Annotated in this window: 42 protein-coding genes; 6 read left to right on the top strand and 36 right to left on the bottom strand. The window is 57.7% G+C overall.

Annotation, left to right across the window (positions count from 1 at the left end; genetic code table 11):
- Nucleotides 1-99: 99 nt before the first annotated feature.
- From H7688_RS20185 to H7688_RS20015, 35 genes are all read right to left on the bottom strand, one after another.
- Nucleotides 100-990, bottom strand: coding sequence for a tetratricopeptide repeat protein (locus tag H7688_RS20185; protein WP_183363065.1), 891 nt, complete (start codon nt 988-990; stop codon nt 100-102).
- A gap of 64 nt (nt 991-1,054) precedes the next feature.
- Nucleotides 1,055-1,462 (bottom strand): hypothetical protein, encoded by a 408-nt coding sequence (locus tag H7688_RS20180; protein ID WP_183363064.1) that lies wholly within the window; start codon nt 1,460-1,462, stop codon nt 1,055-1,057.
- 125 nt (nt 1,463-1,587) lie between these two features.
- Nucleotides 1,588-3,453, bottom strand: coding sequence for a tetratricopeptide repeat protein (locus H7688_RS20175; RefSeq protein WP_183363063.1), 1,866 nt, complete (start codon nt 3,451-3,453; stop codon nt 1,588-1,590).
- A gap of 65 nt (nt 3,454-3,518) precedes the next feature.
- On the bottom strand, nt 3,519-3,938 hold the full coding sequence (locus H7688_RS20170; protein ID WP_198424516.1) for a GtrA family protein: 420 nt from the start codon (nt 3,936-3,938) through the stop codon (nt 3,519-3,521).
- A gap of 46 nt (nt 3,939-3,984) precedes the next feature.
- Nucleotides 3,985-5,127 (bottom strand): glycosyltransferase family 39 protein, encoded by a 1,143-nt coding sequence (locus H7688_RS20165; protein WP_183363062.1) that lies wholly within the window; start codon nt 5,125-5,127, stop codon nt 3,985-3,987.
- The gene (locus H7688_RS20160) at nt 5,128-6,849 is read right to left on the bottom strand and encodes a tetratricopeptide repeat protein (RefSeq protein ID WP_183363061.1); all 1,722 of its coding nucleotides are present in this window, start codon (nt 6,847-6,849) and stop codon (nt 5,128-5,130) included. It lies immediately after the preceding gene.
- On the bottom strand, nt 6,846-7,778 hold the full coding sequence (locus H7688_RS20155; RefSeq protein WP_198424515.1) for a glycosyltransferase family 2 protein: 933 nt from the start codon (nt 7,776-7,778) through the stop codon (nt 6,846-6,848). The genes H7688_RS20160 and H7688_RS20155 overlap by 4 nt, the downstream gene beginning before the upstream one ends.
- A gap of 300 nt (nt 7,779-8,078) precedes the next feature.
- Nucleotides 8,079-9,068: a cytochrome c3 family protein gene (locus H7688_RS20150; protein WP_183363059.1), complete on the bottom strand. Its 990-nt coding sequence runs from the start codon at nt 9,066-9,068 to the stop codon at nt 8,079-8,081.
- A 37-nt stretch (nt 9,069-9,105) separates the two neighbouring features.
- Complete coding sequence (locus tag H7688_RS20145; RefSeq protein ID WP_183363058.1) at nt 9,106-10,191, bottom strand: redoxin domain-containing protein; 1,086 nt, start codon at nt 10,189-10,191, stop codon at nt 9,106-9,108.
- Between the two features lie 27 nt (nt 10,192-10,218).
- The gene (locus H7688_RS20140; RefSeq protein WP_183363057.1) at nt 10,219-10,734 is read right to left on the bottom strand and encodes a tetratricopeptide repeat protein; all 516 of its coding nucleotides are present in this window, start codon (nt 10,732-10,734) and stop codon (nt 10,219-10,221) included.
- On the bottom strand, nt 10,731-12,086 hold the full coding sequence (locus H7688_RS20135; RefSeq protein WP_183363056.1) for a cytochrome c3 family protein: 1,356 nt from the start codon (nt 12,084-12,086) through the stop codon (nt 10,731-10,733). The genes H7688_RS20140 and H7688_RS20135 overlap by 4 nt, the downstream gene beginning before the upstream one ends.
- 345 nt (nt 12,087-12,431) lie before the next feature.
- The gene (locus tag H7688_RS20130; protein ID WP_183363055.1) at nt 12,432-14,201 is read right to left on the bottom strand and encodes a tetratricopeptide repeat protein; all 1,770 of its coding nucleotides are present in this window, start codon (nt 14,199-14,201) and stop codon (nt 12,432-12,434) included.
- A 62-nt stretch (nt 14,202-14,263) separates the two neighbouring features.
- Complete coding sequence (locus H7688_RS20125; protein WP_183363054.1) at nt 14,264-15,001, bottom strand: OB-fold nucleic acid binding domain-containing protein; 738 nt, start codon at nt 14,999-15,001, stop codon at nt 14,264-14,266.
- A 179-nt stretch (nt 15,002-15,180) separates the two neighbouring features.
- Nucleotides 15,181-15,582 carry a tetratricopeptide repeat protein gene (locus tag H7688_RS20120; protein ID WP_183363053.1) on the bottom strand — a complete coding sequence of 134 codons (402 nt, stop codon included), beginning with the start codon at nt 15,580-15,582 and terminating at the stop codon, nt 15,181-15,183.
- Between the two features lie 61 nt (nt 15,583-15,643).
- On the bottom strand, nt 15,644-16,360 hold the full coding sequence (locus H7688_RS22855; RefSeq protein ID WP_183363052.1) for an FKBP-type peptidyl-prolyl cis-trans isomerase: 717 nt from the start codon (nt 16,358-16,360) through the stop codon (nt 15,644-15,646).
- A gap of 24 nt (nt 16,361-16,384) precedes the next feature.
- Nucleotides 16,385-16,699 carry a hypothetical protein gene (locus H7688_RS20110; RefSeq protein WP_183363051.1) on the bottom strand — a complete coding sequence of 105 codons (315 nt, stop codon included), beginning with the start codon at nt 16,697-16,699 and terminating at the stop codon, nt 16,385-16,387.
- 49 nt (nt 16,700-16,748) lie between these two features.
- Complete coding sequence (locus tag H7688_RS20105) at nt 16,749-17,567, bottom strand: tetratricopeptide repeat protein (RefSeq protein WP_183363050.1); 819 nt, start codon at nt 17,565-17,567, stop codon at nt 16,749-16,751.
- Nucleotides 17,568-17,682: 115 nt separating this feature from the next.
- A complete protein-coding gene (locus H7688_RS20100; protein WP_183363049.1) occupies nt 17,683-18,588 on the bottom strand; it encodes an NHL repeat-containing protein in 906 nt (301 codons plus the stop codon).
- Between the two features lie 7 nt (nt 18,589-18,595).
- Nucleotides 18,596-19,876: a cytochrome c3 family protein gene (locus tag H7688_RS20095; RefSeq protein ID WP_246329904.1), complete on the bottom strand. Its 1,281-nt coding sequence runs from the start codon at nt 19,874-19,876 to the stop codon at nt 18,596-18,598.
- Nucleotides 19,877-19,893: 17 nt separating this feature from the next.
- Nucleotides 19,894-21,819 carry a cytochrome c3 family protein gene (locus H7688_RS20090; RefSeq protein ID WP_246329903.1) on the bottom strand — a complete coding sequence of 642 codons (1,926 nt, stop codon included), beginning with the start codon at nt 21,817-21,819 and terminating at the stop codon, nt 19,894-19,896.
- A gap of 115 nt (nt 21,820-21,934) precedes the next feature.
- On the bottom strand, nt 21,935-23,617 hold the full coding sequence (locus H7688_RS20085; RefSeq protein ID WP_183363046.1) for a peptidylprolyl isomerase: 1,683 nt from the start codon (nt 23,615-23,617) through the stop codon (nt 21,935-21,937).
- A 262-nt stretch (nt 23,618-23,879) separates the two neighbouring features.
- Nucleotides 23,880-24,860 carry a hypothetical protein gene (locus H7688_RS20080; protein ID WP_183363045.1) on the bottom strand — a complete coding sequence of 327 codons (981 nt, stop codon included), beginning with the start codon at nt 24,858-24,860 and terminating at the stop codon, nt 23,880-23,882.
- A gap of 157 nt (nt 24,861-25,017) precedes the next feature.
- Nucleotides 25,018-25,617: a GNA1162 family protein gene (locus H7688_RS20075; RefSeq protein ID WP_183363044.1), complete on the bottom strand. Its 600-nt coding sequence runs from the start codon at nt 25,615-25,617 to the stop codon at nt 25,018-25,020.
- A gap of 15 nt (nt 25,618-25,632) precedes the next feature.
- Entirely contained in the window at nt 25,633-27,894 is a 2,262-nt protein-coding gene (locus tag H7688_RS20070) for a hypothetical protein (protein WP_183363043.1), read from the bottom strand.
- A gap of 35 nt (nt 27,895-27,929) precedes the next feature.
- Nucleotides 27,930-29,261, bottom strand: a complete 1,332-nt coding sequence (locus H7688_RS20065; protein WP_183363042.1) for a YncE family protein — start codon at nt 29,259-29,261, stop codon at nt 27,930-27,932.
- A gap of 86 nt (nt 29,262-29,347) precedes the next feature.
- Complete coding sequence (locus tag H7688_RS20060; protein ID WP_246329902.1) at nt 29,348-30,286, bottom strand: cytochrome C; 939 nt, start codon at nt 30,284-30,286, stop codon at nt 29,348-29,350.
- A gap of 853 nt (nt 30,287-31,139) precedes the next feature.
- Nucleotides 31,140-32,459 carry a cytochrome C gene (locus tag H7688_RS20055; protein ID WP_183363040.1) on the bottom strand — a complete coding sequence of 440 codons (1,320 nt, stop codon included), beginning with the start codon at nt 32,457-32,459 and terminating at the stop codon, nt 31,140-31,142.
- 838 nt (nt 32,460-33,297) lie between these two features.
- Nucleotides 33,298-34,239 carry an NHL repeat-containing protein gene (locus H7688_RS20050; protein ID WP_183363039.1) on the bottom strand — a complete coding sequence of 314 codons (942 nt, stop codon included), beginning with the start codon at nt 34,237-34,239 and terminating at the stop codon, nt 33,298-33,300.
- Between the two features lie 125 nt (nt 34,240-34,364).
- Nucleotides 34,365-36,260, bottom strand: coding sequence for a tetratricopeptide repeat protein (locus H7688_RS20045; protein WP_183363038.1), 1,896 nt, complete (start codon nt 36,258-36,260; stop codon nt 34,365-34,367).
- Between the two features lie 51 nt (nt 36,261-36,311).
- Nucleotides 36,312-39,284 carry a fused MFS/spermidine synthase gene (locus H7688_RS20040; RefSeq protein ID WP_183363037.1) on the bottom strand — a complete coding sequence of 991 codons (2,973 nt, stop codon included), beginning with the start codon at nt 39,282-39,284 and terminating at the stop codon, nt 36,312-36,314.
- An 88-nt stretch (nt 39,285-39,372) separates the two neighbouring features.
- The gene (locus H7688_RS20035) at nt 39,373-40,983 is read right to left on the bottom strand and encodes a tetratricopeptide repeat protein (RefSeq protein ID WP_183363036.1); all 1,611 of its coding nucleotides are present in this window, start codon (nt 40,981-40,983) and stop codon (nt 39,373-39,375) included.
- Between the two features lie 82 nt (nt 40,984-41,065).
- A complete protein-coding gene (locus H7688_RS20030; RefSeq protein WP_183363035.1) occupies nt 41,066-41,803 on the bottom strand; it encodes a glycosyltransferase family 2 protein in 738 nt (245 codons plus the stop codon).
- Between the two features lie 80 nt (nt 41,804-41,883).
- Nucleotides 41,884-43,512 carry a tetratricopeptide repeat protein gene (locus H7688_RS20025; protein WP_183363034.1) on the bottom strand — a complete coding sequence of 543 codons (1,629 nt, stop codon included), beginning with the start codon at nt 43,510-43,512 and terminating at the stop codon, nt 41,884-41,886.
- Nucleotides 43,513-43,558: 46 nt separating this feature from the next.
- Nucleotides 43,559-44,500, bottom strand: coding sequence for a class I SAM-dependent methyltransferase (locus H7688_RS20020; RefSeq protein WP_183363033.1), 942 nt, complete (start codon nt 44,498-44,500; stop codon nt 43,559-43,561).
- Nucleotides 44,501-44,815: 315 nt separating this feature from the next.
- Complete coding sequence (locus tag H7688_RS20015; RefSeq protein WP_183363032.1) at nt 44,816-46,507, bottom strand: tetratricopeptide repeat protein; 1,692 nt, start codon at nt 46,505-46,507, stop codon at nt 44,816-44,818.
- Nucleotides 46,508-46,838: 331 nt separating this feature from the next.
- On the opposite strand from H7688_RS20015, the gene H7688_RS20010 reads away from it, so the two are divergent.
- The 6 genes from H7688_RS20010 to H7688_RS19985 all read left to right on the top strand — a co-directional run bounded on the left by H7688_RS20010 (nt 46,839) and on the right by H7688_RS19985 (nt 55,863).
- On the top strand, nt 46,839-47,522 hold the full coding sequence (locus H7688_RS20010) for a glycosyltransferase family 2 protein (protein ID WP_183363031.1): 684 nt from the start codon (nt 46,839-46,841) through the stop codon (nt 47,520-47,522).
- A 28-nt stretch (nt 47,523-47,550) separates the two neighbouring features.
- Nucleotides 47,551-49,392, top strand: coding sequence for a tetratricopeptide repeat protein (locus H7688_RS20005; protein ID WP_183363030.1), 1,842 nt, complete (start codon nt 47,551-47,553; stop codon nt 49,390-49,392).
- Nucleotide 49,393: 1 nt separating this feature from the next.
- Nucleotides 49,394-51,769, top strand: a complete 2,376-nt coding sequence (locus tag H7688_RS20000; protein ID WP_183363029.1) for a hypothetical protein — start codon at nt 49,394-49,396, stop codon at nt 51,767-51,769.
- 82 nt (nt 51,770-51,851) lie between these two features.
- On the top strand, nt 51,852-52,613 hold the full coding sequence (locus H7688_RS19995) for a cytochrome c3 family protein (protein ID WP_183363028.1): 762 nt from the start codon (nt 51,852-51,854) through the stop codon (nt 52,611-52,613).
- A 72-nt stretch (nt 52,614-52,685) separates the two neighbouring features.
- On the top strand, nt 52,686-53,768 hold the full coding sequence (locus tag H7688_RS19990) for a tetratricopeptide repeat protein (RefSeq protein ID WP_183363027.1): 1,083 nt from the start codon (nt 52,686-52,688) through the stop codon (nt 53,766-53,768).
- A gap of 199 nt (nt 53,769-53,967) precedes the next feature.
- Nucleotides 53,968-55,863 carry a tetratricopeptide repeat protein gene (locus H7688_RS19985; protein ID WP_183363026.1) on the top strand — a complete coding sequence of 632 codons (1,896 nt, stop codon included), beginning with the start codon at nt 53,968-53,970 and terminating at the stop codon, nt 55,861-55,863.
- A 465-nt stretch (nt 55,864-56,328) separates the two neighbouring features.
- Here the strand turns inward: H7688_RS19985 and H7688_RS19980 are convergent, their stop codons facing one another.
- Nucleotides 56,329-57,648: a cytochrome C gene (locus tag H7688_RS19980; RefSeq protein ID WP_183363025.1), complete on the bottom strand. Its 1,320-nt coding sequence runs from the start codon at nt 57,646-57,648 to the stop codon at nt 56,329-56,331.
- Nucleotides 57,649-57,671 lie beyond the last annotated feature (23 nt).

Here is a 57,671-nt window from a genome sequence, read left to right as displayed (position 1 = left end):
TGCAGCTAAAAAGGAACCATTAACGACTTCAATTTAACGCACAAGAACTTACGCAGCAGCTAACTGCTTGCGGTAACCTGTTGCGGCGACCTTTGCCGCTTATTTGAAGATTTCTGCCAGTTCGGGCATTGTCGGCTGTAACTCACGTGTTTTTTCGAAGCAGGCCATAGCTTCGTCGGTCAGGCCCTGCTCTTTCAGAGCATTCCCCAGATTGTAATGCGCCTGGGCAAAATCGGGGCTGATAGAGAGGGCTTTCTTATAATGGTCGATAGCACCATCAAGGTCACCCATTTTACTCAGGGTATACCCCAGGTTGTTATGGGCTTTCGAGTAGCTGGGATTCACCTTAAGTGCCGTCTGAAGGCACTCCACCGCCTTTGCTAACTCGTTCTTTTTCAGGTGCACCGTCCCCAGGTTGAAATGCGCCTCTCCAAAATCAGGTTTCGCCCGCAATGCCTGTTCATAGCAGACTATGGCTTCGTCAAGCTCTCCCAGGTTGTTGAAGAGGTTCCCCAGGTTGAACTGATCCTGCGGAGTGTTGGCAATGAGAGCCTTGATGCTTTGGAAGCATTCCTGCGCCTTTTCCGGCATACCCAAAGAGTTGTAGATGGATCCGATCCGTATGCAGTAGTTGTAGTTGCCGGGATCAGCATTCAGACATCTCACCAGGAAATTCACCGCCGCGTCTTTGTCGTCCTTCGACTGGGCGATGAGCGCCATGGCAAAAAGGACATCCTGGTTTTCGGGCTCAAGCTTGAGCACGTTCTCGTAAACCGTTTCGGCACGCTGCAACTGGCCCGACTTCTGGCATTCGACGGCAATAAAGATAGCCTTTGCCGTCGAGACCGGCTCACCGTGGGGGATGCCACAGGTTTCCCGGAGATGGGAGAGCGCGGCAAACCTCTGGGCCTCGAGTTGCGGCAAGCAGCATGACTTGTATTTTTTACCGCTTCCACAGGGACACTTATCGTTGCGATTTATTTTTTCCATTTTTCTCCCCCTCACAAGTAACTACATGATGAAGTACAACATCCGCTGCCAAGCTTTCGAAAAGTCACGGAGCAATCTGCCCTTTTTTATATTTTGCGGCTCCAATCGAGGATCTGATATAGGTGTAGGTGCAGTCTTGCACAGGGTCTTTTTCCAGCATCTGCATCGATGACTCTATTTCCAGCAACAACTGGGTATTTCCCCTAACCGCCGACTCAACGACTTTATCAACTTCCTTTTCTGCTTCATTGAGCCTCTGAAAATTGGCCCCGGTAGCGTCCTTGCTTGCCAGGGCACAGGCTGCCGCAAGCTTGGCAGTGGCCTCAGACCAAAGCTTACCTTCCGCAATATCGCTCGTCACCAGACGTGTACTCGCGGCTACCGCCTGGAAAACGGCATCCCCGGACGTGACTGCCTGAGCAGGCTCAACGACTGCGGCAGTTAGCCAAGCAACCATCAAAAGTACCCACATGTCCAACTCTCCTTAACAACCTACCGGACGATGCCAAAGAATGGGCTCTGCACCGACCACGACAGCCGAAACAACCAGGCAAGGGCAAACCGGGTAAATCGCTCCGCAGGTAAAGGTTCGCTGTGTCAGCGCACCTTTGAAAGCTGGTTCATCATGCTGGTGGAAACAGGATCAGCTGGGTCTATCGCTAAAGCCTCTTTGAATACCTTGACGGCCTCAGCGGACTGGCCAGCCTGAGCCAGCGTGATGCCAAGATTTCGCAAAAGATCTGACCTTTTCGGAGCGAGACGGATGGCCTCCCGGTTTTCACGAATGGCCCCTTCCAAGTCGTTATGCTTCAGCAAGATCAGGCCGAGGTCACTATGTGCATCGGCGCAGGTCGGGTCAAGTTTTAACGCTGCGCGGAATTCAGTTTCCGCCTTGGAAAAGTCCCCCGCGTTGAGTGCATCGAGGCCATTTTTGAGGTGCTGTTGTACAAACCTGGCAGCCACGTTTTGCATCATCTGTTCGAACTCTTCCTGTTTCACCCCTACCCGACCATGTGCCTTGCGAAATTCAGGATTGAGCATGGCGGCAGCCTGGTATTCGATAATGGACTCTTCCTCCTTACCAGCCTTGCCATAGGCGACACTGAGATTGGTACGTGGACGTGGCTTGAGCGGGCTCTTGCTGACAGTGTCAGCCCAGAGGGTGACATCATCTCGATATACCTCGTTGCGGGTATAGGTTCCAATCGCCAAGAGCACGGTGACTATCCCAAGGACGGCAGTTGTCGCGCGCTGAATTAACAACGACCTGTGCTCGACCATGCTCAGGAGCGCAACAACGACAGCCATGGAGAATCCGACAGAGGGGAGATAGCATCGATACTCGTCCACAAGGTCTGCCAGAGGAACGAAGCTCGATTCGACGGACAGCGTGATCAAAAACCACAGCAGACCGAACCCGATCAACAACCGGGAGCCGTTCAAACGTTTGCGCCCACTAAGGAGGATAACCAGCGAACCCGCCAAATAGACCAGCAGGAACAGGGTGGACAGCATGACCTTGGGCTCGAGTAGAGAGCGGAACAGTGGATAGTCGTAGTCGAAATTCAGGTTCGTCGGCCAGACTAGAAGCTTCAGGTACATTACGATAACCGTCGTTTGAGTAAAGAAATACTCAAGCGGGTTATAGACGTTTTGCCCCCGTGCAACAACAGCGTTGACAGACCCCGTACCGATATGGTGGCTTACGTAGAACATCAAAAGCGGGATGACTGCAACCGTCAAGAAGAACGGCCAGACACGACGAAGAGCATCACGCCAGGTAGAACCGAAGAAAGCCATCTCAACGACCAAGAGTACCACCGGCAGAGTTGCCGAAAGCTCTTTATTAAGCATGGCTAGTAAAGAAAAGGCCAAAGCTCCCATGCGCAGATGCAGTGGCCGTTCTTTAAGGTGCCAATAGACATGGAAGCAAACAGCCCCCAGATAGAAAAGCGCAGCAAGCGAGGCAAAGCGCTGAGTCAGATAGGTAACCGCCATGGTCTGCAAGGGATGACAGGCAAAAAGAGCGGCAGTGAAAAAAGGAGCCCATGCCTTGAGCAGACTCTCGTCGGCGCTCCCCTGCCCGGCAAAGACAGGCGTAGCCATTAGGGACCGCATCAGGACGAAGACCAGAAGGGAACTGACCAGATGAATCCCCAAGTTCGTGAGATGGTATCCCACGACGTCGAGGCTACCCACAGCGTAGTTCAAGGCGAACGTGAAGAAGGTCACCGGCCTAACGACCGTGGCATACTTCATGTTCGTAGCGTAGGTTGATGCATCGATCAGCCGGGATAAGCTTGTAAAATTCCCAAGGCTTTTAACTACCGGGTTTGTAACGATGTTGACGGTGTCATCAAAAAGAAAGGGAGCCTTGAACGTATTGAAATAGGCAGCGACAACGATGCAGACTATGAAGGTAACTTGTGCGACTACGCGTGAAGGTATCCTGCTCATGATCATACTCTGCCCCATCCATGACAATTAGATATTTGGTATTGGCGCACCATAAAAGCAAACAAAAAAAGTCAGCCTCGAAACGTAAACAGAAGGTTGGCGGTAAAGTTCCATGCCATTGTTACAGCAATCGCGAACAGCTTGGCAAGGTAGAAGTTTTTGTCCTTACGGACTAACAACCATAAGGTGACGGTATTAATGGAAAGCCCAACCATAGACACAACCATAAAAGACATGTACTCTGTCAGTACGTACTGATTGTGGCTATTGAAAGTCCATATCCTGTTCAGCAGATAGTTATAGCTGGCAGCAACGACAAAACCCACTGTATTAGCCAAATACTTTTGACAGTTTGCCTTCTCTTTTAAGAGATAAGTAATACTGAAATCAACTGCTACTCCTGAGAAACCAACTATTCCAAACTTTATGAACTTGGCGAAATAGTCGGACTTGTCTGCAATAATGTCTCTAATGGTATCACCAATCGTCACGAGTCTGCTTCTCCCACAAAATAGAGTCAGGCCACCGTCCCGAGTGCTACGCCACCCATCGATTCGAGGCGTGCAGCAAAACAAGCACAACCTGAAGAATGGAGCACGGTACCAGATAGAACAGCACCGATCTCCCCTTCAGTTTCATCGCCAGTAAGACGAACATGGGGAACACAATGACCAGATAGCGCATGTACGAAGTCAGGCTGCCGGTCAGGGCCGGGATCATACCGGTAATCAGCAGGTAGGCAAACAGGGTAGTGTCGAGTTTTCTGTATGACAGTACCGCGATAACGGCGTAGACCACAAAGAACACCCGGTTCATGATGCTCGTGGTAAAGCCGTTCAGGGTAAAATCGGTGTAAATGAAATTGTTGAGAAACCAATCCACCGGGTGCAGAAGGTTGAGGAGCGAATTGCTTGCCTGGAACACCTTCTGGGCGTCGAAGCCGGCAAACGGGTCACCGGTGGCGAGTTTCATCACCAGCAGATAGCTGCCATACCCCGCAACAAAAGCCAGCGGCAGGAGAGTTTTCTTCGGGTCGAAGCTCCTTTTGGTGCGCAGTTCCAAAAGGAGTGCAACGAGCACCGGCACGATAACCAGTATTCCCGTGGGGCGGGTCAACGGCAGCAGGAACGAGCAGGCGATGGCCGGCATCATCCTGTTTTCTCTGAGGTAGTAAAGGAGCATGATCGCCAGCAACAGGAACACCGATTCCGTGTAGACGAGACCGATATAAAAGCTGGTCGGGAAGGCGAGCAGGATCAGGGACGACCGGTAGGCCACCTCCTCGTCGTACGTCTTTGCTATCAGTAGGAACAGGTAGACCACAGAGAGCACGGCAAACAGCGTCGAAAGGACAAAAGCCCCCACCAAGGTATGGCCGAAGGTGAGGTAGCCCGCCATCCGGATCAGCAAGGGGAACAACGGGTAAAAGGCGTTGCCTATGTGAAACGGCGAGTACCAGTTGTCGGCAACATAGAGGTAGTGATTGGCGTCCCAGGTTTTAAAGGCCGAGGCGAGCCAGGCAGGTTCCCCGATCGGATAGACGAAATTTGCGTCGTGACCCGCGAAGGAAAAGGGTACGAGATACCAGCTCGCACCGATCAGGACAAGTATCGCGACCTTGACCAGAAGGGTTATGACGACAAGGCTCTTGATGCGTGGGTTGATTGCCCTTCCGGTCAATTATTTACTCCTTTCCTTCAAGCGGTACGCTTCGGACAGGGCGGACCGAAAGGCAGGCTCGTTCGGGTTGAGCCGCACTGCGGCCTCGAACTGTTCTACAGCCCGGTCTAACCTGCCGGTGTCACGGTAAGCCATCCCGAGGTTGAAGTGGCTGTCAGGCTGAAGAGGATCGAGACCTACCGCAGCTTCCAGGTGCACTATCGACTGGCCGAAGTCCCCCATCTCCCCATATAGGGAACCAAGATCGTTGCGAGCCATCGGGTTGCGCGGCTCGAGGCTCACGGCTTTTTCGTACTGCCTGATCGCTTCGCGCCGGTCTCCGGCTTCGTAGTAGGCATTCCCCAGGTGCCGGAAGTACTCGGTGTGCGGATCCAATTGCGTCGCTTTCTTTAGCTCTACGATCGCTTCCGGCAACCTCCCCATCAACTTCAGAGCTTCCCCCAGGTTGTTGTGCACCACGGCATTACCGGGAGATTTCGTCACGGTGTCAGACCACAGGGTGTAGTTGTCCTTCCAGACGACGTTACGCTGAACCGTTGCCGCAAGGTACCAGCAAAGCACGACGCCAAGGACGCCCGCGAGTCCACGGAGATGCTTCGGATTCCGGACATACCCGGCCACGAGACCAGCTAGGAAAAGGACGGCACCCACCGACGGCAGGTAGAGGTAGCGCTCCGCAAACGGGTAAGGAATGGCACGGATGTAAAAGGCCGGGAGCAGCGGAACCACGGTCAGCACCAGCCCGAATGCGGCCGTTTTGGATCTCTGGGCTACGGTCAGGCACAGCGCCGCTACGGCCAGGACCGCAAGTACGGAGAGAAAGGCGCGGGGTTCGGCGAAGGACAGCACCGGGTGGAACTCGTACATGGCGTTCAGTTCCACCGGCACCAGCAGTTTGAAACCGTATTCTACGGCAAGCGGGAACACGTTGAGGATCAACTGGAACCCGGAGAGGTCGGGGTGTCGGTTGATGGGTGCGAAAGCCCCCAGCACACTTCCCCGGACTGCCAGGTAGAGGAGTGAAACAACCAGATAGGGTGCATAGCGCACCGCCAGTTTGAGAAGCGGAGCGCGTTCCTTGACAAGGAAGTAATCGGAGGCCAGCAAAACAAGCGGCAAGGTTATCCCGATTTCCTTGGAAAGGAGCGCCAGGCCGAACAATACCGCCGGCAGCAGGTTGAAATACCAGTCCCGCTGCACAAAACGCAGATGCAAGTAGATCGCGGAGATGTAGAAGACGGTCAAGAGCAGGTCGGTCACACTCATGACCGGTGCCACCACTTCGGTGTGAATGGGGTGCACTGCGAAGACGAGCGCAGACGAGAGCGCTAGCCCCCAAAACGGCCGGGAATGCTCCTTGGACAGCAAGGCCTCGGCAAGCAGATAGACGAGAATGGTGGCCACTACATGGAGCAGAAGGTTTATGGCATGGAATCCCCATGCTTTCAGGCCAAACAGGTGATAGCCGGCCATATAGACCACGTGCAGGAGCGGCCGGTAATAGTTGGAGATTGAGGTCCCCTTGAACCCCCAGACCTCGCTCGAGAAAATGGCGGGAAGATGGCGGATGTCCCTGATCCACGGGTTCTTAAGCACCTGGAACTCGTCGTCGTAGACGAACCCGTTGACCAGCGTGTTTCCGTAGGCGACACAGACGACAGCCACCAGGATGAGGGCGACGGCGGAACGGGACCGGATTGAAAATGAAGCGCGGGAAATCATTCGGTCTCACCCCGGTCGATGTTCCTGGTGTCGCCGATCCAGTAAAGCGGCCTCCCCTGCGCCTGCTCGAACGATCTGCCGACGTACGAACCGATGATGCCGATACTGAAGAGGATGATCCCGTTGTAGAAGGTCATCAGGATGATGATGGAAGTCCAGCCGGGAACGGTCACTTTGAACACGAAGTGATCGAGCAGCGCCTTGATGAGATAGATGAGACTGATGCCCCAGAGTGCGAAGGAGGCCCAGGTGATGAACCTGATAGGACTTGAGGAGAAACTGAGGATGGCATTGATGGCAAGGCCCAGCATCTTTCGAAACGGATACTTGGTCTCGCCGGCATAGCGCCGGTCACGATCGTACTGGATGATGCACTGCCTGAAGCCGATGCTGGCAAAGATGCCACGCATGAAGCGGTGGCGTTCCCTGAACTTGCGGACAACCTTGAGCACCTTGTGGTTAAAGGCCCGGAAATCGCCGCAGTTGTCGACGATGTCCCGACTCGAGAACCGTCGCATCAGCTTGTAGAACAGCCAGGCAGTGGCGAGCTTGAACCCGCTTTCCCCGTCGCGCCGCTTCCTTTGGGCGTGGACCAGGTCGAAACCTTCCTCGAGCTTTGCCAGCATTCCGGGGATCTCTTCGGGGGGGTCCTGCAGGTCGGCGTCGATGATGACGATCAAATCGCCATCGGCGAAGTCCATCCCCGCAGTAATAGCGATCTGGTGCCCCATGTTGCGGGCCAGGTGCACAACCTTCACGCGCCGGTCACGGTCGGACAGTTCGTTCAACCGAAGGGCGGTATCGTCCCCACTGCCGTCGTTTACGAAGATGATCTCGAAATCGTAAGATCCGGCCCGGTCGGCGACTCCGGTCATTCTCCGGTAGAACTCGTCGATCGTTTCACGTTCGTTGTAGCACGGTACGATCACGCTGACCGTTTGCTTGCACCCGCCAGTAGTCACCTTCGGCCTCGCACAAGGTTAATGGACAAAGCAGCAGGAATGCTGCTCTATCTTACCTTCCAAAACTCATAGGGATCAGTCTGAAAACCGCCCCACAACATACCCCAAAACTCACAGTAAGGCTACCAGGTTGTTAAAACCAGCTAGGGCGAATCATCGTAAAGCACACAGGGTAACCGTGCCGCGGGGTTCCTGTGTTGTGTCGTTGTGTCACTGTGCGCGGCAGCTATTCCTCGGCTCGCACCAGATCGAGGAATACTGCCGTCATCACATGCCGTGACATTTCTTGCAAAAATCGCTTGCCGGAGCTACGCCGTCGTAGTTCTGCAAAAATACCGGAGAACTGCCCGCATGGGGGTTGTGGCAGGATACGCAGGTGAACTCCCGACCCGGGTGGTACGGATCAGGGGTCCTGCGTACCGGGTGTCCGGCATTCGAGAACCCGACGATGACGTGCGGCTTGGTGGCAATCTCTTCGTGGCAGCCAAGGCACAGGTCGCCCGCCGAGGTGCGCAGGAAGTAGCGATAGTTGGAGGCATGGGGGTCGTGACAGGTGGCACAGCTCCCCGCCGCCGTCGGCCCGTGACCGTACTTCATGGGGGACCATATATCCTCGTGGCAGCCGAAACAGGATTTGCTGTCCGGTTTCACCGCAACGAGCTTCGGAGTCCCCTTCTTGTTATGGCAAGACAGGCAAGCCCACACCGCAGCCGGCCCATGCACGTTCGCATAGGTGCTGAGCATTTTCTTGTGACACTGGTAACAGGGAGAACTGGCCGCAGGGGTCTCTCCTTCGGAGGCAGCAGTAAAATCCAGCTGGTGGCACGGCATGCACACCTTCTCGGTTTGATAACCGTGGTACTGATACCGCGTGAACCCGTCGGGGGCGCTGGACGCATCGGCGAACAAGTCCGAGCGGTAAAAGACTCGGGACTTCAGTTCCTCCACCTTCTTCCCACCCTTCATGCCGACTACCTTGATCTCGTTGGCACCGCTCATAAGCCCGAGCCCATCAAAGCAGACGGTGTAGTGGCTGTAATCCCTTTTGGGCAGGGAAACCCTCCGTTTGTTGACGAAGAGCTGGAGTTCATCGACGGACCCGGACTGCAGACGCACCACCAGGCTTGCCAGCGGGGTTTCCAGCACCGACCGGTCCGGCGGGGAGACGATGGATATCTGTCCCGTCCCCGAATCGGCCCCTGCGCTACCGGTACTCGAAAAGGCTGCCAGGGCCACCAGGAGGAGCAGGCTTCTCATACCTGCCGCAATACCGCGCCACGCTCTCTGCCTGAGATCAATGTCCATGGATGATTATCTCCAGAGCCCTGCCGTAGGAGTCGGCCGCTTTTTGCAGGTCTTTTTGCTGTTCGAAGAGCTTCCCCTGGTAGCTGTACACCTGGTAGTCGAACGGGGCGAGCTTGGCCGCCTCGTCGAACAACTTGGCGGAGTCGGCACCCTTCCCATCCCGGCCGAGGGCATACCCGGAGTAATAAAGACAGGGGGCATAGGAGTCCTCGGCACTACGCGCAGTGTCGAGCAGGGCTCGCCCCTCACCTGCCTTCCCGTTTTCTACCAGCAGGATCGCGAGCTCGCACAAGGCAACCGGGTGCCGCGGTTCCTTGGCAAGGACCGCCTGGTATTCGGCCTGCGCGAGGGCCTGATCCCCCCTGTCGCTGTAAATCCTCCCCAAGCTCAGGTGTGGCAGGACAAAGCCCTGGTCTGCCTCTACCGATTTCTTGAACCAGAGTTCAGCCTTGCCAGCAAGCAGTTTCGACTTCAGGTTGTTCTGCCCCATGTTGTAAAAGCTGAGGGCGCTTTTAGTCGGCTGATAATGAGGTTTGGCCGCAACCGCCTTCGGCTTGGCGCCGGTCAGGGTGGCAACAACGAAGTCGTCCATCTCTTCGGCTCCCAACAGTGGATAACCGGTGAGATCGTGCCGTATGGTCCCAGCTTTATCCAGGACAACCATGGTGGGAAGCGCGATGACACCATAGTCGCGAAAGGCGACCAGCCCCGGGTCGACCAGCATGGGGAACTCAATCTTCAGTTTGTCCCGGGTCGCCTTCACCTGCCTCAGGGTCTGCGGTGAGACCTTCAGTTCGTCGACATTGATCCCGACCACGGAGAGCCCGGCAGAGCGGTACTGGGCGAAGAGCTTCTGCATCCGGGTGAGCGCCGCTTCCGACTTCCGGATCCAGCTGGACCAGAAGACCAGCACGGTGAGCTTCTCGCCTTTGAGCTCGGCAGAGGTGACCTTCTTCCCTTCGGGAGAGGTAAGTGAGAACTGCGGTCCCTCCATGCCAACCTGGAGCACCAGCAGGGTCGCCGCCGCAGGGGCAGAGATGAACAACCCGAAGGTGAGCAGAAACACCACAGTCATGGCCATTTTTTTCATAGCAACCCTATCCTAATTCCGGCCCTGTCTGTGTTTGCGAATCCCTTCCTTGAACTCGTCCACGGCCTTTTGGTACTCCCCGATCTTGCGGTAGAGGACTCCCAACTCGTAGTGAACCCGCACCGGATTCGGATTGAGGAGCAAGGCATCGCGCAGTGCCTTTTCCGCTTCTGGATAACGTCCCAGGCGGGTCAGCACCATCCCCCTGCCGGTCTTGGCCTCGAAGGTGCGCGGCGCGATCGCGAGTGCCCGGTCGAAGTGGACGAGCGCATCCTCCGGCGCCCCTGATTCGGCAAGCAGGTACCCCAGGCGGACCTGAGCCTGGACGTTGTCAGGCTTGGCTGCGACCTCGGCGCGCGCCGCGGCCAGTTCAGCACCCGCCGCAGGTGTCGAGGCAGACGCTGCCTCTTCCGGTGTGGCAGCCGACAAGGTACCGGGAGAAACAGTCAGCAGCGCGCACAGAGGGAGGCAGAAAAGAACCTGCCTCAGTACGGGGAGTTTTACGGGGAGCAGGGTTAGAGCCGTCATTTCGCCACCGGTTTGTTCACGACCGGTGCGATCCTGTCGTAGCCGAAGAGCTGGTGGCACCCTGGCAGACAGGTGCCGCCATTAGTGGATTTTTTGAAACCGACCGGCAGGTTCCACTTGGCGAATGGCACGCTGTCACGAACGTGCTTCGGATTGTTGGTGGCGTGAGCGTCGTGGCAGGCCCGGCAGGTACGCCCTTTCACCGACTTGTTGACGTGGACGAAATGAAGATTTTGTTCGCCGTTTCTGAACCCGGTCAGGGTGGTGGTGTACTCTTCGGCTGCAATGGTCTTTTGGTGACACATGAAGCAGAGTTTGTAGTTGTCCGGGGCGTAGGGCGCGTAGAAAAGCTGCGGGAAGCTCTCCCGCAGGATGCGGAAGTTATTGGAACCGTGGGGGTTGTGGCAACCTGAGCAATCCTTTTCCTTGATCGGGCCATGAAGATCCGAGTTGTTGGCCAGGATCGGTTTCATGTTGGCAATTTTCCCGGTGGCGCCGTTATACTCCCGGTTGTGGCAGCTCATGCAAAGCTCCATCGGCTGTTTGAGCAGTTGCCGAGGGTTGTCGGAGACGTGCGGGTCGTGACAGGCCAGACACTTGCGATCGGTTGCCAGTGCCAGGTGAGGTACGGTGTCAGCCGGGATCTCCTTGGCCTTCCCCTGGTGGCAGGTGTAGCAGAGGTCCTGGCTCCCGGCGGCAGTGAGCGTGAAGCGGAAATCCGAGCTGTGCGGGCTGTGGCAGTTGACGCAGGCTTCGCGTACGGGAGAATGCATGAACTTGCTGTTTTTGAAAGATTCGGCCTTGTCGGTGTGGCAGGAGAAGCAGACGTCGTTCCCCGCGGCGGAGAGCAACTTCGGGAACCCGCTTTGATGAGCGGCGTGGCAGGAGTTGCAACTGCCGGTCCCCAGGGGGCCGTGCAGGTACTTACCGCCCGCTATTGCCTTACGGTGGCAGAGAAAGCACAGCTCGCTTCCCTCGGCGCGCAGTTGAAACTTGTAGCCGGACTGGTGGGGGTCGTGGCACTTGGTGCACTTTGCTTCCTGCACCGGTTTATGCACGACCTTCATGGTACGGAGCCCCTCGTGGCACTCCTCGCACTGTTTACCGGCATCGAGGATAGGCTCGAACTTGTGCTTGCCGACAGGCTTGTGACACCCGGTACACTCCCCTACCGCGACCGGTCCGTGAACAAAGCGCGCCTTGCCCATGCCGGGGTGGCAGGAAGCGGTAACGCAGGTTTCCTTTGCCGCGACCACCTCTGCAAATGCAGTCGAGGTAACCGGGCCCGGCAGGCAGGAGAATGCTGCCATAGCAAACCCCAAAAAGGCAAAAGCGACAAGTGTCTTCGCCATGGTCAAATCACTCCTCCAAAACGCAGTAAAGCTGCACCACAAGTAAACTGCCAGACGAAATAACCGTGGCAACCTTTGACGAACCTGCCGCATGATGCCGGTTCTTAGGCCGAACCTGGTGCCGCGTGGCCCGGTGCGAAAAAAGGCCGACTCGCGTCAAGTCGGCCATTCCGCACTCAAGCTTGGATCATTAAGAAATAAGGCACATGGTCGGTTGACTGAAAAACCGAAGTCTCTCCGGCCCGAACGCAGCCTTCTGCCGAATTTGCACGGAATATTAATGGCATAGCCGCCTTTTTGTCAAGCCAATAGTTGAAAAGGAACAGTGCGCTGTTGTAGTCCCAATCACTTCGGCTGCGCCATGCCGATCCTGCGACTTGCCATAAATTCCTGAAGCTGCTGCGCCAGTGCAGGGTCGAGGGAACGGATGACCTCGAGTTCTCTAAGCGCAGCGCCTGTATCGGCAAGGTTAACCTGACTTACCGCGAGGTTGAAGCGAAGATCGGCACGGTTCGCATCGGCAAAACCTAGAGCGCGTTCCAGTACCTGCCGCGCCTCGGCGAACCGCCCGAGCTCGTTGAGAACGCCGCCAAGATTGATGTGGGCATCCAGATAGCCGGGCCTCAGCTCAATGGCCCGCTGGTACAGGGAAGCTGCTGTTTTGCTGTCGTGGTAGGCCACCTGGCGGACCCGCCCGAGATTGTAATACGAGGCGGCATCCGAAGGTTCGACCTCGATGGCGCGCTCCAGTACCTGGACGGCCTCCTCGGTCCTGCCCGCGTCGTTCAAAGCGGCACCGTAGTTGTTCATAATGAGGTAGTTGCCTGTGGTGACCTCCAGGGTATGCCGGTACAGGGTTAGACTGTCTGCCCAAACACCCACTTGCAACCACGTGGCCCACCCGAGGACAGCGAGTACCATTCCCGCAAGTGGAGCCGCAGCCCTGCCACCCCACGAGAAGCGTTTCAACAGATCGGAGACGCCCCAGACGACCCCGATAAATACCCCGGTCATGGGGAGGTAGGTATAGCGATCCGCCATCGACTGGGCACCCACCTGAATAAGACCGATTACCGGCAGTAGCATGACGAGATACCATAACCAGCCAGCCGCCAGGTAGGGAAAGCTTCGGAGGCACCACAGTGCACCGACAGTGATTGCACAAAGGAGCACCGCGGCCCCCACCGCGTGTGCCGGCGCTATCGAGACCGGGAGCGGATAGAGGACCGCCAGGTCGTGCGGCCAGAAAGCCTGGCGCAGGTAACCAAGACAGGAGACCAAGGCGTTAGCGACCCGCAGGTCCACGGGAACCGTGCGCAATTCGGCCATCGAGCCGCCGTGGTGTTGGGCATAGATCGTGACGGCAGAGGATGCCACTGAGAGCAGCAGGAAAGGGATCTTTTCGGCGAGAAGCCGACTAACGGTCGTGGCGGGGGAAAGAGCCTGCCGGTTTACAACCAGACGCCCCAGCGGCCAGGCGTCGAGTATCAGGATGATGACCGGGACCGTCACCAGCATCGGCTTGGTGAGCAGCCCCAAAGCGAAAACCGCAAGCGCAGCCAGATAGCGAGCAGCGGTCGGACGTTTGGTGTAGGAGACGTAGAGCAAAAGGGTGGAATGGAAGAAAAGCCCACTCAGCACATCCTTACGCTCCGCCACCCAGGCGACGGATTCCACATGGAGCGGATGCCAGGCAAAAAGTGCCGCGACGATCAGGCTGCGCCAGGGGCGTGCGGTGAGCCGTTCCAGCAACAGGTAGAGCAACACGGCTGAGACAGCGTGCAGAACCACGCTCATCAGGTGGTGCCCAGCCGGTACCATACCGAAGAGTTGGACATCAAGCAGGTGGGAGAGCCAAGCGACGGGGTGCCAGTTGGACATGGTGACGGACTGGAACGCCCATACCAACGATGCCGCATTGAGTCCCGACCGTACCACCGAGTTACCGGTCAGGTAGCCTGGATCGTCATAACTTATGAAGCCATGGTTCGCGGTCTGCAAGAAAAGCGTCACCGTCACCACGAACAGTAATGCCGCGCGAGCCAGGTTCGCCCTCGCCGCCCCTGTTACCACATCGGACTCCTCCGTCCGAATCGTCTCAGCCGACTTCACCATGTGCTCCAAAAAAAGATTCCGCGCCAGCCCCACGACGCGGAATCCCTAACCTTTAGGTAAAGCTACTTGTGCTGCGCGGTAGCCAGTTCCAGTATCACATCGTACTTATAACCGGAACCGAAGTTCTTGTTCTTTGCCAGCGTGCCCGAGAGCGTCACCACATCCCCCACCTTGGGGAGTTCGTTGGTGGTTACCACCAGGTCGTTGTTTTTCTCGAAAGCGGTGCCGGAGCCGTCCTGGAGGTGCAGCCAGTTCTTGCCCATAATTTTGGGCGAAATCTTCATCACTTTTCCCGTCACGACAACCTGCTTCTTGTCGAGTTCTCCACTCTTTGCGTAGAGTTCGGCAATGGTAAATGCGTTGGCACCCTTGGCCGCTTCGACGACGATCTTTTCCTTTGATTCAGGCACCAGACCGCTGCTACCGGTCGATTTCTTATTGAGAAAATCAGCTTCAGCCGCGGAGAGCGGGGCTCCGCAGAACATGATGAGGTCGAAGGTGCGCTTGAGCGCTTTACTTTCGAAGTTCATCATAGGGGTGCACCCGACGAAAGAGAGTTGCTGGCCCACCGCGATTCCTTTCGTGGCGCTGCAGGCGACCCAGGCTTTTTTACCGTCCTTCTCAAGGTTGATGTAGGTGTATTCCCCTGCGGTGGTGGTTTCAACAACCTTGCCGGTAACACCGGTATTCACCGCCATTCCGGCGACACCGGGGGAGCTTTGGGGGGATGCGTCCGCGCAGTAACCCGCCACAGGCAGAGAAAGGACAACAGCCGCCGCTAAACTTAGGAATCGATTCATCAAAGAGTCCTCGCTGTAAGAGTTGATGTTAGAATGTCAGGCGTCACACTGGGTGTGCAGGTAAAGATAGCATCAATAATTCATAAGAGACAAGTTGTTTCCCGGCCGGCGGGCTCCTTAGAAACAGCAAGACCCGCAGCGCGGGCCTTGTGTTGTACTCTTAGAACTGGGCGTACCGGCTACTTCCCTTCTTCGAGGCGTTTGAGCGCTTCCTTGGCAGGGAGGAACCCCTTGAAGGCGGCCTTTTTGTACCACTTCTTGGCCTCATTCACGTCTTTGTCGACGCCGTAGCCGTTGGAGTACATGACGCCCAAACGGTACATCGCCTTCACCGAACCTTTTTCGGCCGCTTTGGCATACCATTCCGTCGCCTGCTTTCCGTCTTGGGCGACGCCTTCGCCATGGTCGTACATGTAACCGATCATGTAGAGGGAGGCTTGGTCGTCCTCGTTCTGGAACATCTTGAGTGCCTTCGGGTAGTCTTTCATCAGATAGGCTTCTCTGGCTCGGGAGTAGTCACTCCAGGCCGGAAGAGCAGAAAAGACCGAAAATAGCATAAAAGCGATGGCAACCCGTTTCATCGTTAGTCTCCTTGCAGTAACTAATGTCTCTCGCTGCTGGTTGAGTCAAAATATCTGGTGATCAAGGTTCGACGTCCAGTAATTCGATGTCGAAAATCAAGGTGGCATCGGGCGGGATCCTTTCGCCAGAGCCCTTCTTGCCGTAGCCCAGTGCAGGGGGAATGGTCAACCGACGCTTCCCGCCGACCTTCATGGTGAGAATCCCCTCGTCCCAGCCGCGGATCACGTCTCCCCTACCCACCGCGAAGACGATCGGCTTGCCCCGGTCCACGGAACTGTCGAACTTGGTGCCGTCTTTTAGCCACCCCGTGTAATCGACCCGCACCTTGTGGTCCTTAAGGACAGTCCGGCCGGTCCCGACCACCAGATCCTGGTAGATGAGGCCGGAACGGGTTTTGATCTTCTTCACGGAGGCGGGGATCTTCGCGGTTTCCTCCTGAAACGAGGAGCGCTCCTTCGCCTTGAGCGAGTCGGCAAAAGCCTTGAGATCGATGGTGGTTCTGTCCATCACCTTGTAGAAGAGGTCGCTTGGGATCACATCCTTCTTGATGATCTGCGACTTGGAGGCGTAAGGCCGGCCGTCGATTACCTTTTGGGCGAGCCGCTCATCGAAGCCCGGCAAGGTCATCAGTTGCTCCTTGCTGGCGAGGTTCCAATCGACCAGCCCCGGTTCACCGCCCGCCTTGTGTCCGGTGGTCCCTCCCTGCTGGGCGAAACAGGCGGTCGCGACGCCGACCAGTAACCATGCCACGACACTGAGACTACGAAACCAGCTCATGCGAAGTCCTTTTTCCAATGCCGCTTACGGCTGTTTTGTGAACTTGTCGTCCTCGATGATGAGGGACGTCTTGCTTTCCAGCTTGCCGAAAATGGTTTTATTGATCGGCTGTGCGAACACCATGGCGACAACGTCGTCTCCCTGCATGCTCCACTTGTACGGGAAGCTCAACTTTGCCGAGGGGACCTGCGGCAGGGTCATTACCCCGTTTTTGTCAGCAGTGAACTCGAATTTTCCGGTTTTCCCGACCCACTTGCCAACCAGTTTCGACTCAGGCTTCGAACAAGCGACGATCCCCAGACAGAGCACGATGGCGCAGAGTACCTTTACTAGTCTCAAAATAACAACCTCCCCTTAAATTAGGTAGTGGAGCAGCGCCCGCAAGGCTTTAGTGTTTCCCGAGCCCGGCCAAGGCCTTGACGGCGTCCGGGTTTCCTTGGTCTGCGGCTTTGCGCAGCCATTTTTCCGCTTCGCGATAATCGCGATGCACCCCTTTGCCTTTCTGATAACAATCGCCCAACAGATACTGCGCCTCGGCCATACCAGAGGAGGCAGCCTTAAAGAGCCAGCGGGCGCCTTCAACTTCGTCGGCCTTTATACCGTCGCCCGAGGAAAGCATGGCCCCCAGGCGCAACTGCGCCGGCAGGTTCCCCTGTTCGGCCGCCTTGGCGAACCAGCGCGCCGCCTCTCCCTTGTCAACTACCGCGTCTTCGCCGAGGAAATAGGAAAGGCCGAGGTTGTACTGGGCGAGCACGTGGCCCCGCATGGCGTCGTTGCGGTACCAGTGGGCCTTAAGCCCCTCCGTCTGCACGAAGAGCCGCTCCAAGTCCTGCCGCACCTCTTCATGCCCCTGGTCCGCAGCCTTGCGGTACCACTTGATGGCCTCCCGGGGGTCCGGCGCGGTCCCCTCGCCGAACTCGTACATCTGCCCGAGGTTGGCCTGAGCCTCGGCATCCCCCAAGGTAGCGGACCTCGTGAACAGGACGAGCGCCTGGCGCAGGTCCTTTCCGACACCGTCGCCCTTGTAGTACATGAGGGCGGCGGCGTTGAGGGACTGAGGTGTGCCGTCCGCGAGGTACAGGCTGATGGCGGCGGAGTACTGACCTGCGGCATATGCCTTCTCGGCAGCATCGTAGTCGGCCCACGCTAGCGTGGCAAGACTCCCCAGGACGAGGCAGGTGACGAACATCCCTGTTAAACGTTTCATAGTCCGATCCTTACCGACATATGCGTCTCCCCCCAAAGCTTCGGTACGGGGGGGTAACCTGCAAGCGGGCCTTTCGAGGGCGCGACCCGCGGCAAAGACCCGGCGCAGACTTCTCTTATTTCAGGTTCTCAAAAATCTGAACCCTGCTGTTACCTCTGTCGGCGATGACCACGTCCCCGTTTTTATTAATGCACATCTGCTGCGGGTAGTACAACTGGCCGTTTCTCCACCCCATGGCAAGCTGGCGCCCCTTGAACAGGCCGTCCGGCCCCAGGATGACGATGGCACCGCCGTCCTGGTCCATGAGGTAGATGTCCGCGCTGCGGGTGGTGGTCAGCATGTTGGTTGCGAAATTCAGGTAGTCCTGCAGCCCCTTGGTGAAGGGGGTGAACTGCGGGTTCTCCTTTTTGGCGATGTAGACGGTCGACTTGGCAGAGTCGAGAATCAGGACGTCTCCCCCGGAGGTGAGTGCCAGGTCGGAGATGGCGCCGTAGTTTTTCGGGAACGGTATCTGGGACAGAAGTTTCCCCGAAGGATCCAGCTGCAGTACCCGCTCTCCTCCGATATCCAGCAGGTAGACGTTGTCCCGGCCGTCGAGCTTGAAACTCTTGGGAACGACAAGCGGAGGGTTGACCCCCTGCGGGGTCAGGTAACCGGCGAAGGCCCCTTCAGGAGTAAGCTGGGCAACCTTGCGCAGCTGACCGTCGAGGACGAAGATGTTTCCCTTGGAGTTAAGCTGCACCCGGACCGGGAACACGACTTCCTGAACCTTGATCTCGGTCCCCCCCTTAAGCGTGTTGTCCTGCAGGACATAGCGCACCAGGCGCCCGTTCTCGGTGTCGGCGATGACGATCAGCCCCTGGTCGTCGCAGGCCACCCCTTCCGGTTTCTTCAGCCCGGTTTCCTTGATATCGCCCAGGATGGTCGCCAGGTAGCGCAGCTTGAGCGCGTCGGCGCCGTAGCAACCAAGCGGGTACAACGTCGTCAGAACAAAAAGGCTCCACAATACGAATGAGCGCATAAAAGAATTACCTCCTGAACTGTTCATGACACTGCGTGCAGAGATCGCTGATGGCCGGGAAAGGCATCATGCCTTTGTACTCCGTGCCGTGAGACCGGTGGCAACTCAGACAATTCAGCGTGGCGTTTTTGTTCCTCGGATCGACGAACTTGTCCCCGATGGGATGGGTCGAGTGCTTCATCCAGTCGTGGCAGCTTGCGCACAGGTCGACGACCGAGGCCTGTTTCGCCAGCAGTGCGCTGTCGGAAGCATGGGGGTCGTGACAGGCGACACAGTTGCCATTTTTGACCGGTTCGTGCTTGGTGACCGATTTCGCCTGCCGCTTGATGGTATCGGCATGGCAGCTGCCGCACAGCACCAGGGGCGACTCCTTGAGGAGACCTTTCTCCTTGGCGGCGTGGGGGTTGTGGCAGGTCAGGCACCCTTTCTTGCTCAGCAGAGGCGAGTGCATCCGCTTCTTGCCGAAGGTCGCATTGAACATGTCGCTGTGGCAGCCGCGGCAGAGTTCCGCACCCTCGCGCTTGATCTTGAGCGGGGTCCCGGAGGTTGCCTCTTCGTGGCACTGATTGCACATGCGGGTGGAAACCGGCTTGTGCACGTTGTTGTAGAGGATCCCCTTGCGGTCCGACCCGTGGGGGTCGTGGCAAGAGGTGCAGCGCGAGGTGGCTACCGGGTAGTTCATGTGCTGCTTGATGAAGGACGGCCGGTCCGTCTTGTGGCAGCCGATGCACAGCGCAGTGACGCGCTCCTTGAGCAGAGAGTCGTCCTTGGCCGAGGCATGGGGGTCGTGGCAGTTAAGGCACCCTTTCTCGACCGGGTTGTGCTTGACCTTTATCTTGGCCAGGGTGTCGGCGAGGGACTTGTGGCACTCGAGGCACAGCTCGTTCCCCGTTTTGAGCAGGTTGTTCTTGTTGACGGAAGAGTGCGGGTCATGGCACTTCATGCACGCCCCGTCGGCCACCGGCTTGTGGACGCTGAGCGGGTTGGCGACCACCAGAGTCTTGTGGCAGCTGGCGCAGATCTTCGACGCGTCGCTCTCCAAAAGTTTGGAAAAGGCCGAGGTGTGCGGGTTGTGACACCCTGAGCAGTTGCCGTTTTTAACCGGAGTATGAACGTGCTGTTTCTTCAGCTTGTCCTGAAACCCCGGGTGGCAGTCCAGGCAGAGTTTCCCGTAGGCACCCGGCTTCAACTTGAACTTGGCGGTGTTGTCCTGGGCATAAGAGTTGAGGCCCAGGGAAAGCATAGCCAGGACGCCGAGCAGTATAAATGTTTTAAGATGAATTTTCATTGTATAGCTCCTCATGGCTATTGTTTTATGTGACAGTCATCGCAGGTGCGAGCCGCAAAGGGCGGATGCGTCACATCTTTGAAGAATTTGGGGTCCTTCGACGCATGCGGGTTGTGGCAGGCCATGCAGTCCAGCGCCGCAGCGGAGATACCGAGGTGCGCCTTGCTGAAGGGTTCCTTGGTCGTCTCGTGGCACTGCGAGCAGATCGACTGTACCGGTTCCACCAACAGTGCCCGCTCCGTTGCGAAGTGCGGCTTATGACAGGTGGTGCAGTCTTTTTGCGCCGGCGAATGGTTCTTCTCTCTAGCCAGTTTCGCCTTGACGTCCTTGTGGCAATTCAGGCAGAGGTCCGGGCTCTGGGCCAGGAGCAGCTTGGGCAGCTTGGCCTTGTGCGGGCTGTGGCACTTGGTGCAATCCCCGTTGGTGAAGGGGGCGTGCGAATCCTTGGCCTGCTGGTGCCCCTTGAAGGTGCCGTCGTGGCAAGTCGCGCAGAGTTCGGTCTGCTTGCTGACGATGAGGCCCGGGAGGTTGCCTGCATGCGGGTCGTGACAGGTGAGGCAGTCACCGTCGGTGAACGGCTGATGGTTCACCCCTTGGGCCACCTTCTTCATCATCTCGGCGTGGCACGGGGTGCACAGGCCGGGAGCCGCACTCTTGAGGAGCTTTTTAACCTCTGACCCGTGCGAGATGTGGCAAGCGGCGCAGTTTTGCTCCAGCACCGGGCGATGGATGTAGTTCTTTTTGAACTTGGTTTCGGCGTCGGTATGGCAGCTGTAGCACACGGTGTCCATCCGGTCCTTGAGCATTCCCTGGAAACTGGAGCCGTGCGGGTTGTGGCACTTCTCGCAGTCGCCACCGGAGAACGGCGCGTGGACATCCTTTCTCTTAAGCCCATCCTTGGTCTTGGCGTGGCAGGTGTAGCAGAGCTCCGCACCGGCGGCGACCAGAAGTTTCTTCTGTACCGAGGCGTGCGGTTTGTGACAGGAGAGGCACCCCTTACCCTGCACCACGGCGCCGTGCTTTACGGTGACCATGGCCGCTTTTTCCTTGTGGCAGTCAAAGCACAGGGCGTTGCCACTTTTAACCAGCAGCTTGTCCTGCTCGGAAGCGTGCGGGTTGTGGCAGGACAGGCAGTTACCCTTCTTGAAAGGCTGGTGCTCGACGGTACCGCCGCCGTTCAAGGTTTTGGCTTCGTGGCACTGCGCACACAGCTCTCCCCCCTTCGCGGTCACCTCGAAGGGCTTTGGCGAGTTGGGAGCCGGGTGGCAGCCGTCACAGCCGGAGGTGGCAACCGGGTTGTGGGCACTCGACTTCAGAAGTTTCGCCTGGGTCGAGGAGTGCGGGTTGTGGCAACCGGTGCATTTCCTGGTCTCGACCGGGTAGTTGCCGTGCGCCTTCTTGAAGGAGCCCGCCTTGCTGTCGTGACAGGAGAGGCACAGCGCGGGTTCCTCTTTGCTCAAAAGGTTGCTGAACGCGGAGCTGTGGGCCAGGTGGCAAGCCCGGCACCCTTCGGTTTTCAAAACCTGGTGGACGACCTTCTTCTCGTAGGCGTCCTTTTTGTGGCAGGCGTAGCACGCTTCAGAGCCAGCCGACTTTAAGAAAAAGCGCTGATCCGAGCCGTGCGGGTTGTGGCAGCCGACGCATTTGCCACCCTTGAGAGGCGTATGAACCTTGGCCTTGGACAAGCCGATCTTGTCGGCGGGATGGCAGGCCAGGCAGAGCTGGTTGCCATCGTTTTTGAGGAGAAGCTTAGGAACAATGCCGTGACGCAGGTGGCACTCCTCACACTTTTTGTCCTTGACCATGGTGTGCAGGTACTTCTTGGACCCGTAGGCGTCCTCGAACTTCTTGTGACAGTCCGAACACTCTTTGCGGGCGAACTTCATGGCCGCCGAAACCGGCTGCGCCGCAGTCAGAGCAAAGAGGATTCCAAGAAAAGCCACCAGACTCCAAATTAAAGACCGTCCACTTCTCTGCATGTTAAACATGTTCATACAGTCCCCTCATTCATTTTAACGACTAAAGAACGTGTACCCGAACTACTCTTGGTACGAAAATCTAGCGCTCCTCGAGATAGATCTTGACAGTGTAGGCATCCCGCAGTTTTTTGAACCACTCTTCCACGGTTTTCTTCTGGTTCCGCCAAACGACCTGCTCGCCGATGGCATTTTTAACTTCCTCGAGAGGCTGCACCTTGGCCGGGATGTAGTTTGCCACCGACAGTACGTAGTGGTAGCCTTCCGGGCTCTGGTAGAGTTTGTAGTCACCCTTGACGGCGCCACTCAGCACCTTCTGCATGTCTTGCGGGAAGCTTGTGATGGGCAGCATCTCCCCGTCAAACTTGAGCATCCCCGGCGCATCCTTGCGAACCTGGTCTTCGGCGTTGTCCTTGAGCCACTTGAAGTCCATGCCATGACGCAGTTTGTCGAGCGCGGCCTGGGCCGGTTCGCTGGTCTTGAAGGCGATCCCGTCCAACTGCAGCACCTCGGCCGACTTGTAGTCTGCGGCATGTGCGTCGTAGTACTCCTTCAGGTCCTTCATCGTGTAGGTGACGTCGGGCTTGATGACCTTCTCGACGAAGATGCTGAACAGCACGGTGTTCTTGTACTCCTCCATCTTCTTCTTGTACTCTTCGTTGTTCTCGATGTGCCGCTCGCGGATTTCTTTATTGAAAAGGCGCAGCGAGGTCATCTCGTCGAGCGTCGCCAACTTTTCACGGTTGAGCTTCTTCTCTTTGATCGCGTTCTCCACACCATGGAAGAACTTGGTCTGAATGGCATCGGTGAGGTCGGCGACGGTTATCGGCTTTTCTCCCTTGATGCTCACCAGCACCCTTTTGTCTGTCATCAGCTTCTTTATCCCCGGTTTGGGGGCTTCCAGGTCGAGGCTCTTGATGAGCTTGGTGTTCTCTTTCCCGTATTTTTTGAGCAGCTCGTCCTTGTAAGCCCTCAGGCTCTTAAGGCGCAGCTGGCTAAGCAGCACCGCCTGGGCTTTCGCCTTCTCCTCGGGTTTTTCGATGGAACGGACGTCTTCAACCTTGACCACGATAAAGCCGTTGATACCGGTTATGACCGGGCTCACCGTACCGGCCTTCACGTTCTCCAAAGCCGCAGTCAGCTCGGGTCCCAGACCATCGGAGTTGACATACTCGTTTTCGTTCCTCCCCAAGGTGTCGGCCTTGTAGTCGGCAAGGAGCTTCTCCCGCAAGACCATGAAGTCCTTCCCTTCGCCTATTTCCTTCCTGAACTTCTTGGCCTCGGCCTCTTTCTCGAATCGGAGGGTTTTCAGCTTCCACTCTTTGATCTTGGTCCGGTAAAGCTTTTCCACTTCCTTCTCGTCGGGCTTCAGGTCCTTGACGCGCTCCAGGAAGAGTGCCTGCCGAAGCTGGGCCGCAGAGAAGTTTTCCAGGTCGCTCGCCACTTCCGGCAGCTTGTCCAACTCCATGCTCTTGGCTTCCATTACGATGAGTTTTACGTTGATGAGCCGCTGCAACGCATCAAGGAAGTTCTTTTTGGCAGTGGTGGCCTTCTCCTCGGTCATCTTCTCGTGTACCGACATCAGGGCTTTTTGCAGGTCTTCCAGGGTGATCTTCTCGTCGTTTACCGCCGCCAGGGGGACGTCGGTGAACAACGGGGAGTAAAAGGGAACTCTCAGGTGCAACGCAGCGCCTTCAGTAGCGGCAGCCGGCGCGGGAGCAGCTGCGGCGGCAGGAGCCGCAGCATCGGCGGCGGGGGCAGCCACAGGCGCAGCGGGAGTTTCAGCAGGTACCGTTGCAGGGGCCGAGGTCTGTTCAGCGGTAAAACCCGGATGCGCAGCCAGCAGTAGGAGGACGGCTGCCACTGCAATTTTCGACGACGTCAAACCATTCCTTTTCATTGGACCTCTCTTTTTTGCTGATAGGTTGAAATCTAGGCTACCGAAACCGGTCAAAAAACGCCCACACCTTATGTAAATTAGGGTCAAATTGCAACTGTAAACTTTTTAAGTTGGGGGGGCGGAAAGGCTAGTAGGAAGGCCGATCGGACTTGGTCTTGCGCTCGCCAAGTCTCATTTCGTTCACCACGTTTCCAGTCATTTTTTCGGTCATCACTGCGACGTTTTTGTAAAGCCCCACGTCGTAGAAAAACACCCCGTCGTCGCCTTGGTTATAGCTTTTCGAGGCGAACACGAGTTTCCTGTTGATTTTGTCGGCCAGTAAGGCATTGAAGTCGACTTTGGGCGTGCCACCCCCGCCGGAGGTATCCTGGTAATCGAAGACCGTTCCCGAAAGAACGTAATCCGATTCGAGGATGTAGCTCATGACGTCGACGTCGCGCGTCGATATCCCCTCCCGCATCACCATCCTGATGCTGAGCATTTTCTCGCGGACCAATCCCGGTTCCACCACGTCCACCTTCGCGTAGCAGGCCAGTTGATTCACGAAATGAAGTTGCAGGAGCATCCCCCCCGATTTCCTGAAGCTTTCGTTGTAAAAGGGGACCACGGCAATGGAAGTTCGCTTTTCCTGGCCGGCGGGTGTGGGCCTGGCAATAGTTTTGGGCTCGAACTTTGACTCGAACGAACCGAAGCTGCACTGGCGCGGGTCATCCTCCAGATAAAGGCGCAGGGAACTTGCCAGACGCCGCAGCACCTTCTCCTGCACGACCTTAAAATCGGTGACCAGGCCGAGCCCGAGAAGCCCCGGGGCGTCGTCTCCGGCCAGGGTCGCACTGTTCATCCAGAAAATCCTGGGTTTCTCCTCCGTGCTCACCAGGCGGGACATCATGCTCAACTTGGGGGGAAGGTCGCTGATGGATTCGAGGGAGGTAACCAGGATGGCGTCGGCCTCCACATCCTTGCGAAACGCCTGGGCTGTGGCGGTATCCACCCCGCCGGTATAACGGATGCGGTGTTTGACAAAGACCCGCTCCATCTCGGCGTCGCTTACGACCTCGAGACCCAACTCCTTGAGCTTCACGATCCACTCTTTGCGGAGTTCATTCACGGGTGCAGGGACACCGCTTAGGTTATCGATAGGATAAACCGCCACACGCAGCGTTACGACCTCTGCAACCGGCGCAGCCGGCGCCGTCTGTGCACCCGGAGCGTGCAGGCAGCCGAGTAATAGCATGCACAACGCCGCAACCAGGACCAGCCGCATCTTATTCGAAAAGCTTCTTGATGAGGTCATTGACGGCCTTTTGGGTAACGATGTTAAGGGGTTGACCGCCGCCGCCCAACAGGCGGTCCTTAAGACCGATGCCACCCTGAGTGGTATCAGCAGACCAGACCACTCGCCCGGTCTGCCCCTCCATGAGCTGCACGCTCAAAACGATGGCGTTGGCAGAGGCGGTACCGGAGCGGATTTCGCCGTACTCCCTCAGCGTGCCGGTAAAGAGCGCGTCGGCCTTGACGTTTTTGCAGATCTTCATGGCTTCTTCCGAGGTCGGAGTACTCGGGCTCCCGGCGCCTGCAGCAACGATGCCTCGGGCAACCTCTCCGGCCGGGACCACGTAGATACCACCGGTAGCCATCAGTTCCGAGGTAAAGACGTCCCTCACCCGATCATTGGCCTGCTGTTCTTTGGTCAGGTTGGTGAAGGGAAGTACCGCAACGGTACGTAGCGAGCCGAAGTCCATGTTCGAATCGCGATATACGTCCGTCTTACCCAAGACGGCACAGGCGCTCAACGACAAGAGGGCCGCCGCCAGCAGTACATGCTTGAGACGAGAGGTTCCCGTTCTCCGTGTCAGTGATGTCATGTCTCCCCCGAAAACTTAAAGTGCGATCCGCAGTTGGGCCGAAAACGAGTTGACGTCCGTAGAACCCGAGAAATCGCTAACGGTTTTTTGTCTGTTGTAAGACAGGTCCAGGGACGAGCCCGACCTGATGTTCCAGCGCACGCTGGGACCGTAGGTGGTAACCTTCTCGTTCCCCGTCGAGGTGAGCGATTCGGTGTAGTTCATGTTGATCTGCAGGTCCCCACCGGCAAAGGGGGACCAACCAGCGCCGTAGTTCACCAGGGAGACGTTCGATCGGTCATTTTGCATGTAGATGCTGTAGCCGCCCACCAGGTACAGGGCAACAAAAGGACGATAGGTTGCGGAAACGGCAGCGTTGCGGATAAAGGACGTTGTCCTTGGCTGTCCTCCGCCGTTGTGTTCGGCTGTCGAGTCCTGGTAACTCAGCCCTAGGGTAAGATCCTTGTTCGGGACCATGTCGAGCCCGGCGGTAAAGGAAACGCTGTCGGTATCGCCACTTTTTGCATCGCTCGAGGTGCTGTAACCGGCGCCGACATTCAGCGAAAGTCCGCGGTACAGCGCCGCAGAGTTGTTGAGGTACACGGAATTCGTTGTGCTGGTACCCGAATCCGAGATATCGGTACGCCCACCGTAGACTAGGGAGTGGTTCAAGGTCGGAAGCGGCGTCGCGTTGAGTCCGGCACTATAGGAAAGCGAGTTCCTCACCTTACTCTGGGAATCCATGCTGAAGTCTTCAGCCACCCGGCCGTTGGAGGTGAGTATCTCGTTCAGCCGCCGTGAAAAGGACACCCCGTTACTCATGAGGTACGTGGTCGCCAGCGAACTCTCGTCGGACTTACTGTGGCTCATGACGAAACTGAAGTCCCAGGAAAGGTTGAGAGCCTCCAGAAGCTGTACCCTGGCGTTCACGTCCAAAACGCCACCGATATTCGAGGAACTTGAGGATGTTCCTGCCTTCCCTTGCACCAACGAAAACGACAAGAGCCTGCTCAGCAGGATACTTCCGGCATCGATGTCGGCGGGTACCACCACGGTGATCGGGATCTGGGCCGGGGTCTCCACCACCTTGACGTACTGGGTAGTTACCGCCGGAAAACTCAGCAGGAAACCGGACTCGCTGATTCCAAAATCGGCCGGGTTGGTACTCGTAGTCACCGTGGGAACCGTCGGGCCGCTCCAGTTTACGCCGTCGGTACTGGTGTAGACCTGCCAGGAAAAGTTGCCGGCGACCTGGGACAGGCTGACCGAAGAGGGTGCGGCACCTTTCGAGGTAACCGAGAGAAAGAGCGTGCTAACCGTGAGGGGGCTTGGAAAAACCAGCCCTATGTTGTTTTGCTTCAGAACCGCAGGGGGCACCGTGTTTTGGGGCAGCACCAGGTTCACCGTCGGGAAGCTTGACACCGCCGTCAGAGCTCCGGAAGTGACCGTGGTAGGCGGCACGACCGTGGTATCCGGAGTGGTGGCAAACAGTTGGCTCTGCGCCGTTTGGGCTGTGTAAAGAAGACCCGCCGTCCCGTGGGAGATAATGGTCGAATTCTGCAGGGCAAAGCTGTAGCCCGTATGGAAAAGGACCCGGTTTCCTAAATAGCTATCCGAGTAAGCGATTCTTCCCGAATTGGCAAAACTTTGGGTTTCCGACTGGAGCAGGTTGTTCCTGTTCTGGCTGTAGCTCCCCCCGTAGTTCACTTCCAGTCCCTTTATTTCCCGAAAGGTCGACGACCAGGTGTAGCTTTCGGTCTGCAGGTCCTGGGAGGTGCGCAGCTCGTCGTAGAAATCCCGTTTCGTGTAGAAAAGGCTGAACGTGGGAAGCCCAGCAGGGCGCCACCCCAAGTTTGCCGTGTACTCGTTCTGGATCAGCTTCGGTGTCGACTGGCCGTTGCTCGATGTGGTTTCTTCCCTTCTCCGGTACCCCAGGCCCGATGAGACGAAGTTGTTTTTCAGGGCAAGGTCGACATAGGGGCTTAGCCTGGTGGTGGAGGAGTCACTGCTGATTCCGTCCGTTGTCGCGTGCGCGTTGGTATCCTCATAGAGCCCTCCCGCCGACAGTGTCAGCAACGGATAGAGCGTCTTGTCCATGGCGAGGTTGTAGCGCTGGAGAAAACTGTCGTTTCTGGTGCTCGAGGAGACTCCGGAGATATCCCTGGTCTTCATGCTGGAGGTGCCGTAAAGGTACTCCAGGTAGCCGCTTATGCCGTCGGCACGGGCCGAGGGGGCGCAGAGGAGCACCAGCAGCGCGGACAAAAGGAGTGACGGCAGCAGACCTCTGCGTATCGGCACGCGTAGTGTGGTATTCCGTTCAGGCACGGTAAGTCCTACCTCTCGCCCATTATGGTTGACCAGAAGGGGGCACCCCCCGTGTCGAGCAGGAAACGTCCTTTTTTACTCACCAGGTTGATGCTTTCCAGGGCGTTTTGTTCCGGCAACACCATCAGAAGGTTGCTCTCATCTGAATCGATCAGGAAATAACCGGGCCACCCTGCCACCTGGAGCGAGTCCATCGGTATGGGAGAGAAAGGGTCATAGATGTCGACCAGTTTGCTCCCGTTTTTGGCTACGTAGAGGCGGTCCGTGGCACCGTCCACCTTGATGGCGCTGACGCCCATTCCAACGTAGAGTCTCTTGGTCACCGCAAACGTAGTGGTGTCGTACACAAAGATATAAGGTGACCACTGGCAGAACACGTAGAGCTTGTCTCCACGCCGGTTGAAATCGCCGCGCATGGGACTCGCCTCCGTAGTCACGGTGGCGACGATACTGCGACTGGTGACGTCGATTACCGTAATGTTGTTGGAGAAGGTATTGAACACGAAGGCTCTTCTGCCAGCCGGATCGAGCAGTATCGATCGGGGCATGTTGCCGACGTTGAGCCTGGTGGTCTCAAAATTCGAGGTAGGGTCGACGATGCTCACCGTGTTAGACCCGGTATTGGCGACGAGCAGCGTTCTTGCGTCCGGGGTGAGGACCGCCTCGCTTGGGGTGTCACCGTTGTTCAGTCGTATCCTGTTGATGATCTCGTGCGAGGATACGTCGATGACCTCTATCCGGTTTTCGCCGGAGACAATAACATAGGCAAGCAACCCGTTTCGGTTGAAAAGAACGGTTCTCGGCCCTTGTCCGGTTGCTATCACATGCCGCACTTCACCCGACTTTTTGTCGAACACGGTCACGCTGTTGGAGGCGAAGTTTGTCGCATAGCCTGTCAGGTTGACCGGAGGTCTCTCCGGGAAGAAAAGGGAGAAAACCGGGCGAAAAGCGTTTCCCGCCCCTACGGATTCGCGGTACTTGAAGGAAAGGGAGAGGACCCGGGCTTTTTGCCGGACCACATCGAAGGGGAGTTCAGCAAGTTCCTGAGTGGCGGCCACCGGCAGTGCCACCTCACCTTCTTGCTGCTGCAGGACGGCCGATTTCGCCTTGAGGTAGATCCCGCGGTAGCGCCCCGGCGCCAGTACCCCCGTGGCGACCAGCACCTGGCGCTGAGGACCGTTGCCGTCGTACCTGGCACGGGTTAAGGTAAGCGGCACGTCGACGCCGTCGGTACGCAGCGCCGAAGCACTTTCCAGCTCGAAGCGCAGTTTGGCGGACTCCTGCGGCAACGGTTGCAGGTAGAGATAGACCTCCCCGTCATTGGTCAACGCCTGTTTCACGACGACACGCGACGGCTGGCAGCCTGCGCAGAGCGCAACAATAATGAGCAATAAAAAAGGTTTCAACCACATGGCATGCCTTTCACTCATTGGGGAACGGTTGCATGACACTTGTAACAGAGCCCCTGCTGAGAGGGGTCGAACTTAAGCGATGGAGTCTGGTAATACGCCTGAAGGGCTTCCGCCTCGGTTCTTCCCTGCCCGTAGGGTTGGTACAGGAGCGATTCCTGGGAATATTTGCCGTTGTAAGTGATCTGGCTGGTCTTGGAGTTCCACCTCATGCCGTAATCCCAGCCACTTGCATGCCCACGATGGCAGGAAAGGCACATCACTGCAGGGCTGCCATCGGCCAGATCCGGACCCTTGGTCGGGGAAGTAGTCACGATAGACTTGAGGATGCTGTAGTTTTGAGTTCCGATCTCGAAGGGGACCAGGGAGAAATAGGCGGTAGCGGCACTCCCGGTCAAATCACCCGTCTTTATGTACTGATCGTAGTAATTAATCATCGTCACGTCGAGGGTGCCAGCCGAAGCCCCGGAGGCAAACCCCGCAGCCGGATGTTTGAACGAATAGGTCCCGTTGTGGATGTTGGTATGACAGTTACGGCACCAATCGGAAAAGCCTGAACCGTATGCGACCCTGGTGAGCGTGGTGGCCTCGGAGCGGTTGTAATCGCTGGGCGCCACGGCGCTTGGGGGGGCAAAACTGAAGGCAAGGCCGCCTGTCATCCCTTGCGGGACGTATCCCGTTCCACCCAGCATTCGGTAGCTGCCGACCGAGGTCTGTGCGTCGGGTGTGGGGCTCGTGTCGTAGGACCCCGAATCCCGGATCGGCTTGCCCGAGGTGGAGATCGTGCCGTCCTGGTTTCTGCGATAGGTGCCGTGGGGATCGTGGCAGCTGGTGCAGGAGAGCGCGCTGGAAGGGTAGGAACCGCCGGGGGCACTGGCATTCTTGCTGTCCGCCTGGAACCCGAAATCCTGGGCACTTATGTTGTGGCCATGCCGGTCCCCCGCACTGCTGGCCATGGGGGAGACTACATCGGCATACCAAGTATAGGTCTTCTTGAGCCAGCCAAAATCCCCGCCGGGGGACAGCTGTTTTGGAGGTGTGCCGAACGGCATTTCACCGCTTGGGGTGCTGACATGGTAGCTGGAAGGGCCTGTATCACCGGAAACCTGATGGCAAGTTAGGCAGGTAGAACTCGCGTCGCCCCCTTTGAGGAGGGAGGCTCCTGCACTCCCGGCAGAAAAACCGGACTGGGAGTTGTGCATGGAGTGGCAGCCTTCGCACTCGCCGACGCCGCCCGAGTGAAATGCCCGGGCATTCTTCGCACCGGATGCCAGAAAGGAGAGCAGCGCAGACACCATCAGGAATATTAGGATCCTAGGATTCGTCAAATGCGTTATTCCTCAAGGCAGGCAGCGATACTAAAGTAAAGCTTGAAAGGGAAATTACTCTGGTCTCAGCTGCGACATATTACCTAAAATGAACAGTCATTGTCAAATGTTTCCGGATTGTAAAAGAACTCTACTTACGTGATCAATAGAGACTGCAACCATCGATCCCTTGCTTCACCGTCAATCGGCATTCTCATTACCGTTATTTCCGTAACTCCAGGTCTCAGAAACTACTCCATGAACACCACTTGAGCCGATGGGAAAATCGCACGCGACCGAATCTACCCCCGTGCCTCACCTCACCTCAATGACCCAATTCGGCCAAAGGGAATCCGAACGGTTATCGTTTATTGAGGAGAGACGGTTTGAGCAGTAAGCGTGCGCAAAAAAACCCCGCTTCCTAAAAAGCGGGGTCTGTCAGCAATCGGTGGGGCCGGCAGGATGCCGGCCCCAATTTCATCACAGTCAAGCCAAGGTGGTACTAGTCTTTAGCGTGGCACTTGTTGCAGTAGTTACGTGCCCACGGTCCGAACACGGTAGCCGGACGGCCGTTGTAAGCGTTGGTCTGCTGAGCAACGGTGAGGCCCTGGTTGATCTTGTTCTCGGTGGTGCTGGTGTCGTAAGAAGCTGCGTTGGATGCGTCAGCAATGGTCATGAACTCGTTGCCCAGGTAGTAGCGAGCCATGCTCTCGAAACCGGAAGCGTGTGCACGGTGGCAGGAGAGGCAGAGCACGTTGCTGGTGGTGTCCGGAGCGGTCGGAGCAGCCTGGAAGGCTTTCAGAGCGACTACGTCGGCAAGTGCCTTGCCAGCGCCGGTCTCGAACGGAGCCATCGCGCTGTAGCCAGCGCCGGTGCCGGTCATGATACCGGAAGATACGTAGGCAGCGTAGTTAGCAGCGATCGGTGCGGTCAGCTTAGCGCCGTTACCTGCCGGGTGAACCAGACCTTTCTGGCCGGAAACGTAGGTGTCAAGGTGCATCGAGGTGTGGCAGTTTGCGCACCACTCGGACATGCCCGAGCCGTAAGCAACGCGGTCAGCTACGCCGGCAGCGGTTACGTTGGTGGTTGCGTTGTAGGTGGACGGAGCAACTGCCATCGGAGTAGCGTTAGCGAAGGCGAAGGAGCCGGCCAGGGACTTCGGCTGGTAGCCAACACCTGCCAGGATGCGGTATGCGCCAGCTGCGGACACGCCGGAAATCGGAGCTGCGGAGCTGGTGTAGGAACCGGAAGCGAAGATCGGCAGACCGGTGGAAGCCTCGGAGCCGTCAGCAAAACGACGGTAACGGCCGTGGGGATCGTGGCAGGAGGAGCATGCCAGGTTGGCTGCCGGGTAGGAGCCACCCGGTGCTGCGGTCAGCTCTTTATCAGCGGTGTAGCCGAAGTCAACTGCAACGATGTTGTGGCCGTGACGGTCGCCTTCCCAGGTAGTCGCGGTTTTGCGGATGCTGCCGGTGGTGGTCATCTTCAGCCATGCGAAGTCGCCGCCCGGGGTAAGCTCGACCGGGCCCTGCTTGGTCTGGCCAACGAGCGAACCGTCGGTGGAGATGTGGTAGCCGCTGCCCACGGTGTCAGCCGCGTTGTGGCAGTTGAGGCAGGCACCGGACTGGTCCTGTGCTTTCAGCAGGTAGGGGCCGGATGCGTACTGTGCCATGCCGGTTACGTTAGCGGAACCTTCGAGGCTGTTGTGCATCGAGTGGCAGCCTTCGCACTCAGCGACGCCGCCGGAGTGGAATGCCAATGCGCTACCTGCGGTAGCAAACGTGAACAGTGCTGCGGCTACGAGAATCTTGCTTGCTTTCATTTCTCTTCTCCTTTTTGGTTTGGTACTACCAGTGAAAGTGAACTGCAGTGAATAACAATTGCTGCTTTTGAAGCCTTAACCCTTTCTGCTCTACTTCCCGTCTACTACTTTTGCGTGTCTTCTTTCTTGCCCTATCACTTCCAATTTCTTTCGTTAACCTTTCGATGCCATCTCTATAGCACACCGCATGCCAATCTGAGTTTTTTTCCGGAAAAGACTGAATTACGCAGACTTACCGTTAAGCACCAAATATCGGTTCGTATTTTTGGGGTTATCTAGCCGGCGCTTTCGCCAAAACACCCGGCCATATCGCGAAGACACCGCATGATAGCGGCATACTGGCAACTAGCAGGGGCTCCTCTACTTGCTTCTCAAGGCCCCTCGCGCCCTCTTCCGTCCGCACCTCTAGCAGCTACTACATCGTAATTGCTGGGGTTTTGATTCAAAATGCAGGCGCCACGTTTTACCGCCAAATGACTAAGGTCTGCGTAACGCCTGCTCTAACAGCCCTGCGGCGATCAATAACAATCGGAGAGCGGAATGGGTGCTCGGCGAATTCCGAGAAAGCCACCAAGCTAGTCTCCCTTGCTGAGAGGGACAGGGTGAGGGAAGGCGCCACCTCTTTGCAAATCGCAACTTCACCCACTACCCTGCCCCCCCGTCAAGGGAAGGCAGGTAATTGAAGAACCGTCGCAAAGAAAGGACATGATGAAACAGTATTTGTGATTAGGCTTGGCGGATATGGCAACTTTGGCAGATCCCCTGATAAACAAAAAAAAGGCCGGCATTAAGCCGACCCTTGGTAGGTTGTGTCATATACAAGTTGAGTTGGTCTGCTTCACTCGTAGCTTAGCTGGTATACATTCACCCCTCTGTGCCGCATCTGGCTGACGTACACCCGGTTATTAACGGTATCTATGGCGATTTCGTTGGGGACAATCAGGTTACCGGGGCGCAGCCCGCGGAAACCGAACTCCTTAATGAACTTGAAATCCTTGTCGTACACCATGACAGCGCCCCTCAACTTGTCGGTGATGTACTGGTTGCCGAGCCTGTCAGTGGCGATGCCATAGGGGACGCCGAATTTCCCGGCGGAACTTCCCCGCTGTCCGTGCTGCGACGCCGTGCCATCAGGAGCACATTGGTACGCCTTACCCAGCGCCGGAATGACGTAAAACATGTTGTCGTTGTGATCAACCCAGAAGCCTCCCAATCCCGTATCGGCTCGCTCCTGGTCGGATAGTACCACCAGTGCAGCGAAGTCATACCCCACCAGGAACGTTGCTTCGGTGTCCACTACCACCACCTGCATCCCGGTAAGGCTCACCAAGTAGAGTTTCCCGTTGCGGTAGGCTATGCGGGAGGGGCGGAAATCCTCGAACTCCGGGGGGAGATTTTTCAGAGCGGCTGATTTGTAAGGCTCCCCCCGATAGTTGCAGGTCACGATACTATAGATCCCGTCCTTGTAGGTCAGGAGCAGGATATTCCCCGTCTCGTCTACAGCGGCGTCGTATACCCCGCCAAGTTCCCGATCTGAATCAATGTGAAAAACCTGCATGCCGCTGGCGTTGTATATGTCAATGCTGCCGCCAGACACCACAAAGGATTCGCTGTTAACTTCGTCGAGAACGACCCGCGCACTGTCATAGGGAACTACGCCGTTAAAATCAGATAGGTTGTAAAGGTAGGTAACGGTCAGGCTACCTGCCAAGGCCGGCGCAGCGGAAAGCAGGGTCCATAACAGGGCAATCGCAAGGTGCCGAAAGTTTCTATGTTTCATGTGAGTTTCCCACTTTTTTCGCAATGAGCTCCCGATTGATCGAAAATATAGGCAGGTAGCAGTTCAATGTCAACTTTTTAGACTTGGGTTGCCACCTTACCCAGTTGTCCCTTCCTGGGCAGTACTTAATTCTGTTTCTGCAACATGTCCAGCCAGTGCCGTGCTTCGCGGGAATTAGGGCGTAATTCAAGCACGCGTGCGAATTCGCCGGCTGCTTCTTCCTTTCTGTTGAGCCGCACGAAGGCCAGCCCACGGTTGAAATGCGCCTCGACCGAGGTTGGTGCTATACGCTGTGCATCATCGAAATAACCGAGCGCCTCCACCATCTTCCCCTCTTGCGCCATAGCTATTCCCATGTCGAGCGCAGCCTTGGGGGACCGGGGATCCAGCTGCAAGGCAGCCTCATAGTGCGATTGTGCCTCCGAGTTTTTTCCAAGCTTAATAAGCAGCAGCGCCAAGTTCTGGTGAGCCGCAGTGAGCGAAGGGTCAATCTTCAGGGCCTCCTGAAACTGCCAGACTGCCTCGTCGAAACGTCCCAGTGCTGCCAGCGTTTTGCCCATGCCGGCACGAGCCTGCAGGTGATTCGGGTTTATCTCCAACGCTTTGGTGTAATTCTGGACCGCGTCATCGAGTTTTCCCCATCCCAGGCTGACCGATCCAAGGTTACTGTAGGCCATTGCCGAGCGTGGGTTTACCTGCACCGCCTCGTTGAAATATCTAAACGCCTCGGCATGGTTCCCTTTGGCATCGAGAGCAATTCCGTAGTTGTTCAGGATCAGGTAGTTATCGGAGGTCACCTCAAGCGTGTGGCGAAACAAGGAGAAATCATCCTTCCAGTAGCCGAGCTGGCGCCACGTGACTGCGGTGAGGAGCGAAAAGACCAGTGGCGCCAGTACGGCCAACACGACCTGGCGATGTTGCCACCCCTGCATGAGATCGGGTATCAACCAGCAACAGGCCACGAAAAGGCCGATGAGTGGGAAGTAGGTATAGCGATCCGCCATGGATTGGCCGCCCACCGTGACCAGCCCGATGACCGGTAGCAGCGTTATAAAGTACCAGAACCACCCGGTGAGGAGGTACGGAAAGCGGCGCCGGTAACGAACCACTGCCGTGGAGATTATGACCAGGACAATGCCCGCGGCAGCGGCCTGCCACAGCACCAGATGCTTGGGAAAGGGGTAAAGAATCGCGAGGTCCTGGGGCCAGACCATCAAAAAGATGTATTTAACCCAGGCGATCAGCGCATTTTCGATTCGCGCGGTTACCGGAACTTTGTCGAGGGTCGCCATCGCCCCGCCCTTGTGCTGGCTATACACGGTGATGGCAGAGGAGAGCGCTGAAAAGACGAAGAAGGGAATTTTCTCCCGCGCCAGGCGCAGCACGGGCAGTGTGGCGTTAGTGCTGGGATCGCACCCGTACCGATCGAGAGGCCAGTAGTCCAGCAGGAGCATCACCAAGGGCAGGGTGACCAGCATCGGCTTGCTCATCAAGGAGGCCACGAAAAGGAGCAGTGAGGCCAAGTACCAGCGAGCCCCTGGTGTTTTGACGTAGCGGACGTAGCAGGAAAGCGAAATCAATCCAAACAGGCAACTGAGTACGTCCTTGCGCTCCGCCACCCAGGCAACGGACTCGACATGGAGCGGATGAACCGCGAACAGGAGCGCCACGAAAAAGCTTTGCCACAACGCCCCGGTCATCCCTTCCAAGAGCATGAACAGCACAACGACCGTAACTGCATGCAGGAAAACGCTGGTCAGGTGGTGCCACCGGGGATCCAGGCCAAAGAACTGGACATCGATCATGTGGGAGAGCCAGGTCAAAGGATGCCAATTGGACATGGCCGTCGACGTGAAGGCCCAGGCCAGGCCGGCAGCAGAGAGGCCTCCCTTGACAGCAGTGTTTGACGTGACATATCCCGGGTCATCGAAATTGATGAATTGGTGAGTTGCCGTCTGCAGGAAGACAATCATGGTAACCAACGTCAGTACGACACAGAGCAGCATCTTGAGATTGCGCATGCGTTATCCTTTTTCCAATTTAGAACTGAGCCAGGCCGGACGCACACAGCCTCATCGAGGGGCGCGGTACGTGGTAAGCAACCGGTACAACAGGTCGGGTTCCGTGCCGCCAAAGGCTCCTACCCTGAATTTAGACCATAACGCTTCAGACGTCGCGATATCGCCGCACGCCAATGCGCCAAGCATCGCCGAAGCTAACAGGTATTTTACCGTCCCCTGCGTCATCCCGTCGGCATTTTGCAGCAGTGCACTGGCATTGGTACTCATGGTGCGGGCATCACGACGGCCGGTAACCTTGAACAACGAGACGAAGGCCTTGGTGGACGGAGCCAACGAGGAGGTGCAAGGACCACTCTCCAACCCTGCCCACACGGAATCCAGTTCCTCGGGGGTCAAATACGGGATCATGCGGATCGCAGTGGCAAAGAGCGCTCCCAATTGCTGATTCGGATTAGCGCCGCAGACCGTAAAGAGTCTTTTCACCTGTAATGCGTCCTGCTTGACTTGGTCCGGAACAATATTGTAGCGGTCATGGAAGTCCCCCACGAGAAAAAAGTCCCTGAGCGCCATGGCAGCGAAAGCCGCTTGGCTGCTGTGCGAATATACTGCAGGAGTGACTTTGGTTTCTCGCCAAGGCTTTGGCTCCCCTTGGAGCATATCGAGGGTCGGCAGGGGTGCTCGAGGCAGTTGCAACAACTCAGTGGCGCTACTACTGAGAAAACGGGTCTTAGCAGCATTTTGATCCACGAACGGGTAGTAGTCGGAGTTTGCCCGGCAGGGATGATTCACTAAGAAATTGCCGAGAAATTTCTTAGTGCCGATCTTACGCACGGCAATGTCCTGCGCGCCATGGATGCTGTTTTTACTCAAGGCTGATCTCAAGGCCGGCAGGTTCAAAATCTCCTGGTCCGGCTCACCAAGTAGCCCGCGTTTTTTTGAGATTATGACGATATCAAAATCATTGGGCGCATACACCGCAAAATCGGAGAATTCGTTGGACACCGCTTTAAGTACCGAGACAACCAGGTCGGTGTTGATCTCGTAGAGTTGCACCCACTGCACGAATACCCCATCGTCGGTCATGTGGTGCTTGATCAGCCGATAAAACTCCTCGGAGAAAAGCCCAGCCACCCCGCTAACCCACGGGTTCGAGGGCTCTGAAACAATAAGATCATAGCTTTTGTTGTAACTGGAGAAGTAGGTCTTTGCGTCGTCGATGTAGATTTTGCTGCGCGTGTCGTTAAAAACACGTTCGACAGCGGGACGGAACAGACGAGCAGCCTCAACCATCCTATTCTCAATTTCAATAGTATCGACTTGCTGAAGCCGTGGATTTCCTAGCAAGGCATGGGAAGTCATGCCGGAACCCATCCCAATGGAGGCCGCGGTACGCGCCCCTGGGTTAAGGGACATGGGGAGTGCTGCAAGCAGAATCATAGTTGATTCGTCGCTGGTTGCTCCTTGCCCCTGCATCATGATGGAGGCATCTGTCTTGCCATTGGTATTGACGGACATTGAACCGTCGCCATCCCGCACCACGCTTATTGACGCCGTTTTTCCGTCCTGGTAGGAGACAAGTTTTGTGTTTTGCCGGTTCAAAAGCGTACCGTACCGGTATACTCCCGAAGCCATCTTGTAGGGATCCAGATTAACGAATAGAAGCGTGATACTCAGCGCAGCGCCCCCCGCAGCAGTAAAGCCCACGGCCTGACGACGATCTCCCGAATCGGCGGCACCCCAGAACAAGACCACGCCAACGAGGATATCGAGCCCCGCACCGAAACTGATCAGCCCCTTCAGACCGAACAACGGCAGTCCCAGGTGGATAGCAAAGAAGACCCCGATGATCGCCCCCACCGTGTTGGCTGCATATACGGCACCGATACTCCGCTCCCCGTGCCCCTGACGAAGCAGAACAAAGGTGATGAGCGGCAGAGTCATCCCTGCGCAAAAGGTCGCCGGAAACATGATGGCCATGGCGATGGCACTGCCGGAAAGGTTAAACAGGCCATATCCTAAATCATTTTTCGGCAGACTTTTCACAATCCACTGCATCACTTCAAAGGTGTTACCGTACAGAAGGAGGGTCGACAGTGCCAGAATTCCCATTGCAACCTGCACGCAGGCAAGGTACCGGGCGGGCCTGCCAACCTGATCTATACGCCGCTGGATCCACAACCCACCGAAGGCAAGACCGAAGATAAAGGCACTCAACATAAGTTCAAAAGCGTGAGTTGAGGTACCAAGGACCAAGCTCAACATCCTGATCCAGCCGATCTCGTAAATGAAGGAAGCCGTCCCGGTCAGCAGGGAGACCAAAAGAAAAAGCCGATACCACCCGCCGGCTTTCGGTTCGCCAGCAGGCAATGTCTCGGACTCGACATTCTCGCTAGTGGAGGAGGGCCCCTTCACCAGGAAACAGACAACAAGGGCCAGTGCAATGTTGATAGCCCCGGCAAGGCAGATGGTGCCCGGGAGGCCGATCCACCGGATCAGGACGAACCCGCTCAGTAACACCCCAAAAGCCGCTCCGATGCTGTTGGTGAAATACAGAAACGCTATGGAACGACCGGGGCGGTCGGGGAAACGGCGCAGGATTCCGGCACTCATGAGCGGAAAGGTCATTCCGAGCAAAATGGACTGGGGCAGAATCATCAGTGCGGAAAGCGTCCATTTAAAAACGCTGACGGCAACCGGTTCCCCGATGGCCGGTATCATCGTCGTATAGGCAGCGTCAATAATTCGGGTAAAAGCAGGATGAAACAATAGGGCGCAGAATCCGACGACCCCTTCGGTAACGGCATACCCCAACAAAAGGTTCTTCCAGCTCGCGGAATAGGTGCTGCAGATCCAGGAACCGATTGCCATCCCACCCATGAAAATCGCAAGCACCAGAGTCTGAGCGTAGGCCGCATGGCCTAAAAAAAGCTTAAGGTAGTGAGTCCAGATGGACTCGTAGATAAGGCCTGAAAACCCGGAGAGGCCGAACAGCAGGAAAAAGATGTGGCGACGGTTAATGCTCATTGCAAATGATCTCCCCGTGGTGTCCGTAAAAAAACTTATCCACAACGCCCCACTGGCGCCTTCCGATCGTCATTTTCAGGGGGCACAGTCAGTCATATTGCTTGTGCAACTGGGCAATCCTGCTCCGGACCTTTGGAAGCAGGGACTCATATTTGGCCGAAACATTGGTGAGAAAAGTTTCATACAATGGGAGAGCCTCTCTCCCCCGGTCTAACTTTTCTAAGAGCACAGCAAGGTTGAAGAGCGACTCGGCGTGGCCAGGATCTGCCTGCAATGCCAATCGGAGATACCGCTCCGCCTCCTGGTACGACTGAGCATTGAGCTGAATGCTCGCCAGTTGAAAGAGCGAACCGCTGTGTTTCGGGTCGACGCGCAATGCGGCGAGGAACGCGTGCGTCGCGCCGGCGAGATCCTGCTTGTCCAAGAGCACCGCGCCAAGGTTATAGTATCCCCAAGTGGAATCGGGGGCGACCCTGATGGCACTGGCAAAGAGGGAGCAGTCGTCTAACCAATCAAGGTTCCGCCTGACAGTCAGTGTCATCAGGAAAATGGCCAGAATTGCGCCGGCGCCCAAGGCGAAGTTTCGAGGTCTCTGGCCATAGCTCAGTCCTTGGTCGACTACCACTAAACAGAGACCTAGCAACGGCAGGTACATGAACCTATCAGCCAGAGGAGCACTCGGAATTGGAATTACATTGGCAATCGGAAAAAGATTGATCGCGCACCAGACCAACCCCGCCCGGGTTACCGGCCGGCCAGTTCGCCAGAGAAGAACGACTCCAGCGACAACAAAGCACCACACAGGCGTTAGCCACCAATCAGCGGCCTTCAGTTCTGATGGCACCTGGTAGTCCACATTAAGCCTCAGCGGTAGCAGCAGATTTTCCAGGTAGCGCGGCATCACGAAGAGATTCTGTAACATGCGGTGGCCCAAGCGGCCCAAGTCGAGACTCATCCTGGAACTGCCAGTTAGGACCGCACTTCGCAGGGCGAAGTAGATTCCGGCAAAAAAAATAAGCGGGAAGGTGCTCACGAGCTTGTCCCACAACCTCCCCCTCAGTGCGCCGATAGCCGGCAAGTCGTACACAAAGAGAAAAGGAAGCAGCATGAGCGCCGTTTCTTTACACAGCAGGGCCAGAAAGAAGAGCACGCCAGAGAGCAGGAAAAAGACTTTCTGTCCGGTCTTTGAGGCACGGTTGAAGACGAAAAAGGAGAGGAAAACAAAGAGCGCTGCCAGCAGGTTGTTCCGGGCGGAGACAAGATTCACGGTTTCGGCATTAATCGGGTGGATACCGAACAGGAGTGCAGCGACAAAGGCGGGAGCCGGTGCCCCGAACAGGCGCAAGGCTAGGAGGTAGAGGCAGCATACCACAGCAAGATGCAGGAGGACATTCTCGGCGTGGTAGCCCAAGGGATTGACCCCGTACAGTTGGTAGTCGACCAGGTAGCTGAGACGGTTCACCGGACGGTAGAAGGGGGCGGACACTCCCGCCCCCCTCATCAGGTCGTCCGGTTGGCGGAACACGAGGCCGATGTTGGACCAATCTTTGTTGACAGGATTATCGACAATTATTTCATGATCGTCCCAAACAAAGCCATTGTTCAGACTGTTGCAATAGACCCCGCAGACGATTACGGCAAGGAGAACGCCAAAGAGGAGCTTCGTATAACGGTATCTGGTAATTCCCTCAGCAGGCATGCTACACTTCCCCGTGTACTTTATCAGGCAGTTTAAGCGCACAACAATGGTTTAATTAGCACGGTGAACTGAACTCCCTTTTTTAAGAGAAAATCGACGAGCTAGCGATGCCCCACTTGTGCAGGCGATACTGCAAGGAAGTCTTCAAAACACCTAAACCGTAGATGACACTGCGGCGGAAGTTGATAGATGAAGCATCCTCAAAATACTTGGTGGGGCAGGTGATCTCGCCGATCCTGTAGCCGAAATAGGTGATCTGGGCCAGCATCTGGTTGTCGAAGACGAAATCGTCGGAGTTTTGATCCAGCGGCAGTTTCTCAAGGACTTCCCTGGTAAAGGCCCGGTAGCCGGTATGGTACTCGGACAGTTTCTGACCGAGCATCAGGTTTTCGAAGAGGGTAAGAGCACGGTTTGCAATGTACTTGTAAAGCGGCATCCCCCCTTCAAGTGCACCGGTTCCCAGGATGCGCGACGCCAGCACCGCGTCGAAGTCGCCATAGGCGAGCATGGACGCCATGGCTGGGATAAGCTTGGGCGTGTACTGATAGTCGGGATGCACCATGATGACGATGTCCCCCCCCAGGTCCAGAGCGGCACGGTAGCAGCTTTTCTGGTTTCCCCCGTACCCCTTGTTGTTGGAGTGAACGATGGTGTGGATCCCGATGAGCCTGGAGATCTCTGAGGTCCGGTCGCGACTTGCGTCATCTACCAGTACCACCTCGTCGACGATCTCCATGGGGATCTCGTTGTAGGTTTTTTCCAGGGTTTTTTCCGCGTTGTACGCCGGCATGACTACGATGATTTTTTTTCCGTTCAGCATACTCTCTCCACGATAGGTTTAGTCATCTTCTCGATACAAAGTCTTCAATTCACTGCAATGCCAGTGGCAACAGAGGACGACTAGCGCGCCTCGGCGGGGACGGAAGCACCAAGGGCCGCGACACGGCGCTCGGCAAATGGACGATACTCTTCGTAGCTCAGGTTGACATTCTCCAGGAAAAGCCGGTAGTGACGGAGAGCCTCTCTGGGCAACCCTTTTTTCTCGTAGATCTTGGCCAGGTTGAAATGGGCCATCGACGCTCCGGGTGTGTTATTCGCCGAGGGGGAGTCGAGGGCCGCGCGGTAGTAGCTCTCGGCACGAGCCAAATCCCCCTGCGTCGCCGCAAGCGTCCCGAGTTGGGCAAGAGTATCCGTATGCCGAGGATCTATCTCCAGCGCCTTCTGCCATTCCTGTTGCGCCCCTGCCAGGTCCCCCTTCTCCATCAAAGCCGTGCCGAAGTTGAATCGCGCGCCGACAGACTCGGAGTTATTACGCACCGCGCTTCCGAAAAGGGAAAGATCGTTACGCCAGTCCAGGTTACGTTCAGCAGTAAGGCCGGCGCAGCAAATCACCATGGCGAGCGCACCGATTGCCGCCCAGCGCCTTGTCTCCAGGTGGGCCTGCAACCAGCAGAATCCCGCTCCCGCCAGGATGAAAAATCCGACCGCCGGCAGGTAGAGAAAGCGCTCCGTCATGTAGTCGCTGGGTATCGGCACGACATTCGAGATCGGCACGTAGTTGGCCGCAAACCAGAGTAACCCGAAGCGGGCCGCGGCGTTACGCCCGCGCAGGATGAGGAAGACTGCGCCCAAAAGAGCCACCCAGGCCACGAAGAGCCAGGGGATGGAAAAGAGGTGCTCCTTGGGCACCGTGTGGAAGATGGTAAAACCGTACGGGGCCAAGAGCAGCCCGAGGTAACGGGGCAGGATGTAGTAGTTCTGGGCCAGACGCGCGAAAAGGCCCTCCGCCGGGACCGCGACCCCCACCACCCCCTGCAGCGAATAGGTCCTCATACCGAGGTACAGCGCCAGGAAGAGGAGGTAGGGGAAAATCCATCCCACCCTTGTCCGCCAGTCGACCGCAGAGGCCCCGGGTTCCGACGACTGCGCATAAAAGGGGAGCACGGCAAGGAGCATGAGCCCGGTCTCCTTGCTGAGCAGCCCGCCGAAAAAAAGCAGCGCCGAGAAAAAGAGCGGGCGCCCCCAGCGCCCCCTGGCCTCGAGGAACCAGAGGAAGGCGGCCAGCGAAAACGCGAGGGACAGGAGAGTGTTGCGCGCCGAGATGAAATTGACCGCCTCAGCGTTCACGGGATGTACGGCAAAGAGCAGGGCCGCAAAGAGGGCCCCGCGCCGGTCCGGAAGCAGCCGACAGCCAACCAGGAAAAGCAGGAGCGCGTTTACCAGGTGGATGGCGATGTTGACCGCGTGAAACCCGAGAGGGTTCATACCGTAGGCCCAGTAATCGAAGAGATAACTGGCGCGGTTCAGCGGGCGGTAGTAGGGCTTCACCACGTCGGGGGAGAACAGTACGTCCGGCAGATGGCTTAGCTCGAGGGTCTGCGAGTTCTTGACGATGATGCTGTCGTCGTCCCAGACAAAGCCGTTCGAAAAGCTCACGTAATAGACGGCCAGGGTCAGGCACGCGATCAAGAGCAGCGGGATCCACAACTCTTTGCGGGAACTGCCAAGGTTGGCATTTGCCTGGATCATGCCGATCCCTCCGCATGGGAGAAACGGCTATCGGCAAAGAGGCGGATCATTGCGCAGCCACTCCGGCGGCTACCGGTTTTGCGGTCGAGGAGCGTCCGGCGACGCATATCAGGGTGCCGCCGCGTTTGAAGAAGGTACCGGCGTACTGCGCGGGGAGTAGGAAAAGGGTGAGCAGCAAGCCGAACAGGTAGGCCGCTCCCGTCACCAAGGGACCGTGCTTGGCGGGTTTGCCGGCCAGCGCTTCGAAAAAAACATTGGGATACGGCATGAGGTAGTTGAGCGCACTTTGTGACCATCCCAACAGGTCGTACTCGAACTCCTGATGCCACTCGCGCTCTACGGAAAACCCGCCCCCACTCAGGCAACGACGCAAGGCACCGGCATCGAAGTGATAGAGGTGGCGCGGCGCGTCCACATGGAGCCATTTCCCTTTGAAGAGCTTCGCCTGCCAGCCGCCGAAGTCTGGTACGGCGACGATGAGCTTGCCACCTGGCTTAAGCACCTTACCAATGTTGGCCATCATGGACGGGAGGTCGCGCATGTGCTCCAGCGTGTGCCACATGGTGATGCAGTCAAAACCCTGGCGAGGGTCGAGTTGCGCCACCGCTTCCCAGACCTCGAGCCCGGCCTGCCGGGCGGGACCCGGGTTGAGCTCGGTCCCCACCACCTCCCACCCAGCGGCTTGGGCGGTGAGCAGGAAGGAGCCGTCACCGCACCCGATGTCCAGCAGCCGTCCACCCGTTTTACCGGCAACCGCCCGCCCCACGAACCCCATGCGCCGGTTCATGCAGTAGCGCAGGGTGAAGCCGTGCCTGCCGCCGTAATACCCTGCGTAGTAGGGGCCCAGGTCCTCGGGCTGCGGCACGGTATGTCCCAGGCCGCAAGCGGGACACTTTTTCAGTTCGAACATCTCGCCGGTCAGCGGGTCCCGCACCTCGGTGAAGTGCGCCTTAAGGGGTTCTCCGCAAACGTTGCATTTCTCCAGCATGAACCGTCTCCTTCAATCGCAGGCCGCCTCGGTTTGGGGCGCCTGCCCATCACATCGCTATGTCATTTCACCGGAGCCCTGTCACAAAGCTCCCACCACGGTTCCAGTGCCGGCAGGCGCCGCGTCGCTCCCTTTGCGGAAGGGTCCTCGGGAACATCCTGGAAAGCAGAACAATGAGGTCCCCTCTCCCCTCGCGGGAGAGGGATAGGGTGAGGGGGAAGGCGCCATATCATCGCAGATGACAGCTTCACCCACCCCCCTGCCCCTCCCGTCAAGGGAGGGGGGGATGCGGTTTTCCTTCCGGACCCTTGCCCGCTAGTTCGGCCCACCAGGCATCGCCTGGGGCGCTCTCGACTCCACGATCTCGCGCGTCTGGCGGAGGTTCGCCTGGAAAGCGGGGTTGCCGGGGTTCAGACGCACCGCGCTGCTGAACGAGCGCAGCGCCGCCTCGGCCTGCCCCTTGTTCATCAGCGCGTTCCCTAGGTTGAAGTGCGCCTTGGCGAGATCCGGATCCAGCTTCAGGGCGATGACAAACTGGTCGATCGCCTGGTCGGTCCACCCCTTCATCCCGTAGGCGGTCCCCAGGTTGTTGCGCGTGTTCGCCCAGGTGGTGCGCCAGTTCGGGTCGTGGCTCTTTTGCGCACCGGTGCGCTCCAGGCTCAGGGCCATCTGAAACTCGTTGATGGCCTCGTCGAACCGGCCGCGCTGCAGCAGCCCCTCGCCGTAGGCATCGTGGGTAAGCGCAAGCCTGGGAGCCTTCGCGCTGGCATCCTTCCAGAGGGTGTAGCTGTCCTGCCATACCGGAACCCTGGCGCTGGCGGCAGCGGCAAAGCCCCCGGTCGCTACCAGGATGAGCACCAGCGTCACCAGCGAGCGGCGCGAGGCGAACACCCCCTCCCAGCTAGCCTCTCCCAGCAGTGCGGCACAGACAAAGGCCGCCGCTCCCAGCATCGGGAAGTAGAGGTAGCGGTCGTTCATCAAGGTGACGATCGGCACGATCTGGGAGACCGGGATCAGCCCAACGAAGAAGAGTGCGTACCAGAAAAAGAGCTTTCGCCTACGGCGATACAAGAAGAAACCAAAGACGCACAGTGCCAAAGAGCTAAGTGCCGCCCAGGCCACCTGCTGGTCCACTCCGGGCTTGAGCTGTATGTCGTAGAAGGCGCTCAGCTGCGCCGGCCAGGCCAAAAAACCGAGGTAGCGCATCAGCACCGTGAGCATGGTGAAGAAGGTGGCTGCGGGACTGCCGCCATGAAAGGAGGTGATCCCCCCCTGGGCCACGGCGTGACTTTTCAGGGCGAGCGCGGCAAAAAGGGCCGCCACGAGGAAATAGGGGATCTTGTCGACCAGTACCCCCCTCCCCTGCCGCTTCTCGCCGCAGCAGAGCTCGTGGAGGATGAGTACCAGGGGGAGGACGACGGTCACCGACTTCGTCAACATGGCCAGGACGAAGGCGAAGAGCGACACCCAGTAGTAGGTTGTGCCGCGCCCCAGCTCAGTGCTCCGGTAGCGGAGGTAGCAGTACCAGGAGACCAGGAAGAAGGTCATGGAGAGCAGGTTTTTGCGCTCCGAGATCCAGACCACCGACTCGACCTGAACCGGATGGACCAGGAAAAGAAGCGCGGCGGCGAAGATCCAGACCTTTTCCCCGACCAGGCGCCGCAGCAGCAGGTAAAAGAGCACACCGTTAACGGCATGAATGGTGAGGTTGCCGAGGATGAACCCGAAAGACTTCATCCCCCAAAGCTCGTAGTCGAGCATGTACGAGATGAGATGCAGGGGAGCGTAGTTGCCGAGATGGAAGGTGGTGAGGGCGCCGCGCAGGTGCTCCAGGCTGAGGCCCTGAATCAGGGGGTTGTCCAGTACGTACTGGCGGTCATCCCAGTTGATCAGGAAGTCGTGGCGCAACGCCGGGCCGAATACGGCAAAGGAGACCAGCACCAGCGTGAAGAGTTGTAGAAAGGTTCTGATTCCGGGGGTTTTCAGGAGGCGTGCTGTGCTGATCACGGTAACAACCTTTCACCTTGCAATCCGCTTCGTCCGGGCGCGGCCGGCCCATTCGGGGCGGCGCGTGCCGGGGACGCCCAGCGGGGGTCCTTGGCTTGAGGCACAAGTGCGTCGGAATATACCTTAAGAGTAGATATCCGCGCAAGCTTTATGACAGTTCCCGGTCGCCTTATCCTGTTCGGGCGAGTTGACCTTTTGGACAGCTTGTGGTACTCCTCGCTGTCGGCAAATGCCCTGCCTGGCCGGAAGCAGCGCGGTTTTTCCGCTCCCGCGACAGCCCGGTCGCCACCGGTGCCACGGCGCGAATCAAAGCATCCAAAGGACGTCCTTCATGAAACTGTCCGTCGTCATCCCGATCTACAACGAAAAGGGGACCATCAGGGAAATCTACCGCGCCGTGCAGGCGGTGGACATCGACAAGGAAATCGTCCTGGTCGACGACTACTCCACGGACGGCACCCGCGAAATACTGGCCGAATTGGCCGGAGGCAACACCCGGGTCGTCCTGCACGACCGCAACCAAGGGAAGGGGGCGGCACTCAGGACCGGTTTTCAGAACGTACGCGGCGACATTGTCATCATCCAGGACGCCGACCTCGAGTACGACCCTGCCCAGTACCACAAACTTGTGCAACCGATCCTCGAGGGGAAGGCCGACGTCGTCTACGGTTCCCGTTTCTGTACGGGCGAATACCGGCGCGTGCTCTTTTTCTGGCACATGGTGGGCAACAAGTTCCTCACGCTTTTGTCCAACATGATGACCAACCTGAACCTCACCGACATGGAGACCTGCTATAAGGTGTTCCGGCGCGAGGTGCTCGAAGGGATAACTATTGAGGAGAACCGTTTTGGCTTCGAGCCCGAGATAACCGCGAAGATCTCCAAGATGGACCTCCGCATCTACGAGATCGGCATTTCCTACTCGGGAAGGACCTACAAGGAAGGGAAGAAGATCGGCTGGAAGGACGGTTTCTCGGCCCTGAAATGTATCGTGAAATACAACCTGTTCCGCTAGCGCCTCCGCCTTCCGAAGGAATCCTCGCATGTACAAGAGCATCTGCGGTAACAAGTATGTGATGGCATCGTTGATTTTAGTCCTGGGGGTGCTGGCCTACTCCAACTCCTTCACGGTCCCCTTCCAGTTCGACGACGAGTCCTACGTGGTGACCAACTCCATCATACGGAGCTTCCATTACTTCTTTTCCCCCTTCGATATCTTCAAGATAGAAAAACTCTCCCCCACCTCGCTCCCACCCGCCCTGCAGTTCGCCTTCATGACCAGGATCCTCGGTTATTTCACCCTGGCGCTGAACTTCAAGCTGCACGGCCTGAACGTGGTGGGGTATCACGTGGTCAACCTGGCGCTGCACCTTTTTAACGGCTACCTGGTGTACCTGATCGCGCGCTACACCCTGGAGCTGGAGCGCTGTGCTCCCCGGGGGGACGCCTCCCGCACGGGCTACCCCGGGGCAATCCCCGTCGCGACGGCACTGCTCTTCGTCGTGCACCCGATGCAGACCCATGCCGTCACCTATATCACCTCCCGCTTCCTCTTGCTGGCGTCCTGCGGCTACCTGCTGGCCCTGCTTTGCTACCTGAAGTCCCAGACCGAGTCCGCCGGCAAGAGCACTTTGTGGTACGGGCTAGCCCTAGCCAGCACCGTCGGCTCCATGTTGAGCAAGGAGTTCAGCTTTACCCTCCCCTTCGTCGTCGCCCTCTACGATTTCACCTTCTTGGACCGGGAGCTCAAGCGGCGCCTGAAGGCCCTGGCTCCCTTCGCCGTAACGTTGTGCATCATCCCGATCCTGGTTTTCCTGCAGCAGGGGCAGGTTGGCGCCCTGGACAGCACGATGCGCACCATTACCGCCGCTGATGTCTCGAAGATCTCCCGGGGTGACTACCTGCTCACCCAGTTCGGGGTCATCACCGATTACCTCAGGCTCTTGTTCCTGCCGATCCACCAGAACGTGGACCACGACTTCACCAAGTACCACACCTTGTTCGCACTGCCGGTCTTCGCCTGTTTCCTGCTGCTGGTCACTATTTTCCTGGTCGGCCTTTCCTGCTATTACCTTAGCGGCAGACGCCGCGAGCACCCCGAGCTGAGGCTTGCCGGCTTCGGCATCCTCTGGTTCTTCGTCACGCTCTCCGTCGAATCGAGCATCCTGCCGCTTGGAGAGTTGGGCGCCGAGTACCGGGTGTACCTCCCCTCGTTCGGGCTCTTCCTCGCGGTGACCGCCCTCGCCCACCTGGCAGTGCGGGTCGCTCTGGGGACCGCAGCCGGCATCCGGCTCTTCGCCGGCCTCTTCGGCGTGGTCATCCTGGTCCTCGCCGTGGCGACCTTCTCGAGAAACGAGGTGTGGCAAAGCGAGATCTCGCTTTGGGCGGACTCCGCCCAGAACAGCCCGAATAAGCTGCGTCCGCACCAGAACCTGGGCCTCTACTACAGCGCGGCCGGGCGCCTGAACGAGGCGAAAAAGGAGCTCAGCGCCGCCTTGACGATCGCCCCGAACAACTTCGAGCTGCACAACAACCTGGGGATCGTCTACAAAAAGCTGGGGGACTACCAAAACGCCATTAACGCCTACACCAGGGCGTCGCAACTTAACCCCAATGACCCCATGTCGATTTTCAACCTGGCCAACGCATATCTCGCCAAGGGCGATCTTGCTGCAGCAATCCAGTACTACGAAAGGTGCCTGCAGATCATCCCGGATTACGACGAACTGCACAACAACCTTGCGATCGCCTACCTGAAATCCGGCCGGTCCGCCGACGCGCTCAGGGAGTTCGAGCGTGCGGTGCAACTCAACCCCGAGAATTCCAACGCCAGGCGCAACCTCGAGAGCGTCCGGAGCATGAACGCCGGGTCCGGGAAGCACTGACATGCAGCGGGAATCAACGAGACTTTCCGACCCGGGCACCCCACTCGCCGCACCGCGTACGACAAGGTCGGCATTTCTCTGGGCCGCGGCAATCGTCGCCGGGGTCCTCTCGCCTGCGGCGCTCTACCTCCTCTCCGGGTACACCCTTTCCTGGCGGGACACCTCGAAACTTTTCCAGCCGATCCGGCCAACCGTCGTGGACGCGCTGCGCAGCTATCACCTGCCTCTTTGGAACCCGCACGAGATTCTGGGAATCCCGCTTTTTGCCCAGATGATGCACGGGGTCCTGCACCCGGTTTCCCTGCTGGGTGCCTACCTGTTCCCGCACGCCGGGATGGATGCCCTTATCCTCTGCTACTTCGCGTTGTCGGCTCTCGGAGCCGCGCTGCTCTCCCGGGTACTCGGCGCGCCCCTTGCGGCGGCGGCCATCGCCGGTCTCGGCTATGGCCTATCGGGGTACGTGCAGGGGCTCAGCTCGAACGTGCAGTACCTCTGCGCTGCCGCGACTGCCCCCTGGCTTTTGGCGGCACTGCGCCGGGCTGGAGAAGGACGACGTTTCGGAGCCGTTACGGTGGCTGCGGCAACCTGTGCCCTCTGGTTTTCCGGCGACCCCCAGTGGAGCATCGTCGCGCTGCTCCTGGGCCTTGCCCTGGCAGTCGAAGCGGGCGGACTCAGGAGCTTACCAAGATCGGCTCTCGGTATCGCAGTGGGAACCGCCTTGGCAGCGGTCCAATTGATCCCCACCCTGGCCTTTCTCAGGGAAACGTCCCGCGGAGTGCAACTGGACCCCTTCGACCGGCTTCAGTGGGCACTGGCACCCTGGCGAGTAGTCGAGTTCCTGGCACCGGGCTTTTTCGGCAGTCCTAATCTGGGAACCACCAAATGGCCGGTTTTCGTCTGGCTGGGCGGGATGTCGCGACCGGGGCTGGAGATGCCCTTTCTTCCGAGCGTTTACCTGGGAGCGGTGCTCCTGCTGCTCGCCTTGGCGGGGCTGCGGCAAAAAAGACTGACGCTTCTTTTGGGCGGAGCTTCGCTGGTGTTACTCTGGCTTGCGCTTGGCTTCAATGGCGGCGCCGAGCAACTCCTGCATCACCTGCCGGTATGGGGCAAATTCCGCTATGCCGAGAAAATGGTGGGGCCGTTGACGCTCTGTGTTGCCGTACTAGCCTCCCTCGGAGCACAGCGGGTATCCGTCAATCCCGAGAAGCGCTGGGCTGTTCTTGCCGGAGCGCTCGGCGGCCTTGCGCTGCTAGGCGCATTGTTATTCTGGCGCTGGAACTCCTTTGATGCACAGTTTGAGACGCTGGCGGCGCAGCAGGGAGCCTTGCAGGCGGGTCAGAACCTCTCCACCGGACTGCTGCACGCCGGCTTGAGCCTTTTTGCCTGCGCCGGTCTGATCGTCGCTGCCCTGCGCTGGCCGAGGCTGCGGGCGCAACTTTGTCCGCTTTTCGCGGCCCTCATTTTCCTGGAGTCCTCCCTGGCGGCGCCGCTGGCCCTGCATGCGGGGGTACCCGGAGTCTGCGACAACGCCCCCCTGGCCGCCATCAAGAGGGACAACGAGCCGACCCGGATTGCGACACCGATGGAGGAGAACTACCACTATCCACGGGGACTCGATGCCTTGGATGCCCAGGTAGGGGGCCAGTCACACATGGGATCGCCTTCCTACAACGTCGCTTCGGGCATCGACCAGATCAGTACCTACACCGGTTTGCGCCCGCGCCGTTTCGACAGCTTGATAAGCGCCCTGAACGGAACCTTCGGCCCCCGGTCGTTATTGGCATTGAGACGCTACGCAGTGACCCACATGGTCATCAAGAACCCGCATAGCCCTGAAGAAACCGAGATTGCCATCGCCGCCAGCGAGGGGGGGACCAGGGTCCTCGACAACACGGACTGGGACTTCTCGGTCTGGAAGGTTCCGCACCGTCCCTGGGCCGGCTTTGCCGGGCAACTGCTTGCTGCACCAAGCGAGGAGGCAGCGCTCCAGGGGCTTTTGGCGAATATTGGCGCAAGTAGCGGTGCGGTCGTAGTCGAGGGGGCTTCCTCGCTCCCCGGAATCATCGGTGCCGGACGGCTTCTCAACTCGGTACGGACCGAGAACAACCTGCGCATCGAAGCGGAAACTGCCCAAGATGGTGTGCTGGTCGTCAACGATGCCTTCTGGCCGGGGTGGCAGGCGCGCCTCGACGGCCGGGAGGTTCCCATCTGGCGCGCCGATTGTGTGGTCAGGGCGGTGCCCTGGCGTTCCGGACGGCACGTGCTGGAAATGAAGTACGATCCGCCCGAAGTAAAAATCGGCTGGTTCGTCACTCTGGCAGGTGTTCTGGCATTCATTACTACGCTGGCGCTCGGATGGCGGCACAAACGCAACTAATCCCTTGACAGAACTACCTTTTTCACGTTATAGCAAGCTGCCACCTTAGTGCTGATCACACCAAGAACTTCCAGGACACGCAATGTCGCTTAAACACTTCCTCATGGCGGGCGCCGTTACTCTGGCCCTGTGCATTTCGGTCTTCGCCTCGGATGTCTTTGATATCGTGTTTAAAGCGGTTAATGGAGGAACCGTGGTGTTCAGCCATGACGTACACACCAAGACCACCGCGATCAATGACAATTGCACGATGTGTCACGAGAAAATCTACCGGAACAAATCGGTGCGCCCGGTAACCATGGCGGAGATGTACAAGGGGAAATCCTGCGGCGCCTGCCACGGCAAAATTGCCTTCCCGCTCGGCGAGTGCGGCCGTTGCCACACGATCCGCGATATCACCTTCAACGTCAAAACGGTCGGCAACGTGATCTTCGTGCACGCCCCGCACACCAAGAAGTTCTCTTGCAACGAGTGCCACACGCGCCTGTTCAAGACCGGGAGGAACAATCCGGTCACCATGGCCGAGATGGAACGCGGCAAATCGTGCGGCGCTTGCCACAACAGGAAAAAAGCCTTTCCCCTTATTGACTGCTACCGCTGCCACCTGGCCGGGGACCTGGTTATGAAGTGCATCAACGCCGGCCCTGTTACCTTCAGCCATAGTTTTCACGTCAAGACGTACCGCTGCATCGACTGCCATGCCAAGATCTTCCCTCTTAACTACACCACTCCCAGGGTGAGCATGACCGAAATGGATGAAGAGAAAAAATCCTGCGGCGCTTGCCACGACGACTACACGGCCTTTACCACCAGAGAAAACTGCGTCAGGTGTCATGATATGTAATGTCTACCGGTTTTTCCCCGGCGGTTGTCGAGGAAAGCGCCGGACCGTTAGCTTCAATTCGGAGAGAGCATTTTGAAAGCACCTGTTCTTGCGGCAGCCTTCATATTAGTAATTTCCCTTGGCACAGGGAACGTCCTGGCACAGACAGGGCAGACACTCTGCCAGTCCCTTGAGGCCACCTCTTCTCTTGAATTTCGCAAGTCATCCGGAGTCGGCCCCAGGGGGACGTCACGCGCACAGACGCCCGACTTTGCCGAGGATGAAGGTGGCAACGCTGCGGCCCTGAACGACATCGGCGTCGACCACGTAAACGGACATAACGTGGCTCGCAATCTGACCGCTGCGTTCAACTGCTTTTTCATTTCGGCGCGGCAGTCCCAGATGGAGGCGCAATTCAACCTGGGGATCATGTATGCCACCGGCCGGGGAGTCAAACAGAACTACCAGACCGCGGCAGCCTGGTTCAAAAAAGCTGCGGATCAAGGGGACACCGAAGCCCAGTACATCTTGGGAGCCATGTGCGAATCCGGCTGCGGCTTCCAGCAGAACTACGCCAGTGCGGTTAAGTGGTACCTCTTGGCCGCTGCCAAGTGGTACCTTCCGGCCCAGGAAGGTCTGGCCAGAATCTATTCCGCCGGCCTCGCCATACCGCCTACGCCCGTCGAAGCCTTGCGCTGGCACCACCTCGCTTCGGTTCACCCGCCCGCAGAGGCTGCCTACCTGCTGGGAATGGAATACAACAAAGGAAAGGGAATGGCTCCCGACAAGGTGGCGGCTGCCGTCTGGTTGCGGGTTGCTGCTACCCAGGGACATGTGGCGGCGGCGTTCCACCTGGGAGCGCTGTACGACATTCGGACCGTAATCTCGTCAAATCCTGCCGAGGCCATTAAATGGTACCTTTTTGCGGCCACTAACGGCCACGCCCAGGCTCAGTACGCCTTGGGCGTGCTGTACAGTGCCCCGGGGACCGACGTTAAAGACCTGGTTCAGGCCTATGCGTGGCTCGATTATGCTGCCCGGCAGGGAGTAGAACATGCAGAGGAAAAACGGGACTCGCTGGAAAAAGAGATGACCCGACCGCAATTTTATGCAGCCCAACGGCTCAAGCGGGACATGCTGCAGATCAAAGGGATTCTTCCCAGGCAGGCTCCGTAGCTCCGAGTGCCCCTTCCCTAACCATAACGCGCACCCAGTCGCTGGTTCTTCTCCATCCTCCCGACTGCACTATTGCCTTGAGGTCGGTCCCCGTTCCTTTTCGCCGAACTCCCCCCGGGTGGTGCTCTCCAGCGGAAAAGGATGCAGGTGTACAGCCCGGGAAGGCGTTGCGTCGTGCATACCACCTAAAGGATCACACATGCGGCTCAGCACCCTGCTTTGTCTTTTGATGTTGGTTGTCACCCTCGCCATCTTTTCGCGAACCGCAAGCTTTGACTTCATCAACTTCGACGACCCGGGATACGTCACAACCAACTCCGTAGTGAAGAGCGGGCTGCATGCCAGTAGCGTCGCCTGGGCCTTCCAGTCGGCTGCCATGTCCAACTGGCATCCCCTCACCTGGCTCTCCCATATGGCCGATGTTCAGTTGTTCGGACTCAAACCGGCCGGTCACCACCTTACCAGCGTAGTACTTCACACTGTTTCGGCCCTCTTGCTGTTTCTGCTGCTAGTCCGGATAACCGGGATGCAGTGGCGGAGTCTGGTTGTCACTGCGCTGTTTGCCCTGCACCCCATGCATACAGAGTCGGTTGCCTGGGTTGCTGAACGCAAGGATGTGCTGAGTGGCTTGTTCTGGCATCTGACCCTCCTTATGTACGTCGTCTACGTGCAGAGACCGAAACTCTGGCGTTATCTGGCAACCATGGTGTGTTTCGCCCTCGGCCTGATGGCCAAACCCATGTTGGTAACCCTTCCGGTGGTTCTGCTGATACTGGATTGGTGGCCATTGAACCGCTTTCGGCGCAACGAGGGAGACACGACAGCCGCGGTCCAAACGGCGCGGCACCTCTTCCTGGAAAAGATCCCCTTTTTTCTCCTCTCGCTCCTCTCATCGGTCACCACCATCTACGTGCAACAGCACGGCGGAGCGGTACAGAGCCTCGAGAAGGTGCAGTTCGGCCTGCGGATCGCAAATGTTTTCCTGGCGTACGTGAGATATCTGATCGCGATGTTCTGGCCTCACGACATGGCGATCCTCTATCCGTTTCCGACAGAAATCATCATGTGGCAGCTTACCGGATCGGTTCTGCTGCTCATCGTCATAAGTGTTGCAGTGTTCTCTTTCAGGCGGCGTCTGCCCTACTTGGCAACCGGCTGGCTCTGGTTCGTGGTCACCCTGCTGCCGGTGATCGGCCTGATCCAGGTGGGTGGGCAATCGCACGCCGACCGTTACACCTACCTTCCCTTTACCGGGCTGTCGATACTTGCCGTTTGGGGTGTATCCGACGCCTGCAAGTCCCTGGCGCAGAGAACTAAAGTTCTGGCAACACTCTCTGTTCTGACCATCGCGGTCTGTGCCGCACTGACCTGGCAGCAGCTCGGCTACTGGCGCAACAACATCACCCTCTATCGACACACTCTGGCGGTTACCAACAATAACTACCTCATTCTCAACAACTATGGCATTGCGCTGAACCAGGAGTACGGGGACGTCGACGGTGCACTTGCAGCGTACCAAGAAGCCCTGCGCGTCTGGCCCAAATCCGCGTTGACCCGCAATAACCTTGGGACGATGTATCTGGCAAAAGGAAGGTTCACCGAGGCGTTGGAGCAGTTCCGGGAGGCGGCCCGTTTAGATCCCGGCGAACCGATGGTCAGGATCAATACGGGACGGACGCTTGCCAAGATGGGAAGATTGGGTGAGGCTGCTGAGCAGTTTGAAGCGGCCCTGAAGCAGGACCCGGCAGCAACGGACGCACACCTGCAGCTGGCTCTTTTGCTTATTAAGACCGGCCGCACCTCCGAGGCACGCTCGCATTATGAAGCCATGCAGAAGTTGGAGCCCTCCTCTGCAAGAGGCCCCCTTACGATCGCGGTAGAATTGGCCTCAGCCGGACTGGTAGGAGACGCTGACGAGTATTTCAGACAGGCAATGGCCCTTGAGCCGAATTCTCCTGACGTCAATTTCAACATGGGTGTATTTCTCGCCAAGCAAAACCGACGGGACGAGGCAGCGCAGTGTTTTTACCGTGTGCTGCAACTAAAGCCGGATTCCCTCATGGCAAAAAACTGGCTACGCACTATCGGAAAGTAATACGGTCCTAGCCCAACAAAAGTATCAATCGCTTTGCGAGCGGGTGGCCGTGACGGATTCGCGTTTTAACCCAATTCCTGTCAATCCCTGCCTTACTCACCCGAGTTGGCTCTCTTACCTGCGCTAACTTTGCTTTTACCCGAGATTTTCTAACCGATTCCTCAAGTTTCGCCTCCTTTTCTCGGGGACCGCATCCCCCATTCCCGCTACGATCAGGACCTTCATAACCATAGGGCCTCCTTGTTGCCCGGATGGATTATGCCATTCGTAGCCGTCATCGAGCCATGGGCCGAGGCTGCTGGTCCACATCCACCAACTGATTCTTATTACCAGGCAGATCTCATCAGCTGAATAACTGGATGACAGAGACCTCCCTGCAGCATCCCCCCACCTGACACGGGACAAAAAAAGAGGGCCGGCATAAAGCCGGCCCCCCGATCTCATCACAGTCAAGCCAAGGTGGTACTAGTCTTTAGCGTGGCACTTGTTGCAGTAGTTACGTGCCCACGGCCCGAACACGGAAGCCGGACGGCCGTTGTATGCGTTCTGCTGCTGAGCAACGGTGTAGCCCTGGTTGATCTTGTTCTCGGTGGTGCTGGTGTCGTAGGAAGCTGCGTTGGTGCTGTCAGCAATGGTCATGAACTCGTTGCCCAGGTAGTAACGGGCCATGCTCTCGAAACCGGAAGCGTGTGCACGGTGGCAGGAGAGGCAGAGCACGTTCTGGCTGGTGGTCGGAGCGGTCGGAGCAGCCTGGAAGGCTTTCAGAGCGGTGATGTCGGCAAGGGTGTTGCCGTTGCCGGTCTCGAACGGAGCCATTGCGCTGTAGCCGGCGCCGGTGCCGGTCATGATACCGGAAGATACGTATGCTGCGTAGTTGGCCGCGATCGGTGCGGTCAGCTTGGCGCCGTTACCTGCCGGGTGAACCAGACCTTTGGTACCGGAGGTGTAGGTGTCGTTGTGCATCGAGGTGTGGCAGTTTGCGCAGTACTCGGACATGCCAGAACCGTAAGCGACGCGGTCAGCTACGCCGGCTGCGGTGGTGTTGGTGGTGGCGTTGTAGGTGGACGGTGCAACCGCGCTCGGGGACGGATTGACGAATGCGAAGGAACCGGCCAGGGACTTCGGCTGGTAGCCGACGCCGGCCAGCAGGCGGTACACACCGACTGCGGATACGCCGGAAATCGGCGCGTTGCTGTTGGTGTAGGAACCGGAGTTGAAGATCGGCAGACCGGTGGAAGCCATGCTGCCGTCAGCGAAACGACGGTAACGACCGTGGGGATCGTGGCAGGAGGAGCAGGCCAGGCTGGCTGCCGGGTAGGTACCGCCCGGTGCTGCGGTCAGGGTCTTGTCAGCGGTGTAGCCGTAGTCGACTGCAACGATGTTGTGGCCGTGACGATCGCCTTCCCAGGTGGTTGCGGAGCCGCGGATCTTGCCGGTGGTGGTCATTTTCAGCCATGCGAAGTCGCCGCCCGGGGTAAGCTCGACCGGACCCTGGAGGGTCTGGCCAACCAGCGAACCGTCGGTGGAGATGTGGTAGCCGCTGCCCACGGTATCAGCCGAGTTGTGGCAGTTGAGGCAGGCGCCGGACTGGTCCTGTGCCTTCAAGAGGTACGGGCCGGACTGGTACTGTGCCATGCCGGTCACGTTGGCGGAACCTTCCAGGCTGTTGTGCATCGAGTGGCAGCCTTCGCACTCGGCGACACCGCCGGAGTGGAATGCCAGCGCGCTACCAGCGGTAGCGAGGGTGAAGAGTGCTGCTACGGCGAAGATCTTCGTTGCTTTCATGTACTGTCTCCTTTTTGGTTTTT

This window comes from Geomonas limicola (assembly GCF_014193675.1).
Taxonomy (GTDB): domain Bacteria; phylum Desulfobacterota; class Desulfuromonadia; order Geobacterales; family Geobacteraceae; genus Geomonas; species Geomonas limicola.
The sequence above is the reverse complement of the archived record's forward strand: the minus strand, read 5'-3'. Positions and strand labels throughout refer to the sequence as shown.

Coding starts and splice junctions, on each gene's coding strand:
- H7688_RS22855 (WP_183363052.1), bottom strand. CDS start 16,360: ATGAGCTGGTTTCGTAGTCTCAGTGTCGTGGCATGGTTACTGGTCGGC.
- H7688_RS20160 (WP_183363061.1), bottom strand. CDS start 6,849: ATGATTTCCCGCGCTTCATTTTCAATCCGGTCCCGTTCCGCCGTCGCC.
- H7688_RS20095 (WP_246329904.1), bottom strand. CDS start 19,876: ATGAAAATTCATCTTAAAACATTTATACTGCTCGGCGTCCTGGCTATG.
- H7688_RS20135 (WP_183363056.1), bottom strand. CDS start 12,086: ATGGCGAAGACACTTGTCGCTTTTGCCTTTTTGGGGTTTGCTATGGCA.
- H7688_RS20000 (WP_183363029.1), top strand. CDS start 49,394: ATGCAGCGGGAATCAACGAGACTTTCCGACCCGGGCACCCCACTCGCC.
- H7688_RS20145 (WP_183363058.1), bottom strand. CDS start 10,191: ATGACTGTGGTGTTTCTGCTCACCTTCGGGTTGTTCATCTCTGCCCCT.
- H7688_RS19985 (WP_183363026.1), top strand. CDS start 53,968: ATGCGGCTCAGCACCCTGCTTTGTCTTTTGATGTTGGTTGTCACCCTC.
- H7688_RS20150 (WP_183363059.1), bottom strand. CDS start 9,068: ATGAGAAGCCTGCTCCTCCTGGTGGCCCTGGCAGCCTTTTCGAGTACC.
- H7688_RS20180 (WP_183363064.1), bottom strand. CDS start 1,462: ATGTGGGTACTTTTGATGGTTGCTTGGCTAACTGCCGCAGTCGTTGAG.
- H7688_RS20005 (WP_183363030.1), top strand. CDS start 47,551: ATGTACAAGAGCATCTGCGGTAACAAGTATGTGATGGCATCGTTGATT.
- H7688_RS20045 (WP_183363038.1), bottom strand. CDS start 36,260: ATGCGCAATCTCAAGATGCTGCTCTGTGTCGTACTGACGTTGGTTACC.
- H7688_RS20075 (WP_183363044.1), bottom strand. CDS start 25,617: ATGACATCACTGACACGGAGAACGGGAACCTCTCGTCTCAAGCATGTA.
- H7688_RS20025 (WP_183363034.1), bottom strand. CDS start 43,512: ATGATCCAGGCAAATGCCAACCTTGGCAGTTCCCGCAAAGAGTTGTGG.
- H7688_RS20185 (WP_183363065.1), bottom strand. CDS start 990: ATGGAAAAAATAAATCGCAACGATAAGTGTCCCTGTGGAAGCGGTAAA.
- H7688_RS20030 (WP_183363035.1), bottom strand. CDS start 41,803: ATGCTGAACGGAAAAAAAATCATCGTAGTCATGCCGGCGTACAACGCG.
- H7688_RS20120 (WP_183363053.1), bottom strand. CDS start 15,582: ATGAAACGGGTTGCCATCGCTTTTATGCTATTTTCGGTCTTTTCTGCT.
- H7688_RS19980 (WP_183363025.1), bottom strand. CDS start 57,648: ATGAAAGCAACGAAGATCTTCGCCGTAGCAGCACTCTTCACCCTCGCT.
- H7688_RS20105 (WP_183363050.1), bottom strand. CDS start 17,567: ATGAAACGTTTAACAGGGATGTTCGTCACCTGCCTCGTCCTGGGGAGT.
- H7688_RS20050 (WP_183363039.1), bottom strand. CDS start 34,239: ATGAAACATAGAAACTTTCGGCACCTTGCGATTGCCCTGTTATGGACC.
- H7688_RS20060 (WP_246329902.1), bottom strand. CDS start 30,286: ATGGCCAGCAGTGCGGGGGACCGGCATGGCCACAACATAAGTGCCCAG.
- H7688_RS20130 (WP_183363055.1), bottom strand. CDS start 14,201: ATGGTGAAGTCGGCTGAGACGATTCGGACGGAGGAGTCCGATGTGGTA.
- H7688_RS20140 (WP_183363057.1), bottom strand. CDS start 10,734: ATGACGGCTCTAACCCTGCTCCCCGTAAAACTCCCCGTACTGAGGCAG.
- H7688_RS20020 (WP_183363033.1), bottom strand. CDS start 44,500: ATGCTGGAGAAATGCAACGTTTGCGGAGAACCCCTTAAGGCGCACTTC.
- H7688_RS19995 (WP_183363028.1), top strand. CDS start 51,852: ATGTCGCTTAAACACTTCCTCATGGCGGGCGCCGTTACTCTGGCCCTG.
- H7688_RS20175 (WP_183363063.1), bottom strand. CDS start 3,453: ATGATCATGAGCAGGATACCTTCACGCGTAGTCGCACAAGTTACCTTC.
- H7688_RS20040 (WP_183363037.1), bottom strand. CDS start 39,284: ATGAGCATTAACCGTCGCCACATCTTTTTCCTGCTGTTCGGCCTCTCC.
- H7688_RS20125 (WP_183363054.1), bottom strand. CDS start 15,001: ATGAATCGATTCCTAAGTTTAGCGGCGGCTGTTGTCCTTTCTCTGCCT.
- H7688_RS20035 (WP_183363036.1), bottom strand. CDS start 40,983: ATGCCTGCTGAGGGAATTACCAGATACCGTTATACGAAGCTCCTCTTT.
- H7688_RS20100 (WP_183363049.1), bottom strand. CDS start 18,588: ATGCGCTCATTCGTATTGTGGAGCCTTTTTGTTCTGACGACGTTGTAC.
- H7688_RS20010 (WP_183363031.1), top strand. CDS start 46,839: ATGAAACTGTCCGTCGTCATCCCGATCTACAACGAAAAGGGGACCATC.
- H7688_RS20055 (WP_183363040.1), bottom strand. CDS start 32,459: ATGAAAGCAAGCAAGATTCTCGTAGCCGCAGCACTGTTCACGTTTGCT.